This is a genomic window from Rhodocyclus tenuis, from assembly GCF_014197755.1.
Classification (GTDB): Bacteria; Pseudomonadota; Gammaproteobacteria; order Burkholderiales; family Rhodocyclaceae; genus Rhodocyclus; species Rhodocyclus tenuis.
Genome location: NZ_JACIGE010000012.1, coordinates 57,672 through 113,268 on the forward strand (window position 1 = coordinate 57,672; position 55,597 = coordinate 113,268).

Sequence of the window (55,597 nt, forward strand, 5' to 3'; positions counted from 1 at the left end):
CGTGGTCGGCCTCGAGACGCTGTCGCTGCGCGCGCAGCGCCACGCCGACAACGCGCTGGCGCTGGCGCATTGGCTGCGCGCGCGTCCCGAGGTGTCCGCGGTGATCTACCCCGGCCTGCCGGAACATCCGCAGCATGCGCTGGCACGGCGTTATCTGCCGAACGGCTTCGGCTCCGAACTGCGCTTCGTGCTGCGCGGCGGCGGCGACGCGGCGGCCCGGCTGCTGGCCGGGCTCGAACTGGTCGGCAGTGTCGTCAATCCCGACGATGGCAGGACGCAGATCGAAGCGGCCGAAGCGGCTGAAACGGCCTGCGGGCGGGCGGATGGCGGCACGCTGCGCCTGTTTGCCGGCCTTGAACATTTCGACGATCTGGTCGCCGACATCGACCGGGCACTGACCCGTTAACAGAAGGATTACCGCCATGCATGCGCTCAGCGAGAGCAGTCTGCGCCCGCTTTCCTACCGGGAAGTGGTCGCCAAGTATCCCGAGGTTCCGCACTTCATCATCCTCAAGATCGACGTCCAGCGGCGTGGCGTCACCTACACCGAGGCCGCGCTGACGCAGGCCGACCCGGCCCGTCACATGCTGCAGGCGCGCAGCATCTTCCACTCGATCGGCGAAAAGGAGTCGCTCGTCCCGGTGTCGCTGCTGCTGCGTGACGGCACCTCGATCCTGTCGGGGCCGCGTCCGAACGCGACCGACCCCTACGTCGTCGACTTCATCGACGGCCGGCTGGTGCTGACCGACCATGGCGAGGTTCTCGAGGAAGTCGAATACTGGCTGAAGCCGGATTTCTATGATCGGCTCACATCGTCGGGCAAGCCGATGTGGCAGGTGGCAACGCCGCGGCCGCAGCGCCTCGACATCAACCCCTACGCCTACTGCCACTACTGGGACGATGGCAAGGGCTGCAAGTACTGCAACATCGCCGCGCACTACAACAAGGAACGCCGGCTGAACAACAAGCCGCTGCGTCTCGATCCGCGCGACGCTTACGAGAGCGTGCGCGAGGCGATCCGCCAGCCCGGCCGCTTCCTGACCGTCGGCATGACCTGTGGCTCGATCCTGGGCGACGGCGAATTGTTTGCCGAAGAAGTCGACATCTACATCGAAACCCTGCAGGCAATCGGCGAGAACTTCACGACGCGGCGCTTCCCGAGCCAGCTGGTCGCCTCGGCGTTCAGTCTCGAGCAGTTGCAGCGCATCCACGAGCAGACCGGTCTGTTGACCTACACCTCCGACATCGAAGTGCTCGATGAGGAGAAGTTCAACTGGATCTGCCCGGGCAAGGCAGTCCGCCCCGGCTATCGCGAGTGGAAACGGCGCCTGGTCGACGCCGTCGGCATCTTTGGCCGCGGCTACGTGAACACCGGCATTGTCGGTGGCGTCGAAACGGCAAAGCCGCATGGCTTTGCCACTGAAGAAGACGGCTTGCGCGCCACGCTCGAAGAGGCCGAGGACCTCGCCAGCAAGGGGGTGAGCACCGTCTATTGCGTCTGGGTGCCGATCACCGGCTCCGTTTTCCACAAGCAGCAGGCGCCTTCGCTCGAGTACTTCGTCCGCCTGGCGCAGGGACTCGACAGCATCCGTCGCTACTACGGCCTGCTTGTCGACATGGACAACTACCGCATCTGCGGCAACCACCCCGATACCGACCTGTCGAGAATCTAGGAAACGAACATGGCCAAGTACACGCTCGCCGCGGAAATCCGCGAACTCCTGAACCGCGCCGACAGCGTCAAGACGCTGGCACTGCTCGCCGAGGACGGATCACCCTACGTGATCTTCGCTCCCGGCCTTCATGTCGACGACGATGGCCGCCTTGTCTATCCCGAGGCTTTCGAACACTCGCAGCTCAATGCGCTGCTGGTGCGGGCGGTCTGGTTCAAGCGGCCGCTGACGGTCGCCTTGCTCGCCGCTGACGGACGTTCTTTCCAGATCGCCGCCACGCCCTACAAGGCCGTGATTTCGGGGCCGCTGTTCGAACACTACTATCGCCAGAAGCAGCAGGCCGACGCCGCGTTTTCGTTATCGACGGTCTGGCTGATCGATGCGCTGTCGGTCAGCGAAACCAGCGATCCGGTCCGCGGCCCCGCCTCGGAAACAGGAAGAATGCCACTGCTTCACCTGGACCGTATCGCCCGCCCGGCATCGAACTGAAAGCTTCGACGATCCGCTACAGTGGGACACGCCGTTCCTTCTTATAAGCAATTCGCAAATCCGTCTTTGGTGGTGTCCGTGGCTTTCGTAGCATCGGAGCCAGCTTAGCGTCACGTGAATTTCCACCATATTCGAGGCCGGTATGTCTTCCCCCCGCAACGATCGCCTGATCCACTGGCTGCTCGGCAGCCTGGAACTCGAGAGCACGCTTTTCCATCTGGGCCAGTATTGCGGCTCGTGGAAAACCTCGACCAGTGGTCTGGCGCGCGCCGGTTTTCATGTGGTGTTGCATGGCGAATGCTGGCTGCACCTGCCGCAGGAAGGGGTTTCCCATCCACTGCAATCCGGCGACGCGGTGATTTTTCTGCGCGACGTCGTCCATTACCTGAGTCCGCTGGCCGACCCGCTTGCAGCCGCGCAGGCACCACGACGCAGCATGGCGCCGGTCGATACGTCCTTGCCCGGCAGCGTCGCGCTCGCCTGCGGCTTCTTCTCTTTCCGCTCGCAACTGAACCGCGTATTTCTCGGCTCATTTCCCGACTACGTGGTGATTTCGCGCAGCGGTGAAAAGCTGTCCGAAACGCGGCCGCTGTTCGATCTGATCCTGACCGAAGCGCAGGCGGGCGGTGAAGAGCCTTCGCCGCTGATCAGCCGTCTCGTCGATCTGCTCTTTTTCTACGCCATCCGTCACCTCTGCCAGCGGCGTGAAGTGAGCGATGGTCTGTGGGCCTTGCTCGCCAGACCGGAATTCGCTCCCCTGCTGGAAGCGATCATTGCCGATCCCGGGCGTGACTGGACGGTGCAGACGATGGCCGAACTCGCGCACATGTCGCGCGCGACCTTTTTCAAACGCTTCGCGCAGGCCTGTGGCGCCTCGCCGAGCCATCTGCTCTTGCAGATCCGCATGCGTGTGGCGAGTCAGCTGATCGAGGAAGGCTTGAGCCTGTCGCGTACCGCCGAGAAGGTCGGCTATCAGTCCGACGCCGCCTTTTCGCGCGCTTTCAAGAAATCCACCGGTGTCCTGCCCGGCGCTTACCGGCGCGCGCAGCAGCAGCGCCAGTTGCAGGCTGCCTGAGCGGGGGCGCCGGCGTAGCGCAGCCATTTCCCTGCGCCGCGTTGCAGGCTGTGCAGCCGAGATGAACGAACAAAAGAACGCGACGTTTGCAGATTGAGACGGGTTGGGCAGCCCGGGAAAATCGCAGCAGCCTGTCACACAAGGAGTCCTCATGTCCCGTATCACCGTACAAACGCCCGAATCCGCTGCGGCAGCCAGCCTGCCTTATCTCGCCCAGGCCAGGGCGAAGAACGGCTTCATTCCCAATCTTCTCGGCGTTCTCGCCAATGCGCCGGCCGCTCTGGAAACCTATCTGACGGTCAGCGAAATCAACAGCCGCAGCAGCTTCACGCTGGCCGAGCGCGAAGTTGTTCAGCTCACTGCGGCAACCACCCATGGCTGCACCTTCTGCGTGGCCGGGCACACCGCGATTGCCTACAAGCAGGGCAAGCTCCCCGAGACGCTGGTCGAGGGGTTGCGGCAGCAAAGCACTCTGCCGGACGTTAAGCTCGAAGCGCTGGCGGCGTTTACCCGCGCCGTCATTCGCCAGCGGGGTGCCGTGACCGACGCCGAGTTGCAGGACTTCAAGGCGGCCGGTTATGGCGAGCAGCAGGCGATCGAAGTGGTCCTCGGCGTTGCGCTGGCGACCTTGTGCAACTTCAGCAATTCGCTGGCGGCTACCGAGTTGAATCCGGAGCTGGCGGCTTACCGCTGGCAGCTGAAGGCGTGAGACGGCGATGAGTTCTACCGGGCCTCTGCTCGCTGCGCGCGGACTGGCCTTCGCCTACGGACGGCAGCCGGTTTTCGCGACGGTCGATCTGACGATCGCGCGGCGCGAAATCGTCTGCCTGATCGGCGCATCTGGTTGCGGCAAGTCGACGCTGTTACGCGTTCTCGCCGGTCTGGCTGAGCCGAGCGCCGGCGATGTCGTGGTCGACGGTGCCGACGATCCGGGCGGGCAGAGGATGCCAAGCGGACAAAGCCGTGCCGCCAAGGCGAGCGTGGTCTTCCAGTCGCCAGCGCTATTGCCCTGGCTGACGGTCGCCGAAAACGCCGGTTTCGGACTCGATTTCGCCTGCCGTCCGCCGGCGGCGAAAGCCTTGCGCGCCGAGCGTGTGGCGCGTTCGCTGGCACAGGTCGGCCTTGCCGAGCACGCCGACAAGAAGCCGCTGGCCCTGTCGGGCGGCATGGCGCAGCGCGTGGCGCTGGCCCGCGCGCTGGCGCGTGCCCCGGAAATCATCTACCTCGACGAGCCTTTTTCCGCGCTCGACGCGATCACGCGCGAGTCGATGCAGGATCTGCTGCTCGAACTGGCGCAGCACCATCAAAGCGCCGCGCTGCTGGTGACGCACGACATCGACGAGGCCCTGCGCATCGGCGACCGCGTGCTGCTGCTGGCGCGTCCGCAGGCCGAGCAGCCGGCGCGGATCGTCGGCGAATGGCGCCCCGGGGGGGCCGCGCCGCGCAAACACCGTTCGAGCGCGCTGAACGCGATGCGCGAAGAAATCCTCAACACCCTCTCCGACCCTTCCGCCACCTGGTATCCCGCCCTTTAAGGAGCCTGCCATGAACGATCTCGATCATCTTGCCCACGACCTGCCCGTTTCCCGTCGTGACTTTCTCCGTCTGTCGGCGCTGCTCACCGGCGCCATCGCGCTGCCCGGACTTGCCCGCGCCGCCAATCCCGACGATCCGGTGCGCATCGGCTACCTGCCGATCACCGACGCTTCGCCGCTGCTCGTCGCGCACGCGCGGCAGCTGTTCGAGCAGCAGGGGCTGAACGTCGAGGCGCCGCGCCTGTTCCGCTCCTGGGCGCAGATCGTCGAGGCGTTCATGGCCGGTCAGGTGAACGTCGTGCACCTGCTTTCGCCGATGACGATCTGGGCGCGCTACGGCAGCCAGTTCCCCGCCAAGGTCGTCGCCTGGAACCACATGTCGGGGTCGGCACTGACCGTCGCGCCGACCATCCAGAGCGTCAAGGACCTCGGCGGCAAGAAAGTCGCCGTGCCGTTCTGGTACTCGATTCACAACGTCGTACTGCAGCACCTCTTGCGCGAAAACGGGCTGACCGTCGTCACCAAGCCCGCCGACAGCCTGAAAGCGAACGAAGTGGCGCTGTCGATCATGGCGCCGGCCGACATGGGGCCGGCGCTGGCCAACGGTGCCATCGCCGGCTTCATCGTCGCCGAACCCTTCAACGCCGCCGCCGAAACCAACGGCATCGGCCGCGTGCTGCGCTTTACCGGCGACGTCTGGCGTGAGCACGCCTGCTGCGTCGTCACCATGCACGAGCGCGACCTCAAGGACCGTCCGGAATGGTCGCAGAAGGTCGTCAATGCCGTCGTCAATGCGCAGCACTGGCTGCGCGACAACCGCAAGGAGGGCGCGCAGCTGCTGTCGAAGGACGCGCCGGGCAAATACACGCCGTTCCCGCCGGCCGTGCTCGAACGCGTGCTGGTGCCCAACGCCGAGCGTAGCCAGCAGTACGTCAGGGAGGGGGCGATCCGCCATCCTGAGTGGAAGGACGAGCGCATCGAATACCAGCCCTATCCGTTCCCGTCTTACACCGAGCAGCTGGTCAAGCTCTTGAAGAACACGCAGGTCGAAGGCAACAACCAGTTCCTGTCGGCGCTCGATCCGGCCTTCGTCGCACGCGATCTGGTCGACGACCGCTTCGTCAGGAAGTCGATCGCCACTCTGGGCGGGCTGAAGGCTTTCGGTCTGCCCGAGAAGTTCACGCGCAGTGAAACGATCGTTGCCTGAGCCTGCGCCGATGTCGTCACTGGCTTCTGTCCACGCCCGCTCGCTCGCCTATCCGTTCATCGGGCTTGGCCTCGGCCTCCTGCTCTGGTGGCTGCTGGTGCACGGCGTCGGCGGGCAATCGCTGATGGCGGCGCGGTTTTCACCGGAAAACACGTGGAGCGCCGCCGTTCAGCTCTGGCAGGGGGGCGAAGTCTGGGACCACGCCTGGGCCAGTTTGCGCCGTGTCGCGCTAGGCCTCGCCTGCGCATTGTTGTTCGGTGTGCCACTCGGCCTGCTGGTCGGCAGCTGGCGGGATTTCAACCAGTCGACATCGACGCTGTTCCAGTTCCTGCGCATGATTTCGCCGCTATCGTGGATGCCGGTGGCGGTGATGGCGCTCGGCGTCGGCGAAGCGCCGGTTGTCTTCCTGCTCGCTTTTGCGGCGGTGTGGCCGATCGTGCTCAACGTCTCGGCCGGCATTGCGGCGATCGATCCGCAATGGCTGACGCTGGCCGACAGCCTCGGCGCCAATCGCCGTGAAAAGCTGTGGCGGGTCACCGTACCGGCGATCGCCGCGCACCTGCTCACCGGCATCCGTCTGGCGATCGGCCTGATCTGGGTCGTGCTGGTGCCGGCCGAGATGCTCGGCGTCAACGCCGGGCTCGGCTATTTCATCCTCGATACGCGCGATCGCATGGCTTACGGCGAGTTGATGGCGACCATCCTGTTCATCGGACTGCTCGGTTTCGTCCTCGACTGGCTGGCGCGCGAGGCCCACCGGCGCTGGGCCGGGCAGTAATTCAAGGCCGTCGGGAAAAACCATGTCCGAGTACACAGACCCCAATTCTTCCAGCCTTAGCGATGCTTCCGCGGACATCGCCAGACTGATCGCCAGCGAGCTGGCGCCGCGCGTCTGCGCCATCGATCTCGAAGGCGAGTATCCGGAAGGTTTTCTGCGTCAGCTCGGCCAGCTCGGTGGTTTCGCCGGCGTCGTTGCGCCCGCGTTCGGCGGCAATGGCAAGGGCATTGTCGACACCATCGGCGTCATCGCGCAGGTCGGCGAAAGCTGCCTGTCGACCGCGTTCGCCGTGTGGTGCCAGACTGCGTGTGCCCGCTATCTGCAGCTTTCCGACAACACGGCGCTCAAGGCCGAGCTGCTGCCGGCGCTGGTCAGCGGCAGGCAGCTCGGCGGCACCGGGCTGTCCAACACCTTGAAGTCGTGTTGCGAGATCGAGCGTCCGCTGCTCGTCGCCACTCGGGTCGACGGCGGCTATGAAATCAGCGGCACCCTGCCGTGGGTTTCCAATCTCGGCAACGACCATGTTTTCGTGAGCGCCTGCCCGGTCGACGGCGACGGACGCCTCGTCTTCTTTGTGGTGCGCTGCGATCAAGCGGGCTTCCGGCTGCTCGATGGCGCGCATTTCGCGGCGCTTGAAGGGACGCGCACGCTGGCCTGCCAGTTCCGCCGCGTGTTCATCGCCGACGGCAGCGTGCTCGCTCATCCCGAGCAGTCCGCCGAATATCTGGCGCGCATCCAGCCGGGGATGATCCTCGCGCAGCTTGGCATGGGTATCGGCCTCGTCCGCGACTGCATCCGGTTGATCGACAGTGCCGGGCGGACGCACGCGCACATCAACTGCTTCGAAGAGGATCAGGTGGACAGCTTGCATGCCGCGCTCGCTGCCGCCGCCGCCGAAGTCGACCGGCTGGCACGACGGCTCGATGCCGGTTATGCGGTCGATGAGCGGGCGCCGACGCTGCTCGACATACTGCGCGTCCGGCTGGCCGGCGGCGAGCTGTCCTTGCGCGCCGCGCAGGCGGCCTTGCTGCATCAGGGCGCGCGCGGTTACCTGCGCACCGCGGGGGCCCAGCGCCGGCTGCGCGAGGCCTGCTTCATCGCCATCGTCACCCCGTCGCTGAAGCACCTACGCCGCGAGATCGCGCGCCGCGAAGCGGCCGCGGAGCGCCTCGCGGCGTAGGTAACGGACGAACCGCGTCGCGTGCTCGACGCGACCGTTGCTGCCGTCGGCAATAGTCGCGGGGCAGCGTTTTCAAGGAGTGGAATATGTGTACGCAGCATCCGGATGGACACACGCACAGCCATAACCACGGCCAAACGCATGCCCATGGCGATGCGCAGCCGCATGACGCAAGCGGCACGCGGGCGCCGCTGCGCATAGCCGTGGTCGGCAAGGGCGGAGCCGGCAAGACGACGATCGCCGGCGCGCTGGCGCGCGTGCTGGCGACGCGTGGGCTGCGCGTGCTGGCGATCGACGCCGACCCGGACGCCAATCTTGCCTCTGCCCTGCCGCTCGACCACGGCGAATTGCCGCTGCCGCTGGCGCAGCAGCCCGAACTGCTGCACCAGACGAACGAAGCGGCCGCAATTCCCGACGGGCTCTTCCTGCTCAATCCCGATACCGGCTCGTTGCTGCCGCAGAGCACGGTCGCCTGGGGTGGCGGCCAGTCGCTGGTGGCGCTCGGCTGGGGTAAGGGTGGCGGCGAGGGCTGCTATTGCGCCGAGCATGCGCTGCTGCGTCGCGTTCTCTTCAAGGCCAGCGCGGCGACGGCCGACGTCACGCTGATCGACAGCGAAGCCGGCCTCGAACACCTGAGTCGCGGCACGATCGCCGGCGTCGACCTGCTGCTTGTCGTCGTCGAACCCGGTCGGCGCAGCGTCGAGACCGCGGCGTCAGTCCGCCAACTGTCGGCGGCGCTGGGCATCGCGCACGTCCATTGCGTCGTCAGCAACTACCGCAGTCCGGCGGAACTCGCGACCATTCGCGGCTGGCTGGGCGACTGGCCGCCGGTGGCGGCTTTCCCCTTCGACGACGCGGTGCGGCTGGCCGACCTCGCCGGCGTGCCGCCGCAGCTCGCCGGCGAATTCCTGCACGCGGCCGAACATCTGGCCGACTTTGCCCTCGCGCTGGAGCGTGCCGCATGAGCCCGGAAGAACTCAAGGCCTACCGCAAATCCTTTCCGTCGAAGGCCGACGTCCTCGCCAAAACGCCCGATCCGGCCGTACGCCAGATGCTAAAGCGCCTCGACGAGATCGGCGTCGAGACGGTTTTCGACCGCTTTGACGCACAGAAAGCACATTGCGGCTACGGACTTGAAGGTACCTGCTGCCGTATCTGCAACATGGGTCCGTGCTCGGTGACGACGAAAAGTCCGCGCGGCGTCTGCGGCGCCGACGCCGATGTGATCGTCGCGCGCAACATCCTGCGCTGGGTTGCCGCTGGTGTCGCCTCGCACGGCGCGCGCGGACGCGAGGTGCTGCTGGCGCTGAAAGCGGCGGCTGAGGGACGCCTCGATCGCCCGATCCGGGGCGTCGACAAGACACGTGCGGTGGCGAAGTCCTTCGGTCTCGATGTGGACAACAAGAGTATCGAGCAGCTGGCTGGAGAAATTGCCGACATCCTGCTCGAGGATTTTTCACGCGCGGTGCCCGGCATCCATCGCACGCTGCAGGCGCTGGCGCCGCCCGAACGCATCGCCCTGTGGCAGAAACTCGACATCCTGCCGATCGGCGCCTACCACGAGGTGTTCGAGGCGCTGCATCGCACCGGTACCGGCACCGACGGCGACTGGGAAAATCTGATGAAGCAGCTGCTGCGCTGCGGACTCGCTTTCGCCTGGACCAGCGTGCTCGGCTCGTCGATCGGCATGGACATCCTGTTCGGCCCGCCGAAGCGCGACACGATCTCGGCCAACCTCGGCGCTCTCGACCCCGACTACGTCAACATCGCCATCCACGGCCATTCGCCGGTACTGCCGATGACGATCGTCGAAGCCGGCGACGATCCCGAATTCCAGCAGCTGGCCCGCGACGCTGGCGCCAAAGGAATCCGTTTCTTCGGCATCTGCTGCTCGGGCTTGTCGTCGCTTTACCGCCACGGCGGCATCAGTCCGCTGGCCAACGCGGTCGGCGCCGAACTGGTGCTCGGTACCGGCGCCATCGACCTGTGGGTCGCCGATGTGCAGGACGTCTACCCGGGGATCATGGAGGTGGCGAAGTGCTTCCACACGCGCGTGGTGACGACCAGCGATTCGTGCCGTCTGCCGGGTGCCGAGCACATCGCCTTTGACCACCAGCACAGCAATCTCGCCGAGGCGCGCGAACTCGCACGAACCATCGTCACTCTCGGCATCCGCCAGTATCCGTTACGCCACGCGGCGAACGTTTTCGTGCCGCGTCAGCAGATGGCTGCCGAGATCGGCTTCTCGGTGGAGAACATCGCCTCCGCATTCGGCGGGCTTGGCAAGCTGCTCGAAAAGCTGAGAAGCGGGCAGATTCGCGGAGTCATCAATCTGGTCGGCTGCAACAATCCGAAGGTGCTTTACGAAAAGACGGTCAGCGACATCGCTGACGGGCTGCTTGCCGCCGACATCCTGATCCTGACCAATGGCTGCGCCTCATTCCCGCTGCTCAAGCTGGGTTTCTGCAACGCCGAGGCCAGGGTCAAGGCCGGTGCCGGACTCCGCTCGGTGCTCGACGAGTTCGCTTTGCCGCCGGCACTGCACATGGGCGAATGCCTCGACAACGCGCGCGCCTCGGGGCTGTTCCGCGCGCTTGCCGATCTCGCCGGACAGCCGATCAAGGCGATGCCTTTCGCCTTCGCCAGTCCCGAGTGGAGCAACGAAAAAGGTGTCGGCGCCGCCCTTGGTTTTCGTCTGATGGGAATCTCGTCCTTCCACTGTGTACCGGCACCCATCGGCGGCTCGGCCGCCGTCTCGCGCTTTTTCTACGAGGACAGCGAGGCACTGCTCGGCGGCAAGATGGTGGTCGAGCTCAATCCGCAAAGGCTCGTGCAACGCATCGTCGAGGATCTGGATCGGCGCCGGCAGAATCTGGCGGGTGTTGCATAAGCCAGCGGTATGGACGAAGCCCTTGACGCGCAGCCGCGCCGAAACGCTGCCTACAAGCCGCGCGCCCACGCCGGCCGCAGTTGCGCCGCTTGCGGCTCGGCGATGGCCTGGCGCACCTGGGTGAGCAGTCGCTCCTTGTCGGCGCCGAGCGTGCCTTTGAGCACCAGCCAGTTGCTGGCGTGGTCGGAGCGGAAGACCGTGCGCCGCAGTTCCAGTGCGGCCAGCAGCTGCTCCATTTCGCGGAACAGCCCGGCCTGATCGAGCGGCTGCCACTCGGGAAAAGCGGTGCGCAAGCGCGCTTCGCCGAGCGGAAAGCTGACCACCAGCGTCGACAGAAACTCGGGCTGCGTGGCGTTGGCCAGACGCGCCGAGTTCTGCGCATGCTGGGCGCTGAGGGTCGTGCCGCCGAGGCCGTTGAGGATCATCACCGAACGCGTGATGCCGGCTTCGCCGAGCTTGTCGAGCGCCGCGCGCGCGCTGGCGAAGTCCTCACCCTTGTTCACTCTGGCGAGCACGCTGTCGTCGCCCGATTCGGCGCCGACGTAGGCGAGCGCGAGCCCGGCTTCGCGCAGGGCGACGAGTTCGGCGACGCTTTTCTTCTTCAGGTTGCGCGGCAGGCAGTAGCTGGCGACGCGATGCACCGCCGGCAGGTGGTGGCGGATGGCTTGCAGATAGACGAGCAGGCGCCGCGTCGGCAGTACCAGCGCGTCGCCGTCGGCGAGAAAGACGCGGCGCACTTCATTGCCGTAAAGCTCGCCGCAGCGGCGGATGCTGTCGAGTACCTCGTCCTCGCTGCGCGCACGGAATGCCTTCTGTGGCGCCGTGTACATCTCGCAGAAACTGCAGCGGTTCCACGAGCAGCCGTCGGTGAGCGGCAGGATCAGCGATTGCGCCTCGCTCGGCGGGCGAAAGACGGGTTCGACGTAGCGGATCGGCGGCATGCGGGTGGTGGAGGGGACGGATGCTCAAGGGTACGGAGGCTCAGGCGGTGTTCGATCATACGGCAGCCGCGCGTTCCGGCGCGATCGTTCGCGGCAGCGGCCCAGGCTGTGAGCCGGTGCGAATCAGGCGTGCGCTGGCGTCAGAGATTGATCGCCCACACGATGAACAGCGCAAAGCCGGCTAGGCCGACGCCAGCGTGCAGCACCTGCGCGACAGGGCCACCACGCGCGGCTGGTTGCGGTCCCGCCAGCACTGGTGCCAGCAGCCCGGAGAGCAAGGCTGCGGCGAGCAGCAGCGCGGCCGCGTAGCCGACGCTGTGCAGCGCCGTGCCTTCCGGCGTTCGCCATAGCAGATCGATCACCATCCATTTGAGCCCGGCCAGACCGAGCAGGATGTGCACGCCAATGAGCACAGGTTTGGCGGGCAGATGGCGCAGATAGCGCCAGCCGAGAAACATGCCCAGCGCTACCGATGAGGCGAGCAGTGCGATGACGATCAGCAGAACTGTTGGCATGATTCACTCCCTGGCAGCGATGTTCGACTTGGCGGCTCAGTCTCGGCGCGGAGGCAAATGCTGAGGTCAGCGCTGACGCAAGGGCAAACTCCAGCGCCGGCCGCAGGGCGCCGCCGCCGGCCCGCGCACGGGCGCCAGCGTGGCGGCGGGGTGCGCTCAGCCCGCCTTGCCGGAGAGTAGTTGTAGGCTCTCGACCAGCGCGCGCAGTTCCCTGACTTCGCTTTCCAGTACCGCCACCCGTGCTGCCAGATCGTCGTTCGCGCCCGTAGTGGCGTCGCTGCGCGTCGGTGTCGCCGCGCCCGCGTTGTCGGCCGCATTGCCAGCCATATTCGCCGCAGCATCGCCACCGAGCAGCTGACACCAGCGCGTTTCGCGCGTTCCCGGTGCGCGCGGCAGTTCGCGTACCAGCGCTGCCGGCTGCTTTGCCGCCATTTCCTCCAAATAGGCCTCGACCGAGGATATGTCGGCGAAGCCATGCAGACGTTCGGCGTTGAGGCGCAGTTCGCCGGCCGTCTGCGCGCCGCGCAGCAGCAGCACGGTGAGCAGGGCCGACGCCGGCCGCGACAGGCCGAGCGCCTTTTCCATGTGCTGCGCAAAGCGCAGCACGCGGCCGCCGCTGACTTCGCTGACCAGCCCGCGCTCCTTCAGCGATTCGAGTGCGCGCAGCGCGCCGGCCTCGCTGATTTCCAGCACCGGATTGCGGCTGGTTTTCTGGTTGCAGCCGGCGATCAGCGCATTGAGCGAAAGCGGGTAGGTGTCGGGAACCGTGCGCTCCTTTTCACAGAGCGTGCCGAGGATCCGCGTCTCGATTGCCGAGAGTTGTTCACTGCTGTCGTTCATTGTTGCCTCGTTGATGATGGGTGACATCAGTATTGCGTGCCGAGTTGCCGGGTGAGCCAGCCGCCGATGTCGGAGATTTCGTCGTCGCACACGCTATGCGCCATCGGGTAAGTGTGCCACTCGGGCTGGTAGCCTTGCTGGCGCAGGAAATCGCGGGCGCGCAGGCCGAGTGCGGGCGCCACCACGTCGTCCTCGTCGCCGTGCGCGGCGAAGATCGGCAGCTGCGCGTTGGCGGCGCGCGTTTCTCCGCTGATGAGTTCGGATGCCGGCAGGTAGGTCGACAGCGCGATCACGCCGGCAAGCGCGTCGGGGCAGGTCAGCGCCGCCGTGTAGGCGACCGCGCCTCCCTGCGAGAAGCCGGCAAGGACGATCCGCCGGGCCGGAATGCCGCGTTCGACTTCGCGCGCGATCAGCCGGTGGATGCTGGCGACCGAGTCCTGCAGGCCGGCGACGTCGACGCGGCGCTCGTCCGGCGCCAGCGACAGGATGTCGTACCAGGCGCGCATCTCGTAGCCACCGTTGCAGGTGACCGGCTGGTAGGGCGCGTGCGGGAAGATGAAGCGCCCGGACAGCGTTACCGGAAGGCGCAGCTCGGCGACGATCGGCACGAAGTCGCTGCCGTCGGCGCCGAGGCCGTGCAACCAGATCAGCGCAAAGTCGGGCTTGTCGCCGCTCGTCAGTTCAATCGGATGTGCGGACACAGGGTTCTCCGTCGTTGCCGTGGAACGCCGCGCGTGTGCTTCGGCGTCGTTGTCGCGCATGATAGCTGCGCCACGCAGAGCATTGCCGGTCTGGCGCAAAAGGGCGAATTAGCCCGGTCGCCACCCTTGCCTGCGCAAAGTGTCCTGCCCAAAAAATGGGCAGCGCGAAAAAACTCAATGCCGGCAGCGGGATGCGCAACTTGTTCAGGGCTTATCCACAGACTTGTTACGGATTTCTGTGGAGACAACCAGTGTGTGCCTTCAATCGGCCGCTGTGCGGAGTCAGCCGGCCTCGCTGCGCATCGGCGCAGGCTTTGCGCGCGGTGCTGGCGAGATCGGGCAGGGCATGATTTCATAGCGCCTTTCGCCAAGGGAAGCCCGTCATGCAGTGGAGCTGGAAGCCGTTCGTTCTGTTCGTTTTGTTGCCCGTGCTGGGAATCATCGGCTGGGCCACGGCCGCCGGCGTTTTCTGGACGGGGGTCTTTTTCGCCGTGGTCTACCTGATCTTCATCGGCATGGCCAAGTACGTGCTGTTCGACGACTAGCCGGCTCTACCCAGTCTTGCCAGCAGGATGGGCGGGCGCCGTCAGGCCTTGTTTTCTGGACGGGTATCCCAGTCGGTCGCCTGTACCAGTAGCGCCAGCGCAGCGCTCAGTCCTTGCGCATCATCGCCATCGAACCGGGCCGGCAAGGGGCTGTCGAGGTCGAAGACCGCGCGCAATTGCCCATCCACCAGCACCGGCAAGACCAGTTCCGAGCGCGACGCTGCATCGCAGGCGATATGCCCGGCAAAGGCATGCACGTCGGGAACGAGCTGGATTTCAAGCGTTCGTGCACAGGCGCCGCAAACGCCGCGGCTGAAGGGAATGCGCACGCAGGCCACCTTACCCTGAAAGGGGCCGAGTATCAGTTCCTCGTTTCTTGCCAGATAGAAGCCGGCCCAGTTCAGGCCGGGTAGCGCGTTGTAGATCAGCGCAGCGAACTGTGCGAGGTTCGCCAGCCAGTCGCGTTCGCCAGCGAACAGAGACGCCGCCTGCGCCTGCAGCAGGGCGTACGCCGCGCGCTTGGCCGGCGCACTGGACATGTCGAGGGAGGTGCCTGTTTCCGGGTGCGTCATTGTTCGTTCCGTCGCAAGAGGGTTCCCGTTCGCCGTGCTGATTCCGTGTCAGAAGCGCTGCCGGGCGCCAGCGTCATCGACGACCCGCCGGTGTGTAGCGGCAGCGGCCGTGAGCAGGGAATGTATCCCGTATCGGCGTGCCTTGTGGCAGATTAGCCGTCCGCCCTCTCCCGGGCATGCCGGTCAAGAGAGAAAAGGAAGTCATGAGCGACATCAACACCCTGCGTCGCGTCCTGCGCGACTGCCGCACGATTGCTGTGGTGGGTCTTTCCGCCGATGCACACCGGCCGAGTCACGAGGTCGCCAAGTACATGCAGCAACGCGGCTACCGGATCGTCCCGGTCAATCCGAAATACAGCGAGATTCTCGGCGAGACCTGCTATCCGGACCTGCAGTCGATCCCCTTTCCGGTGGACCTCGTCGATGTTTTCCGCAAGCCGCAGGACTGTGTGCCGATCGCCCGGGATGCCGCGGCGATCGGCGCCAGGGCGCTGTGGTTGCAGCTTGGCGTGATCAACGAAGAAGCGCAGCGCATCGCCGAGGCGGCCGGCCTGACGGTGGTGGCTGACCGTTGCGTCAAGATCGAGCATGCGCGCCTGCTTGGCCATTCCGGCTAGAGGTTGGCGAAGCAGGCCACCATTTCCGTTTGCCGCACTCAGGCTCCTGGGCGATCCTGGGTAGCGTCGAAACCGGCTAATGCCGACGCAGCCCGCATGCCTGCTGGCTTATACGATCGAGCGGATAAAATTATCGCAAATCATTCCTTACGCCCGGCCGAGCCTCACCCTTAGAGTTTTCCCTCATTGGCGCATCAGTCGCCCGTTGATCGAGAGGGAAAACCATGCAGACGCAATCGCAGCTTCGCCACCCGTTCCGCAGGCTGGCCGTAGCGCTCGGGCTGGCCGCGACGCTCGCTGGCGGCCCGGTGCTGGCCGCCGAGAAGGCCCAGTTCACCGACTGGGGCTGGCCGCAGCCTTACGAGAAAGTGTCGGAGAAATCGATCAACTGGCTGAAGGACAAAGGCTGGTGGCCGCTGACGGTGGCCTGGCAGCCGCCGTTCTCCGGCCAGAACGCCAGCCTGGTGACGATCAACCGCCTCGACTTCCTTGCCAAGCGTGGCCTCGAAGCGAAGTTCCAGGCGTTCAATTCCGGCCCCGACATCAATGAAGCGATTACCTCGGGCAAGGCGCAGGTTGGCAACGGCGGCAACTTCCCGCTGACGACGCTGATCGACAAGAACGTGCCGATCAAGGTGGTCGGCATCACCGCGCCGAACCTCAAGCACCAGACGATCGTGCCGAACGATTCGCCGGTGAAGAGCCTGAAGGACTTCAAGGGCAGCAATCCGCCGGCGGTGATCGGCATCGTTACCGGCTCGTCGGCCGAGTTCTACTTCCAGATCGCCGCTGCCGAGAACGGTCTCGCCGTCGGCCGCGACGTGGTGCTGAAGAATCTGCCGCTGTCCGAGCAGATCCAGTTGCCCAAGGGCATCGCCGCTGTCGTGCCCTGGGATCTGACGGCCAGCCTGATCACGCAGGAAAAGAAGACCGGTCGTTCGATCGACGTCAGCTATCCGTACAACATCTATCAGGGCAGCTACTACCTGCGTCAGGAACTGGTCGACAACGTTCCCGACGTGGCGCAGGCACTGACCGACGCGCTGATCGAAGCGAACCTGTGGATCCGCCTCAACCCCGAGAAGACCGCCGACCTGCTCGGCGAAGAGCCAAACCTGAAGAACGTGCCGAAGACGCTGCTGCTGCAACAGGTGCAGGAGTACAACAACCTGTACAAGCCGACCTATGTGCATCCGACGCCGGCTTTCTGGGGCCAGGAGAACGCGCGCATCGCGCAATGGCTGAAGCAGGGCAACCGCCTGCAGCGTACGCTGACGGCGAAGGACTACGAAAACGCCTTCGCGCCGCAGTTCGCCGACAAGGCCTTCGCCAAGCTGGGCTGGAAGATACCGACCCAGCCCGCCGCGATTCCGAAGAACTGGAGCGGCAAGGTCGGTCAGCACCCCTATCCCGAGTACGACACCTACCTGACCCTGAAGGCGCCGCAAGCCTTCCCGGAAAAAGGTGACCTGACCAAAGCATGGCAATTCAACGGCAAGAGCTTCAAGCCTTGAGTTCGTCCGAATTGACTGCCGGCCGGCATTCCCGCAGCCCGGGGGATGCCGGTTTCAACATCCAGACGCCGCGCGTGCCCACTTTCCTCAGCCTTTCCCTGCGCAAGCTGCGGCAGTTCGGTTTCGTCTCGCTGCTCATCCTCGCCTGGCAGTACATCAGTGGTGTCTGGTTGCCGGCGGTCGACGCCACTCTGGTAACCCTGCTGCCGCCGCCATCGGCGGTAGCACTGGCCGCTCGCGACCTGATCGTCTCCGGCGAGCTGCCGGCGCACCTGTGGGCCAGCCTGCAACGCGAACTGATCGCCTTCGCTTTCGCGCTGGCGGCGATCCCGCTCGGTATCGCCATGGGCTGGTGGAAATGGGTCAACGAGCAGATCGATCCGCTGATCGAGACGCTCCGGCCGATTCCGCCGATCGCCTGGATTCCGCTGTCGATCCTGTGGTTCGGCATCGGCGACGCACAGAACCAGTTCATCATCTTCCTCGGCATCTTCTTTCCGATCCTGATCAACACCGTCACCGGTGTGAAGGGCATCGAAACCAACCTGATCCGCGCCGCGCAGTCGCTCGGTGCTTCGCAATGGCACATCCTCACGCGCGTCGTGCTGCGCGCGGCGCTGCCGCAGATCCTCACCGGCATCCGCGTCGGCTTCGGTTTCGGCTGGATGGCGCTGGTCGCTGCCGAACTGGTCGGTGCCAGCAGCGGGCTGGGTTTCCTGATCAACGACGCACGCTCGGTGCTGCGTACCGACATCATTCTCGTCGGCATGCTCACCATCGGCTTTACCGGTTTCCTCATCGACACGCTGGTGCGCAAGCTGGCGCGCCGGCTGTTGCCGTGGTCGCTGGCCGCCACCCGCTAAGGATCCACGCATGGGTACCCTGATCGTCGACCGCGTCGGCAAGACCTATCCCGGCAACAAGACCGGGGAGCAGACCGTGGCTCTCGACGGCGTCAGCTTTACCGTCGCCGACAACGAATTCTGCGCACTGCTCGGGCACAGCGGCTGTGGCAAGACGACGCTGCTCAACCTGATCGCCGGCTTTGAGCAACCCGGTAGCGGATCGATCACGCTCGATGGCGTGCCGGTGCGCAGGCCGGGACGTGAACGGGCCGTCGTCTTTCAGGATTACGCGCTCTTTCCCTGGCTGACGGTCGAGGGAAACATCCGCTTCGGTCTGGAAACGCAGGGCAGGATCGCGGCGGGCGAGCGCCAGCGCATCGTCGACGAGCACATCCGCCTGGTCGGGCTCGCCGGTTTCGAGCGGCATCTGCCGCACCAGCTTTCCGGTGGCATGCGCCAGCGCGTCGCCATCGCCCGCGCGCTGGCCACCGACCCGCAGGTGCTGCTGCTCGACGAGCCTTTCGCCGCGCTCGACGCGCAGAACCGCTTGCTGATGCAGGACGAGCTGGCACGCATCTGGGCTTCGGAAACGAAGACGATGTTGCTGGTTACGCACAGCATCGAGGAAGCGATCAGGCTCGCCGATCGCATCGTCGTCCTCAGCCGGCGACCGGGCCGCGTCCGGGAAAACATCGTCGTCGATCTGCCGCGTCCACGGCACGAGGATTCCGCCGGTTTCATCGCGCTGCGCCGTCACATCCGGAATCTGCTCAACGACGAGCCGGCCGATCAACTTGCTGTCGAGGCCGCGAGCGTCTTTCCTCTCGCCTGATCCTGCGGATGCTTATGCGTCCGCAGGCGATATTCATATCGGCATTGCTTCGTTTGGCTGGCGCGGCGCGCGGGCTATCTTCCACTTCCCAACTTCTGGTCCGTTGCTTCCGGCAAGGTGCCGCGGCGGCGGCTCGTGGCCAGCACGCAGCAAGAACACAGGTCACACGTGATAGACATCGAGCACGTCTCCAAGCACTACGTCGTCGACGGCATCGCGGTTCCCGCGCTATCCGACGTCAGCTTGCGCGTCGAACAGGGTGAGGTGTTCGGCATCATCGGCGTGTCAGGCGCGGGCAAGAGCACCCTGGTGCGCACGCTGAACCTGCTCGAACGCCCGGACAGCGGGCGCGTGCTGGTCGATGGCAGCGACATCACGCTGTTCTCCAAAACGCAGCTGCGCAGTTACCGGCGCAAGACCGGGATGATTTTCCAGCATTTCAACCTGATCGGCGCCAAGACCGTTGCCGAGAACGTCCGCTTTCCGCTGAAGCTGACCGGCGAATACACCACGGCTGAAATCGAGCAGCGCGTCGACGAACTGCTTGAACTGGTCGAACTCTCCGGCCATCGCGACAAATATCCGGCGCAGCTTTCCGGTGGCCAGAAGCAGCGTGTCGGCATCGCCCGGGCGCTGGCCAACCGCCCGAAGCTGCTGCTCTGCGACGAAGCTACCTCGGCGCTGGACCCGCAGACGACGCAGTCGATCCTGCACCTGCTGCTCGACATCAACCGCCGTTTCGGGCTGACCATCGTCCTGATCACACACGAGATGGACGTCATTCGCGCCGTCTGCGATCGCGTTGCCGTCCTCGACCAGGGTGTTCTCGTCGAGCAGGGACGTGTCGCCGAAGTGCTGCTGCATCCGCAGCATGCGCTGACGCGCGCGCTGGTGCAGGAAAGTTGCCCGCAGGGCGAGAGTGCAAAGATCAGCGCGCGCCTCAATTTGCCGGGACCTTTGCTGCGCCTGACCTTCCTCGGTGCGATCACGCATCAGCCGGTCCTGCAGCGCATCGCCGCGGCCTTCGCGCTTGGTTTCAACATCATCGAAGGCGTCATCGGCCACATCAAGGAAACGCCCTATGGCCAGATCACCGTGCAGGTGATCGGCGCGGTTCCCGATCTGGCGCGTCTGGAAGCGGCCTTCGGCGAGCACTCGGTGCGTTGCGAGCTGGTCCAGCCATGAGCAGCGAAGTCTTTACCATCCTCGGCTCGCTCGACTGGTCCGACATCGGTCTGGCGACGCTGGAAACGCTGGCCATGGTCGGCGGCTCGCTGCTGTTCACCGTGATCCTCGGGCTGCCGCTCGGCGTCATCCTGTTCCTTACCGGCCCGCGTCAGCCGCTGGCGCACGCGCAGATCTACGCGGTGCTGTCGCTGCTGGTGAACCTGCTGCGTTCGACGCCCTTCGTCATCCTGCTGATCGTGCTGATTCCGTTTACGGTGGCGTTGATCGGCACCTCGATCGGTGTTCCCGGCGCCATTCCGCCACTGGTCATCGGCGCCACGCCGTTCTTCGCCCGCCTGGTCGAGAACGTCCTGCGCGAGGTCGACCGCGGCATCATCGAAGCGAGCCAAGCGATGGGCGCGACGCTGCCGCAGATCGTCTTTGGCGCGCTCCTGCCCGAGACCTTTCCCGGCCTGCTCGCGGCCGTCACCGTCACCGCCATCACGCTGGTTTCGTATGCGGCGATGTCCGGTGTCATCGGCGGTGGTGGCCTCGGCGATCTGGCGATCCGCTTCGGCTACCAGCGTTTCCAGACCGATGTGATGGTCATCACCGTTGCTGTCCTGCTCCTGCTCGTGCAGGTGCTGCAGGTGTTCGGCGACCGACTGGTGCTGCGCTTTTCCCACAAATGAGACGTTTTCCTGCCATGCCACAGAGCACACGCATGCCCCACCGGCACTGTTGATTGCGGCCCCGGAAAGGCCGCTCCCCGCGTTTGCCCTTAACCCGCATAAAGGAAAACTCATGAAAAGCAGGATCTCTCCGCTCTTCGCGGCGCTGTTCGCCTTTGCTGCCTTCTCCGCGCACGCCGAAAGCAAGCTCAGCGTCGCTGCCACCGCCGTACCGCATGCCGAAATCCTCGAGCACGTCAAACCGGCGCTGGCGAAGGACGGCCTGGTACTCGACATCAAGGTGTTCACCGACTACGTCCAGCCGAACGTGCAGGTGGCCGAGAAGAAGATCGACGTGAACTACTTCCAGCATCAGCCCTACCTCGACGAGTTCAACAAGGCCAAGGGCACGCATCTGGTGGCGGTCGCGCCGATCCACGTCGAGCCCTACGGCGCTTACTCGAAGAAGGTCAAGAAGGCGGCCGATCTGCCGAACGGCGCAACCATCGCCATTCCGAACGATCCGTCCAACGCCGGCCGCGCGCTGGTGCTGCTCGAACAGAACGGCCTGATCAAGCTGAAGGACGCGCACAACATCCTGTCGACGGTCAAGGACATCGCCGAGAACAAGAAGAGCTTCAAGTTCAAGGAACTCGAAGCGGCGACGCTGCCGCGCGTGCTCGACCAGGTCGATCTGGCGCTGATCAATACCAACTACGCGCTCGAAGCCAAGCTGGTGCCGACGCGCGACGCGCTGTTCATCGAAAACGCCAACTCGCCCTACGCCAACCTGATCGTCGCCCGTCCTGACAACAAGGACAGCGCCGACGTGAAGAAGCTGGTCAAGGCCCTGCAGAGCGCCGACGTCAAGCAGTTCATCGAGACGAAATACAAGGGCGCGGTCGTTCCCGCCTTCTGAACTACGACGTCAGGCAATCAATATTCAACAAGAGGGGAAAGCACATGACACGCATGAAAACCATCGCGCTGGCGATCTCGACCATCGGCCTGCTCGGCGCGACTGCGCCGGTCTTCGCCGGCGAAGTCGACGAGCTCAAGGCGGCGCTGAAGAAACTGACCGAGCGTCTGGAGCAACTCGAAACGCAACAGAAGGCGCAGGCCACCACCGTTGCGCAGGTCGCCGCCAAGGCGGCGGCGCCCGCGCCGGTGCCGGCCAACGTCGTCACCGCCGGCGACCTGCCGGGTTCGTTCAAGGTGCCGGGAACTGACACCTCGCTGAAGATCTACGGCTATGTGCAGGCCGATGCGACTTACGATCTGAAAGGCACCTTCTCCGATCGTGAAAGCAACGACTGGGCGTCCTTCATTTCCGCCCAACCGCTCGACAAGACGGCAGACGGCAAGCGCAAGAACCAGCTCTACGCGACGGCGCGTACCTCGCGCATCGGCCTCGAAACGAGCACGCCGACGGAGAGCGGTAAGCTGCACACTAAGATCGAGGCCGATTTCAACGCGCCCAACGATTACAGCGGCGAAACCCTTACCAACTCGCAGTTGTTCCGTCTGCGCCACGCTTATGGCGAGCTTGGCAACTTCCTCGTCGGCCAGACCTGGTCGAACTTCGCCGACCTTGGTTCCTACGTCGACTCGGTCGATTACAACGGCCCCGGCACGGTGCCGTTTGTCCGTCAGGCGCAGGTGCGTTACACCTTGCCGCTCAACGCCGGTACGAAGCTCGCATTGTCGGTCGAGAACCCGCAGGCAGTGGCCCAGAACAGCCCGGCGACAACCAGCTTCGACCGCACGCCCGACTTCGTCGCGAACCTGACGACCACCGGCAACTGGGGTCACTTCTCGGTGCGCGGTGTTGCCCAGCAGTATCGCAACGACGCCCATACCAAACAGGGATGGGGCCTCGGCGCGGGCGGCAGTCTCAAGTTCGGGCAGGATACGCTGGTTGCCCAGATCAACGGTGGCAACGGCATCGGTCGCTATACGCTGAATTCGGTCGGTCAGCGCGCCGTCGACGATGGCAATGAAATCCACTTGTGGAAAGCGGTTGGCGGTCACATCGGCTACACGCACGTGTGGAGCCCGACGGTCCGCTCCAACCTGATCGGTGCGTATACCAAGTTCAGCGGCGACAACTATCTCGAAGGCCTCACCGACGTGAACAAGAAGATCACCGAAGCCTTCGTCAATACCTTCTGGACCGTCGCCAAGAACACCGACGTCGGTCTCGAATACGCCTACGGCAAGCGCACCACCTTTGCCGGCGACGACGGCACGCAGAGCCGGATCAACGCCACGGTTCGCTACAACCTGTTCTAAGCCGGTCGGCAGCAACGGTGCCTGCGCCAGCAGCGGCAGGTACATCGATCCCCGCGGTGCGCAAACGCCGCGGGGATTTTTTATCGGCTTGCGAAGCGGCGCGAGACGACGCCGGCGAGCGCGTCGAGGCCCGAGCAGAGGATGAAGTAGATGGCGCCGACGAAGAGAAAGATTTCGGCCGGATAGACCATCAGGCGGCTGTTGACCTGCGCGGCGACGAAGGAAAGCTCGGGAACGCCGACGATGTAGGCGAGCGACGAGTCCTTGATCAGCGACACCCACTGGTTGATGAACGACGGCAGCATCATGCGCAGCGACTGCGGCAGGATGACGTGGCGCAGCACCTGCCAGCGGCTCAGACCAAGCGCCAGACCGGCCTGCCACTGCCCGTGCGGGATGCCGGCAATTCCCGCATGCACCGCGTGGGCGAGATAGGCGCCGCCGATCAACGACAGCGCACAGGCGACCGAAACGAGTCCCGGAACGTCGATGCCGAAGGCCACCGGCAGCAGGAAGTAGGTCCAGAAGATCAGCATCAGCACCGGGATGGCGCGAAAGAAACCGAGCACCAGCAACAGCGCCGAGTGGCCGACGCCGCCTGCCAGCGCCAGCGTGATGCCGAGCAGCAGCCCGAGCACGCCGGCGGCGATCGACGAGATGACGCTGAGCAGCAGCGTCAGCGCGGCGCCGCCGAGCGCGCCATCGGGAAAGGCGCCCCACAGCAGATAGGGCAGGTTGTCGATGAGGATCTGCAGGTTCATGCCGGCCGCGCACTCCGTCGCCGGCGCGAATCCTGGCGCCACTGCAGCCACTGGCCGATCGCCTCGATCGCGGCGATGACCAGGATGTAGAAAATGGTGGCGATGGCAAAGGCCTGGAAGGTCTTGAAGGTTTCGCTCTCGACCTGACGCGAGGCGTAGGAAAGCTCGACCAAGCCGATGGCCATCGTCAGCGACGAGTTCTTGACGATGTTCATGTACTGCCCGAACAGCGGTGACTGCGCGATGCGCAAGGCCTGCGGCAGGACGACGTAGCGGAACACCTGCCAGGGTGTCAGCCCCAGCGCTTCCGCCGAGCGTCGCTGGTGGTCGGGGACGCCGCGCAGGCCGGCGCGGATTTCCTCGGCAACGAAGGCCGTCGAATAGAAGCTGAGGCCGAGCGTCGCGATGAGGAACTCGAAGGACGGCCACGAGAGCCGCAGTTCGCCGTAGAGGCTGAGCGTGTGCACACTGTTCAGCCAGAGCATGCCGGCCTCGGGCAACAGTCCGGGCAGACCGAAATACCAGAAGAACAGCTGCACCAGCAGCGGCGTGTTGCGGAAGAAAGCGACGTAGCCGGTGGCGATACGCGGCAGCAAGGGCAGTGTCGTCGTACGTGCCAGTGCCACGGCGAAACCGAGCAGCGTCGACAGCAGCACGACGATGGCCGAGACGAGCAATGTCATGCCCAGTCCGTCGACCAGCCAGAGCACGTATTTCGCGGCGAGCGGCTCGCCGAAGAGGGAGGCAATGTTCATTGCGTCAACAGCCGCGGGCGCCGCTCGCGCAGTGGCGAGACGGCGCCCGCTGGGGTTGCGGAGCTGCCGTTGCGTCAGGTCCGGTCAAGGACCCGGCGCATGGGGCTGGGCGGAGAAGAGGTTTATTTGTCGCGGATGTGGGCGTCGCCGATCTTGAACAGACGCGGCAGCGGCGATTTGCTGTGCGGGCCGAACCACTTGTCGTAGATCTTCTGCGCGGTGCCGTTCTTTTCCAGTTCGTGCAGCCAGTCGTTGATGGTTGTGGTCAGGCGCGTTTCGCCCTTGGGAATGCCGACGCCTTCGAGCTCTTCGGAGATGGCGAAGGCCGGGATTTCGTACTTTTCCTTGTCCGGCAGCGCGGCGAGCAGCGGCACCAGCTTGGCACCGTCCTGCGTGATCGCCTGCACGTTGCCGTTGCGCAGCGCCGTCAGCGCGAAAGGCGTGTCGTCGTAGGAAATGACCTTGGCCGTCGGATACTTCTCGCGCAGCGTCGTTTCCATCGTCGTTCCCTTGTCGGCGCCGATCCGCCATTCCTTCAGCTGATCGGCGCTCTTCAGCGTGCCCTTCTTCGCCAGGAACTGCTGGCCCGACGCAAAATACGGGATGCTGAAGTCGATGACCTTGGCGCGTTCCTCGGTGATGGTGAAGTTGGCGAAAACCAGATCGACCTTGCCCGAGGTCAGCAGCGGAATGCGGTTGGCCGGGTTGGTCGGTACCAGTTCGACCTTGACGCCGAGCTTCTTGCCCAGTTCGAACGCGTAGTCGACGTCAAGGCCGACGATCTTCTTGCTCTGTTCGTCGACAAAGCCGAACGGCGGGTTGGCGTCGAAAGCGGCGACGCGCAGCACGCCCGCCTTGCGGATGTCGTCGAGTTTGTCGGCTTGGGCGATGCCGGAGGCCAGCGCCAAGCCAAGTCCCAAGCCGAGGAAGATTGCAGCCCGTCGTTTCATGTCCGTCCTTCGCAAAAAGAGTGGCAACGGGGCGAACCTTAACGCGCCGCCATTTCGCGACGAACGAAGAAGAACTGATTTCCTTATGCCGCGCGGTCCGTGCGCCTTGCGCGCGTGCCGATCAGGCGCAAGCCCGCGCCTTATGTCAGAAGTGGATAAGAAAAGACGAATTACTTGCTTCGATCCGCGAGGGCGCTTGCCTAGGATAGGCACTCCGTTTCACCGGACTCGACCATGCCTGCTGCATCCGCAAGCTTGCCTGGGCGTGATCCGGGAGGCCCCGGCGCAAACCCACTCGCCGAATACTGGCTTCCGTTCACGCCCAACCGTGACTTCAAGAAATCCCCCAAGCTGGTGGCTCGCGCAGAGGGGATGTACTACTACGACCCGCAGGGGCGGCCGATCATCGACGGCGCTTCCGGGCTGTTCGCCAGCGCCGCTGGCCACGGCCGGCCCGAGATCGCCGATGCGGTTGGCCGGCAGCTGCGCGAACTCGATTTCACGTCAAGCTTCTATCGCAGCCATCCGCTGGCCTTCGCGGCCGCGCACGCGATTGCGCAGCTGACGCCGGAGCGGCTCGATCGCATCTTCTTCGTCAATTCGGGTTCCGAAGCCGTCGATACGGCGATGAAGATCATCCTCGCCTATCACCGCGCGCGCGGCGAAGGGCAGCGCACGGTGTTCATCAGCCGCGAACGCGCTTACCACGGCGTCAATTTCGGCGGCGTTTCGCTGTCCGGGCTGGTCAACAACCGCCGTGCCTTCGCCGGCGTCGCCACGCCGGCACCGCTGCTGCGCCACACCTGGCGAGCGCAGAGTGCGTTCAGCCACGGTCAGCCGGATACCGGCGCTAACCTCGCCGACGATCTGCAACGCCTGATCGACGTGCATGGCGCCGAGAACATCGCCGCTGTTTTCGTCGAGCCGATTGCCGGTTCGACCGGCGTGCTGGTGCCGCCGCGCGGCTATCTCGAACGTCTGCGTGCGATCTGCGATGCGCATGGACTGTTGCTCGTCTTCGACGAAGTGATCACCGGTTTCGGTCGTACCGGCAGCGCCTTTGCCGCGCAGAGTTTCAAGGTGCGGCCTGACCTGATCACCATGGCCAAGGCGATCACCAACGGTGCGCAGCCGATGGGCGCCGTCGCCGTCGACCGCAGGATTCACGATCAGGTCGTCCATTCGGCAGCCGAAGACAGCATCGAGCTGTTCCACGGTTACACCTGGAGCGCGCATCCGGCGGCCTGCGCGGCCTGCGTCGCGGCGCTCGACATCTACGCACGCGAACAGCTGTTCGCGCGCGGCGCCGAACTGAGCGCGTATTTCCAGAAGCGCCTGTTCAGCCTCGCCGATCTGCCGGTGGTCACCGATATCCGCGCTTACGGCCTGCTCGCCGGCGTCGAACTGGCGCCGGACGGCAAACCCGGCCAGCGCGGCTACCGCCTGCAGAAAGAGCTGTTCGACGCCGGCCTGCACCTGAAAACCACCGGCGATGTCGCCATCCTGGCGCCGGCACTGGTTGCCGAGCCCGCGCACATCGACGAGATCGTCGACGTGCTGCGCCGCGTCCTCGAATGTCATTCGGCCTGAGTCGGCGGCGACCCGGGCCTGCGCAAACTCCCTACTCCCGATACTCCCGAATCCAACAGCAGGAATCATCATGACCAGCAAACGGCATTTCATCCTCGGCTCGCTCACCTTGATCGCCGGCCTGCTCTCCGTTCCGGCCCTGGCCGAGCAGAAGGAAGTCACCATCGCCTACCAGGACATGGTGGTGCCCTGGCGCGTTGCCCACGAAGCCGGCGAACTGGAAAAGGCCACCGGCTACAAGATCAACTTCCGGCAGTTCGCCGGCGGTGGCGACGTCATCCGCGCGCTCGCCTCCGGCCAGGTGAGCATCGGCGAAGCCGGCTCGGCGCCGATCGCTGCGGCCGTCTCACAAGGCCTGCCGATCGAACTGTTCTGGATTCTCGACGACATCAACGAAGCCGAAGCGCTGGTCGCGCGCGACGGCAGCAACGTGAACTCGATCGCCGACCTCAAGGGCAAGAAGATCGGCGTTCCCTTCACCTCGACGACGCACTTCCACACACTGGTCGCGCTGCAGCACGCCAGGGTCAATCCCAACGACGTGCAGATCGTGAACCTGCGTCCGCCGGAAATCGCTGCCGCCTGGGAGCGTGGCAACCTTGACGCGACCTTCATCTGGGACCCGGTCCTGTCGAAGGTGAAGAAGAGCGGCAAGCTGCTGACCACTTCCGGCGAAATCTCGAAACAGACCGGCAAGACGACCTTTGACGGCATCGTCGTCAATCAGGCGTGGGCGAAAGACAACGCCGATTTCCTCGTAAAGTTCGTCAAGGTGTTGGCCAAGGCCGACGAGAACTACCGCAAGAACAAGGCGAAGTGGACCGCCGACTCGGCCGAAGCCAGGGCCGTCGCCAAGGTTTCCGGCGCCAGGGTCGAAGACGTGCCGACGACGATCGCGCTCTATCGCTTCCCGACGCTCGAAGAGCAGGCATCGTCGCGCTGGCTTGGCGGCGGCCGCGACGGCGGTGCCGCGCAGTCGCTGCTGGCAACGGCCAACTTCCTGAAATCGCAGGGAACGATCGCCAACGTGCTCAGCGACTACTCGGCGAACATCAATCCGGCCTACGTGCAAAAAGCGGCGAAATGAGTCTTGCCGCGACGCTCGCACTGGACACCGTTGCGACTGACGGTGTTCAGCGTAGCGCGATCGACCGCGCCGAGTCCCTGAGCGCGTCGGCTGCAGGTGCCGCGAGCGCGTCTGCGGCCGGGCCACGTCCGGCGCTGTCGATCCGCAACCTGTCGGTGCGTTTCGCCGGCAAGGGGCACGACACGCTGGCGCTGGCCAATGTCGACCTCGACATCGCTGCCGGCGATTTCGTCGTCGCGCTCGGCGCTTCGGGCTGCGGCAAGACGACGCTGCTGTCGTGCATCGCCGGCTTCATCGAGCCTTCGGCCGGCGAGATCCTGCTCGGCGACCAGCCGGTACGCGGTCCCGGCGCGGAGCGCGGCGTCGTCTTTCAGAAACACGCGCTGATGCCCTGGCTCGACGTGCTCGGCAACGTCGAGTTCGGCCTGCGCATGCGCGGCATCGACGCGGCGACACGACGCGCCATCGCGCTCGAGAAGATCCGCGCCGTCGGCCTCGAGGGCTGTGCCGGGCAGCCCACCTACAAGCTCTCCGGCGGCATGCAGCAGCGCGTCGGCATCGCGCGTGCGCTGGCGGCGAACCCAGAGGTGCTGCTCATGGACGAGCCGCTCGGTGCGCTCGACGCGCTGACGCGCGAACAGATACAGGAGCTGATCCTCAAGCTCTGGCATGCCGAAGGCAAGATGATCTTCTTCATCACGCACAGCGTCGAAGAAGCGCTGTTTCTGGCGACGCGGCTGATCGTCATGACGCCGTCGCCGGGACGCATCCTGCACCGCTTCGAGCTGCCTTTCTCGCGCCGCTACATCGAGTGCGGCAACGCGCGGCAGGTCAAATCCGACCCCGACTTCATCCGCGTGCGCGAAGAAGTCCTGACGCTGATCCACAGCAGCCATCATTGAAAAAGCCTCCCGTGTCGCCGCCCGATAGCGCCAGCGCGCTGGCTGGATTGCCGCCGCAGGCGGACATCAGGTCCGCTTCACCGCCGCAGCCAGACGCAGCGGGAGCCGCGAACACGTCAGTCGCGTCCAGCGCGGCAGAGCTGCCGCTGGCCCGCAGCCACGACTTCCCGGCGACGGGCAACTGGCCGCTGCTGTCGCTGGCGACGGCATTGCTGATGCTGTTCCTGTGGTGGGTCAGCACCGTCACCGGCTGGCTGCCGCCGCTGGTGCTGCCGTCGCCGGCTGCCGTCGGCGACGCCTTTCTCGCCGCGCAGCGCGGCGAGCTGCAGGGCGGGCACAGCCTGTTCGAGCACTTCGCCTGGAGCACCGGCCGTGTTCTCGCCGGTCTTCTGCTCGCCTGTGTGACGGCGATTCCGCTCGGCCTGCTGATGGGCGTCTCGCGGCTGGCGCGCAGCGTCTTCGACCCGCCGATCGAGTTTTACCGGCCGCTGCCGCCGCTCGCCTACCTGCCGCTGATCGTCATCTGGTTCGGCATCGACGAGACAGCGAAAGTGCTGCTGATTTACCTCGCCTGCTTCGCGCCGCTGGTTGTCTCGGCGCGTGCTGGCGTGCGTTCGGCGTCCGCCGAGCAGATCAACGCCGCGCAATCGCTCGGCGCGACGCGCTGGCAGGTGCTGCGGCACGTGATCCTGCCGGCGGCGCTGCCGGAAATCCTCACCGGACTACGCATCGCCGTCGGTTTCGGGTGGACGACGCTGGTCGCCGCCGAACTTGTCGCCGCCACCGTCGGCCTCGGCCAGCTGGTGATGAACGCGTCGAACTTCCTGCGCACCGACATCGTGCTCATGGGCATCCTCGTCATCGGCACGGTTGCCGGCGTGTTCGACCTGATCATGCGCCAGGTCGAACGCAGGCTGGTTCCCTGGAAAGGGCACAGTTGAGATCATCCGCAGCCGGTGCGCGTGCCTTGGACGCGAAGCGCGAGCGTGGCCCTGCCGCGCCTCATTCGATCGCGCCGCTTCGCGCAGTCTCGTGCCGCGCCTGTGGGCGCCGCTCGTGGACAATGGCCGGCGCAGACTGCGCGCGCCCGGAACTAGTCCTCTTGCAGACGCAGCCGCTGCACCTTGCCCGACGGCCCTTTCGGCAGCTCGCTGAGAATGCGGATGGCGCGCGGGGTCTTGAAGCGCCCCAGCTCGCGCTGGCAGAAGGCGCGCAACTCGGCTTCGTCGCTGGCCAGGCCGGGCTTGAGCACGACGCCGGCTTCGATCTCCTGCCCGTAAGCCGCGTCGGCGACGCCGAAGGCCGCCGCTTCGAGAACCGCCGGGTGCTTGAGCAGCGCCTCGTCGATCTCGCGCGGCGCGATGTTCTCGCCGCCTTTGATGATCAGTTCCTTGAGCCGCCCGGTGATGAAATAGAAACCGTCGCCATCGCGATAGCCGAGATCGCCGGTGCGCAGCCAGCCGTCGCTGCTGATGGCACGCGCCGTTTCCTCGGGCGCGCGAAAGTAGCCGCGCATCACGTTGGCGCCGCGGATCTGGATCTCGCCGGCGGCGCCGTCGGGCAGTACCGTGCCGCTGGCCAGGTCGACGATCCGCGCCTCGTTGCCGAACGCTTGCCCGGGGCTGCCGATCTTCCGCCGTTCGGCAGCGAGCGGATTGCTGAATACCGGCGCCGCCGTCTCGGTGAGGCCCATCGTTTCGATGATGCCGATGCCGAAACGCGCTTCGAACGCGCGGTGATGCTCGGGCGACAGCGGCGCCGACGCCGAACGGCAGAAGCGCAGGCGCGTGAGGCCGAGTCCGCCGGCACTCGGGTCGGTACCGTCGAGCAGATAGGCGATCATCGTCGGCACCACGTTCAGCCAGGTGCAGCGGTAGTCGGCGGCCAGCGACCAGAAGGCGCTGGCGCTGAAACGCCGCGGCATGAGCAGGCTGCCGCCGTGCTGCAGCGTCGCCAGCACGGTGACGATCTGCGCGTTGATGTGATAGAGCGGCAGCACTGCCAGCACGCGGTCGCTGACGCCGAGCGCGTGCGCCGCGCTGACGAAGCGCGCGCCGGCACAGACGTTGGCGTGCGTCAGCACGACGCCTTTCGGGCGGCCGGTGGTGCCCGAGGTGTACATCAGCAGCGCAGCGTCGCCGGCTGCGGGTGCCGCGCTTTGCCGGTACGGCGCCTCCGCCGCCGAGTCGGGCATCGCGACTTCGCCGTCGGCGTCGACGACGACGAGTTCGGCGGCACTGCCGGAAAGCGCGAGTGCTGCCCGCGCCGTCGCCGCCTGCTCGCTGCCGGCAAAGATCAGGCGGCAGCCGGAATGTTCGATCACCCAGGCGAGCTGTGCCGGCTGCGCAAGCAGGCTCAGCGGCGTGACGACACGCCCGGCGGCCATCACGCCGACGAACAGCGACACCGCCTGCAGGCCGTTCGGCAACAGCAGCGCCACGCGCTCGCCGCTGGCGACGCCATGCGCCTGCAGCAGCGCGTCGACCGTCGCGGCGGCTTGCGCTAGCCCGGAAAAACTCAGCTGCCGGCCTGTTTCCGGCGCGATCAGGTAAACGGCGTCGGGCGACTCCACCGCGCGCCGTTCGAGTAGCGCGCGTACCGTCTGCTGGCCGGCTTTTATGCCGACTTCGCTGTCGGCCTCAACGTCCATAGCGCTGCCAGTAGTCGGCGAAGAGCGCGTCCTCGCTTGCCTCGCGCGGCGCGATCGGGCGCACGATGCGCGTGATGTTGAGGAAGTGGCGGTAGTTGAGGTTGTCGGAAAAGCTGTTGCCGCCCCAGCTGCCGCAGCCCATCGACAGCGAGAACGGCAGCCCGTTGTCGAAGGCGCCGCCGACGGCGACACAGTGCGTCTGCTCGACGATGACACGGCATACCGGCAGTTCGAACCCGAGGCGCAGGATTTCAGCGTCGCTGGCGCCATGCACGCCGACCGAATGGCCCTTGCCCTGGTAGTCGTAAATGGCGCGCACTTGTGCGATGGCCGCGTCGAAATCGGCGACGCGATAAAGCGTCAGTACCGGCGACAGCTTTTCGCCGGAGAAGGGGTGCTGTGGCCCGATCGCCGTTGCATCCTCTTCAACCATGATGAAGCGCGCGCTCGCGTAATCGGGCGCGGTCAGCCTGGCGAGCGTCGCCAGCCGTGCCGCCGCCTGCGCGACGAAGGCCGGCGCCAGCTTGCCGTCGGGGAACATCGCCCGCTGCAACTGCGTCTGTTCGGCCACGCTGGCGAGCACGCCGCCCTGTCTACGCAAGGCATCGAGCAGTGGGTGCCAGGCCTCGTCGACGATGACCAGACTGTTTTCGGACGAACAGCTGGTGGCGTGGTCGAAGGTTTTCGACTCGGCGATGCGTGCCGCAGTCGCGGCGAAGTCGGCGGCGGGCGTGACGATCGCCGCCACGTTGCCGGCGCCGACGCCCAGTGCCGGCGTACCGCTGGCGTAAGCGGCGCGAACATTGGCCGGCGAGCCGGTGGCGACGACCAGATCGGCCTGACGCATCAGCTCGGCGGCGACGGCCTTTGACGCCGGTGGCGGCAGCATCTGCACCAGATCGCGCGGTGCGCCGACCTTGTCGAGTTCGTGCCAGACGTAGCCGAGCAGGCTGGCACAGGTGCCGGCGCCTTTCGGCGAGGGCGCGAGAATGATCGCGTTGCGCCCCTTCAAGGCGTTGATCAGATTGTTCGCCGGTGTCGCCGCCGGGTTGGTCGAGGGCGTGATCGCCGCGACAACGCCGACCGGGCGTGCGATTTCGCAGATGCCGGTGCGCGGGTCGTCGCTGAGCACGCCGACCGAACGCGCACCGTGCAGGTCGCGCAGGAGGCCGAGCGTCTTGCGCCGGTTCTTGCGCAGCTTGTCGGCGACATTGCCGAGCCCGGTTTCGCGCACCGCCTGTTCGGCAAGCTGCCGGTTGCGTCCGGGTTCGACGATCGCCCAGCCAGCCGCCGTCACCACGCGATCGACGGTTTCCTGATCGGCGTCGGCAAAAGATTCCTGTGCGGCGCGCGCACGTGCGATCAGCGGACTAACGATCGCCGCGACGTCGCGGTCTGCCGCTGCGGGCAGCGCGCCTGCTGCCGGATCGCTCACGCGCTCGCCTCGCCGTCGCGCGCCAGTACGCGCTGCAATACCTGTCCCTCGAAGGCCGCGAGCGCGGCGCGGTCGCCCTCGCCACGCGCACGCGGTCGCGGCAGCGGGATCCGCAGGTCGAGCGTGATCGCACCGTTTTCGATCAGCACCACGCGGTCGGCCAGCGCCACCGCTTCGGCGACGTCGTGCGTCACCAGCAGCGCGGTAAAGCCCTGCTCGCGCCACAGACCTTCGATCAGTCCCTGCATCTCGATTCGCGTCAGCGCGTCGAGCGCGCCGAGCGGTTCGTCGAGCAGCAACAGCCGCGGCGAATGCACCAGCGCGCGCGCCAGCGCCACGCGCTGCCGCTGGCCGCCGGAGAGGATCGCCGGCCAGTCGCTGGCGCGCTCGGCCAGCCCGACCTGCGCCAGTGCTGCCTGCGCCACCGGTCGCCAGTCGCCGGGCAGGCCGAGACCGACGTTGTCGAGCACGCTTTTCCACGGCAGCAGGCGCGCTTCCTGGAACATGACGCGGGTGTTGGCGTGCAGCTGCCGCCGCGCCTCGCCGCCGACCTGCAGCGTGCCGCTGTCCGCCTGCTCCAGCCCGGCGACATGGCGCAGCAGGGTACTCTTGCCACAGCCGCTGCGGCCGACGATGGCGACGAATTCGCCGGCGGCGATGTCGAGGTCGAGCCCGCGCAGCACCGCCTGCGGGCCGTAGGATTTGCGCAGTCCACGGGCGGCGATGGCGACGCCGTGCGTGTCGCGGTCGACACGGCTCACGATGCCGTACTCGGTTTCGTTGCTCTGCATCTCATGCCCCCGCGCGCTGGAAGTTCGGGTTCCAGCGCAGCCAGCGCCGCTCGAGTCCCTTGGCGGCGACGTCGGCGAGTTTGCCGAGAATGGCGTAGAGCAGGATCGCCAGCACCACCACGTCGGTCTGGAAGAACTCGCGCGCGTTCATCGCCATGTAGCCGATGCCGCTGCTGGCGGCGATGGTTTCGGCGACGATCAGCGTCAGCCACATCACGCCGAGCGCGAAACGCACGCCGACGAGGATCGACGGCAGCGCGCCGGGCAGGATCACTTCGCGGAACAGCTGCCAGCGCGACAACCCGTAGGCGCGTCCCATCTCGATCAGCTGCCGGTCGACCGAGCGGATGCCGTGGAAGGTGTTGAGGTAGACCGGAAACATCACGCCGAGGGCAATGAGGAAGAGCTTGGCTTCCTCGCCGATGCCGAACCACAGGATGACCAGTGGCGTCAGCGCCAGATGCGGGACGTTGCGCACCATCTGCACCGAGGTGTCGAGCAGCTGCTCCATCAGGCGCGAAGTTCCCGTCCAGAAGCCGAGCAGCAGGCCGACCAGCGCGCCGACGGCGAAGCCGGCAAAGGCACGGCCGCAGCTGATCTTCAGGTGGTCGAGCAGCTCGCCCGAGGCGGAAAGGCGAACGAACGCACTACCGACGTCGAGCGGCGCGGGCAACACGCGCGAGGAAATCCAGCCAAGCGAGGCTCCCGCCTGCCAGCCGAGGATGAGCACGACGGGCAGGCACCAGGGCACGAGCTTCTCAAGCAGGATCGAGGACGTTTTTTTCATATTCCGGGGGCTCTCGCCACTGAGGTCAGCCTGGGCAGCGACACCGAACGGCGCCTGCGCCCTGGCTGAGCACTAAGTCCTGGCGGCCTATTTGCGGCCCTTCCAGATGTCGTTTTCGCGGACATCGATTTTCTTCGGAAGCAGCTTTTCCTCAGTAAAGGCGTCGGCGATCTTCTGCTGTTCGGCGATGGCTTTTTCGTCCACCAGCGCCACGCCGTAGCTGCGCCGGCTGTTGGCCAGTTCGACGGTGGCAGCATCAAGTCCGATCAGCGGCGCATGGAATTCGGCAGCTTCCTTCGGGTTCTTCTTGATCCACTCGCCGGTCTTGCGCAGTTCATCGACCACTTTCTGCAGTACGTCGGGGCGGTTCCGGGCATAAGGCGTCGATGCCAGGTAGAAGCGGCGATAGCTGACGTCGACCTTGCTGCCGTCGGTCAGCACGCGGGCGTTGCTCTTGTTCTGCACGGTGGCGAGGAAGGGATCCCAGATCGCCCAGGCGTCGATGGCACCCTTCTCGAAAGCGGCACGGCCGTCGGCCGGTTGCAGGTAAGCGACATCGACATCCTTGAACTGCAGGCCTGCCTTGTCGAGCGCCTGCAGGGTCAGGTAATGCACGCCCGCCGCTTTGGCCAGACCGATCTTCTTGCCCTTCAGGTCGCCGACGTTCCTGATCGGCGAATCCTTGGCGACGACGATTGCCTGCGCCGTTGGCGACGGAAGTTCCTGCGCCAGATAGGTCAGCCGCGCGCCGGCCGCCTGGGCAAACAGCGGCACGGGTTCGGCGACGTCAGCCGAAAGATCAATGCTACCGACGTTGACGCCTTCGAGGAGCGGCAGGCCCGAGGAAAACTCGTGCCACTGCACCTTGACGCCGAGCGGTGCCAGCACCTTTTCGAGGGTGCCCTGACCCTTGAGGATGATCAGCAGCGACGAGGATTTCTGGTAGCCGATGCGTAGCAGGTCGTCGGCGGCAAAGACCGGCAGCGAAGTGAGGCCGAGGCCGAGGCTCAGGCTGGCGGCGGCGAGGAAGCGGCGGCGCAGCAGGCTGGGGGTGGCGGTTTCCTTGTTCGATTTCATCAGTCTTCTCCAGACGGGGTGTGCGAAGCGGCGGTGGAATTTCAGATGGCGGCGCTGTACGCCGCGTACTTGTCGAGCAGCCGGCGCGGCGGCTTGAAGGCATCGCGGCGGAACGGGTCGCCGAGCGCCTGCGTCAGGCGCAGGTTGATCACCGTCGGCCGGTTGCTGGCGATCGCTTCCTGCAGCGCGCTGCCGACCTGATCCTCGTGCTCGACGGTGATGCCGTGGCCGCCCATCGCTTTCGCCACCTCGGCGAAGTTCGGGTTGGCGAGATCGGTGCCGAGGAAACGGCTGTTGAAGTAATCGATCTGGTTGCGCTTCTCGGCGCCCCACTGGCCGTTGTCGAAGACGACGGCGATTGCCGGGATGTTCTCGCGCACGCAGGTGAGCACCTCGGCCAGACTCATCCCCCAGGCACCGTCGCCGACGTAAGCGATCGACGGCCGCTCGGGACGGCCGACCTTGGCGCCGATGGCGGTCGGGTAGGCGTAGCCGCAGTTGCCGAAGGCCATCGCCGCGAAGAACGAGTTGGGTTCCTCGAACTGCAGGTAGCTGTTGGAGACCGAGCAGACGTTGCCGATGTCGGTGGCGACCATCGCGTTCTTCGGTCGTGCCTTGGCCAGTTCGGCGAGCGCACGGCGCGGGTCGACGCGGCCCGCCTCGTTGGCGCCGCGCAGGCTGTCGAGTTCCTGCTGCCACGCGGCGCGCGCGGCGCGGATGGCGGCAATGCGCGCTTCATTGCGCGGCCGTTCGCCGTGCAGGCTGCGCAATTCGCCGTAGATCGCCGCCGCGGCAGCCTTGGCGTCGCCGTGGATGCCGACCTCGACCGGCTTGACCAGCCCGATGACGCGGAAGTCGGCGTCAATCTGGATGATGCGCGCGTTCTTCGGCCAGTAGTCGAGCCCGTATTGCGGCAGCGTGCCGAAGGGGCCGAGCCGGCTGCCGAGCGCGAGAACGACATCGGCCTGTGCGATCAGCTTCATCGCTGCCTGCGAACCCTGGTAGCCAAGCGGGCCGGCGGCGAGTTCGTGGCTGGCGGGGAAGGTGTCGTTGTGCAGGTAGGAATTCACCACCGGCGCCGAAAGGTGCTCGGCGAGCGCAGTGAGTTCGGCGAGTGCGCCGGCGCTGCCGACGCCGCCGCCGGCAACGATCACCGGGAACTTCGCCGACGCCAGCAGTTCTGCCGCACGTTTGATCGCCGCGCTGTCGCCAGCGCCGCGCTGCACCGGGAAGGGCCGCGGAATCTCGGTTTCGATCTCGCCGTAGAAGTAGTCGCGCGGGATGTTCACCTGCGTCGGCCCGCGCTCGTGCAGCGCGTAGTGGAAGGCGCGCCCGGTCAGTTCGGCGATGCGCGACGGGCTGTTCACGTGCGTCTGCCACTTGGTGATCTTGGAGAAGATCGGCAGCTGTTCGGTTTCCTGGAAACCGCCGAGGCCGGCGGTAAGGCTGCCCGATTCGGGCGTGATCGCGACCACTGGCGAGTGCGCCCAGTAAGCGGCGGCGATGGCAGTGACGAAATTGGTGACGCCGGGTCCGTTCTGCGCGATGCAGACGCCGTGCCGGCCGGTGGCGCGGGCGTAGCCATCGGCCATGTGCGCGGCGTTCTGCTCGTGCGCGGTCGAGATGAAGCGGATGCCGGCGAGCGGGAAGAGGTCGTGCGCGTCCATGTAGGCCGAGCCGACGATGCCGAAGACGTCGGTGACGCCCTGCGCCACCAGCGTCTCAACAAAAGCTTCGGACGGTGTGACGCGCTGCTTGCCGGTATAAACGCGACGTGCGTCAGTCATGGTGATGCGCTCCGGCGGCGTGGCAGGGGGCGGACGGATAAGGGCTCGCCGCTTTCTTCGTAAGGTGCATGCAGGACTCCTCGCAGATCGAGCGATGGATTCTAGGAGTCGGCCCGCAGGCCCAATACGAAGTTATTTGCATACGCTCATACGCGAATCGACAGGATTGCCGATGTCATTCGCTTCGTTGGTGCATGAATTCATAAGAAATTGATCTTTCGTGCGGCCTCCTCGCCCGCGCTAGATTGCGGCCTCGCCACCGATTAACGGTTAACGATTCCGGCTCCGTTCCGGCCGCCATATGAGCACTCAGGCAGAGAGCACGCACGACTACATCATCATCGGCGCCGGATCGGCGGGTGCCACACTGGGTGCACGTCTGAGCGAGAACGGGCGCTATTCCGTATTGCTGCTCGAAGCCGGGCCCGCGGATCGTTCGCCATGGATCCATCTGCCGATCGGTTACGGCAAGACGATGTTTCACCCGGTGCTCAACTGGCGGCTCTACAGCGAGCCGGAAGTGGAAATGGCAGGTCGGCGCATCTACTGGCCGCGCGGGCGCTGTCTCGGCGGTTCAAGTTCGATCAACGGCCTGATCTACATCCGCGGTCAGGCCGAGGATTACGAGCGCTGGGCTGCGCTTGGCAACGCCGGCTGGGGCTGGCGGGATGTACTGCCTTATTTCATGCGCAGCGAGGATAACGCGCGTGGTTCCAGCGACTATCACGGTGCCGGCGGCCCGCTCGCGGTATCGGATATCGGCGCGTCGCACGAGCTGATGGAGGCGATCATCGCCGGCGCGCAATCGCTCGGTGTCGCGCGCAACGACGATTTCAACGGCGCGCAGCAGGAAGGCGTCGGCTATTTTCAGCTGACCACGCGCCGGGGAATTCGCTGTTCATCTGCCACCGCCTATCTGCGCCCGGCGCGCGCGCGGCACAATCTGCGCATCGAGACCGACGCGCAGGCGACGCGCCTGCTCTTTTCCGGATCACGCGCCAGTGGCGTCGAGTACCGGCAGCACGGCAAGCTGCGCGGTGCGACGGCAGCGCGCGAGGTAATTCTTGCCGCCGGTGCCGTGCACAGTCCGCAGCTGCTCGAACTGTCGGGCATCGGTGATGCGTCGCGTCTGGCGGCGCTCGGCATTCCGTTGCTGCGGCATCTTCCCGGCGTCGGCGAGAATCTGCAGGATCACCTGCAACTGCGCCTGATCTACAAGGTGGCCAAGCCGATCACCACCAACGACGATCTGCGCAATCTGGTCGGCAAGGCACGCATCGGCCTGCAATGGCTGTTCAAGCGCAGTGGGCCGCTGGCCATCGGCATCAACCAGGGTGGGCTGTTCACCCGTGTCCTGGCGGAATCGGCAACGCCGGACATCCAGTTCCATTTCGGTACGATCTCGGCGGAAATGGCCGGCGCCGACCCGCATCCCTGGTCCGGCTGCACCTTCTCGGTCTGCCAGCTGCGTCCCGAGTCGCGTGGCTCGATCCATGTGCACAGCCGCGACCCCGCGCTCGCGCCGCAGATCCGCCCGAACTACCTCGCGGCGGAAACCGACCGGCGCATTGCCGTGGCCGCTCTGCGCTACGCGCGCCGGCTGGCGGCCACCGTTGCACTGGCACCTTATCTGTCGGCGGAGTATCGGCCCGGACCTGAGGTCGCCAGCGACGAGCAATTGCTGCAGTTTGCCCGCGACTACGGCGCGACGATCTTCCACCCGGTGGGTACCTGCGCCATGGGCAATGGCGAACAGGCCGTCGTCGATCAGCGCCTGCGCGTCAGGGGCGTCTCCGGGCTGCGCGTCGCCGACGCCTCGATCATGCCGACGCTGGTGTCGGGGAACACCAATGCGCCGGCGATCATGATCGCCGAGAAAGCGGCGGCGATGATTCTTGAGGATGCCGCTGGCGCCTAGGCTGTAATTCGGTGGACATTTCTCGGCGGGCTTTTCGCTATCGGCCGGGCAAACGGTGGAGAATCGCGAAATCTTGTGTCCGCGGCGATGGCTCCCTTGCGCTTCCTGCTTGCCCTGTTTGCCCTTGCGTTCGTTGCTCCGGCTCGCGCCGACGAGTGCGACCGCCTGCCGCCGCCGTCGGTGACGCTGAAGCGCTTTGTCGAGCCGGTCACGGTCAATACGCAGTTCGGCTACCGCGAACTGACCCACCTCGGCGCGGCGATCGCCCGCCCCGGCGATCAGGTGCTCGGACTGACGCGCGGCACCGCCGTCGTCCGCGTGTCGACGCGCACGCCTTCGTATACCGATGCGACGCGGCGTTGGGAATGCGCCAGTCCGCAGCTGACGCTCTCCTACGGCTTCAGCCCGATGCTCGTCTACGTCGCGAAGGAGTTTCCCGCCGGCAGTTGTGCCTACGACGAAATCTACCGGCACGAACAGCGCCATGTGAGCACCTACCAGAAGCACCTGGAGGGCATCGAAAAGGAGCTGTCAGAAACGCTGAACCGCCGCTTCGCGACGAACCGGCCATGGCGCGGTCCGGCCGGGCAGACGGCGGTACAGCTGCAACAGGAACTGAACGAACGCTGGTTGCCCTACCTCAAGCGGCAGATCGAGCGTGTCGATGCGGCGCAGGCGCTGATCGACACGCCGGCGGAATACGCGCGCGTGATGAACAGCTGTCAGGGCGAAGTCAAACGCGGTTTGCGCTGAACGGCAGAATTTCCGGCCGTCGAGGGACGCACGTCACGCTTGCCGCCGCGCTGCCTTGCCCGCCGATCTACGCCGCCAGTCCGCGCGAGCGCCGCTCGCCACGTCGATCGTTCCAGTACGCTGCGTCCTCGGCCGTTTGCGCCGACGCCGGCTGCTCGGGCAGTCCCAACTTGTTTTCCAGCCAGCCGAGCATGTGCCGGGCGGCTGCTTCCCACTGCGGGTCGAGCATCAGCATGTGGCCGGCACCTTCGGCGCGGTACACCTCGGCGTTCCAGGTCGAACCCATGAAATGCAGCATCGACGCCGGGAAAACCTCGTCCTTGTCACCGCCGATGACCAGCGCCGGCAGCCGGCGCCGCTGATACGAGAGCCGGAATTCGGGCATCGCCATTTCCGAAACCGCGCGTTGCGATTCACGGCCGATCATCGGGATGAGTTTCGCGGCTTCCTGCGGCGAGACTTCGGGCGAGAAGTAGATCCGCGTCAGCAGTTCGATCACTTCCGGCGAAAACTTGCCGCTGGAGACCGCGTCGAGCGCCTGGAAGAACATCGGGTAGCGCAGCGCCAGCCGGCAGGCGCTGGCGGCCGTGCCCATGGTCGGGATCGGCGACAGGAAGATCGCCGCGCTGGCGTCCCCCGTTTCGAGGAAGCGCTCGACCACGCGCGATCCCATCGAATGGCCGATCAGCACCAGCGGCTGACCGATCTGGTCTACGGCGTAACGCAGGTCGGCGACATAGTCGTCGAGGCCGAAGTCGTCGATGCGTTCGTGGCCGGGGCTGCGCCCATGTCCCGACAGGTCAACGCTGAAACAGTCATGGCCGTGACGCTGGAAAAACGGGATGAAATTGAACTCCCAGCAGGTGGAATCGACATAGCCGCCGTGAACGAACAGCAGCGGGGTCCGGCGCGTGCCCGCGGTTGCCGGGTAGTTGTGAAGGCGCGGTGTTGCAGTTTTCATCGTGTGTATTTCCTCTCGTGCGCGCATTATCCTCCACGCTTCATTGCGCACGCCGGCTGATCTGCCTGCTGGCGCTCAACATGGCCGCTACCGGCGCCAGATTACGCTCTCATTGTGCATCTCTTCGTCGACATCTCCGCCCATGGACTCGGCCACCTCGCGATCAGCGCGCCGGTAATCGCCGCGCTCGCCGCGCTGCAGCCGCAGCTGCGCCTCAGTATCCGCAGCGGGCTGCCGAAGGTCGCACTGCAAAAGAGGATTCCGCTTCCCTTCACGCACATCGCGGCGGCCAGCGACTTCGGCTTCGTGATGCGCGACGCGACGCGCATCGACCTCGCCGCCAGCGCCGTCGCCTATCGCGCCGCGCATGCCGACTGGCCGGCACGCGTCGCCGCTGAGTCGGCCATGCTCGCCGAACTGGCACCCGATCTCGTTTTCAGCAACGTCAGCTATCTGCCGCTGGCCGGCGCGGCGGTGGCCGGGATTCCCGCGGCGGCGCTGTGCTCGCTCAACTGGGCCGGGCTGTTCGCGCATTTCTTCGCCGGTGAGCCCTGGGCACCCGCAATCCATCGCGAAATGCTCGCCGCCTATCGTTCGGCGCCGTTCCTGCGCACCTCGCCGGCGATGCCGATGAACGATCTCGGCCAGTGCGAGGATGTCGGCCTGATCGCACGGCTGGGCAGTCGCCAGAACCTGGGTCTGCCGCCGGGACTGCGCACAGTGCTGGTAGCCATGGGCGGCATCCGCCATCGCCTGCCGCTGGAAAACTGGCCGCGTCAGCCCGGCCTGCGCTGGCTGGTTCCCGGCGAGTGGCAGTGCACGCATCCCGACGCCATCGCTCAGGATTGCTTTGCGCTCGCCTTCACCGATCTGCTCGCTTCGGCCGACGCGGTGATCACCAAGCCCGGCTACGGCACCTTCACCGAGGCGGCGTGCAATGCCGTGCCGGTGCTCTATCAGCGTCGCGAAGACTGGCCCGAGCAGGACTGCCTGATCGACTGGCTGCAAGGGAATGCGCGTTGTCTGGAAGTATCGGCAGATCGGCTGCAGAGCGGTGATATCGCCGGCCAGCTCGATGCACTGTGGGCGATGCCGCAGGTCAAGGCGCCGCAAGCGAGTGGTGCCGAAGTCGCGGCGCGCCGTCTGCTGGCGCAGCTGCACGCGCCGGCTGGGCGTTAGGGTCAGTGCCGGCAAACGTCGGGAGAGGGGCGTAATGCGAACGCGACGAGGGGCGAGGATCAAAAGCTGGCTGCGGCGGCTGCTGCCGCTCCGTCGGCCGGAATCGCCTGAACTGGCGGCTGCCGCGGCCTTGCTCAGGGCGATCGACCGCGGTGGCATCCCGCTCAACCCGGCGAAAGTGAATGCCATCGCCCGTGACTTCGGCCTGGAAGTGTCGCCGAAGGCGCCGCTGGACGAGACGATCGGCCGCATCCGCGCGGCCGTCAGCCGCGCGCGGCGATGATTCTACGACCGGACTCCGCGCCCGGATTCCGGCCGGCGTCGCGCCGCTGCGCTCAGCCGCCGTTGCCGTGCCCGGCGAAACTGCGCGCCAGTACGCTCTGCACTTCGGCCGGTGCTGCCTCGTAGCCACCGGCTTCGAGGACGAACTCGCTCTCGCCGGCGCAGATCGCCTTCAGGCGCGTTTCGAAGCCGCTCATTTCGGCCATCGGCACGCGCGCGGCAATGAGCATCCAGCCGGCAGCCGGACTGTCGGTGCTGGTCAGCTTGCCGCGGCGCACGGAAAGCTCGCCGCTGACTTCGCCGAACAGCGCGTCGGCAACCTTGATGCGCACCTCGAGGATCGGCTCGAGCACCTGCGGCTGCGCGGCGATCACCGCCTCGATCAGCGCATGCCGGGCGGCGGTGGCAAACGACACCTCGTTCGAATCGACGGCGTGGTGCTTGCCGTCGGTGACGACGACGCGCAGGTCCTCGATCGGGAAGCCGGCGTAAGCGCCTTCGGCGAGCGCGTGGCGAACGCCTTTCTCGACCGCCGGCATGAAGTTGGTCGGGATCGCGCCGCCCTTGACCTCGTTGCCGAGCTGCAGGCCGGCGCCGCGCGGCAGCGGCTCGACGCGCAGCGCGACTTCGCCGAACTGACCGGAACCGCCGCTCTGCTTCTTGTGCCGGTAACGCGCTTCGGCGACGACCGAGATCGTCTCGCGGTAGGGGATCGCCGGCGGAGCGGTATCGAGCTGCAGGTTCCAGCGCGTCGCCAGTTCGTCGAGGACGATCTTAAGGTGCTGTTCGCCGAGGCCGCGCACGACGGTGTGCCGTCCGCGCGTGTCGTAGCTGACCTGCAGGCAGGGGTCTTCGTCGGTCAGCCGGGTCAGCGCTTCTGAGAGCTTCTGCTCGTCGGCAGGTTTCCTGGTCATCAGCGACAGCCCGAATACCGGCTGCGGGTAGGCCTGCGGCGCGAGGTGGAAATAGTCCTCGTCGTGCGAGTCGTGCACCACGGCGTTGCGGTGGATTTCGTCGACACGCGAGACGGCGCAAAGGTCGCCCGGTACGCCGACGGCAGTTTCCACCGAGTTGCGGCCCTGCAGGCGAAGCAGGTGCGCCACCTTGAACGGCTTGCGGCCGTCGCCGATGTAGAGCTGCGAGCCGTTGGTCACCTGCCCCTGATGCACGCGGAAGATGCCGAGTTTGCCGCGGTAGGGGTCGTTGGTGACCTGGAAGACATGGCCGACGAAGTGACGATCACGCTCCGGAACAAGCGCCACCGGCTGCGCCGTGGCGCCTTCGCCCTTGAAAAACTGCGGCGGATTGCCCTCGGTGGGATCGGGCGCGAGCTTGCAGAAAATGTCGAGCAGCTCGCGCACGCCGGCGCCGCTGCGCGCCGAAACAAAGCACACCGGCAGCAGATGCCCTTCGCGCAGCGCCTGCTCGAAGGGCGCGTGCAACTGCTCGGGGTCGAGCGACTCGCCCTGCTCGAGGTATTGCGCCATGAGGTCTTCGTCGAGTTCGACGATCTGGTCGACGATCGCGTCATGCGCCGCAGCGACGCTGGAAAAGACGGTCTTCGCCGCCGGGTCGGGTGCGAAGAAACAGTCGACGACACGGCTGCCGTCTGCGCTCGGCAGGTTGATCGGCAGACATTCGCGGCCGAATTCGCTGACGATGGCTTGCATCAGCGCAACATAATCGACGCCGGGGATGTCGATCTTGTTGACCACGATCATCCGGCACTTGCCTTGCGCCGCGGTCAGCATGCGCCGCGTGCCGCTTTCCACGCCGGCGCCGGCATTGATCACCACCACCGCCGTCTCGACCGCCGGCAGCGTCGCCAGCGCCCGCCCGGCGAGATCGGGCAGTCCCGGCGTGTCGAGCAGATTGGCCCAGTGCCCGGCCCACTCCAGATGCACCAGCGCGGCGTGCAGCGAATGCCCCATCGCCTTTTCCTGCGGCTCGAAATCGGAGACGGTGTCGCCGCGTTCGACGCTGCCGGCGGCGCCGATGGCGCCGGAGGCGGCAAGCAGGGCCTCGACCAGCGTGGTTTTGCCGCTGCCCGTCTGGCCGAGCAGGCTGAGATTGCGGATGTCGTGAACCGTGCTGGGGGTCATTGCCGTTCTCCCTGAGTTTGTCTTTTTGTGCTCGGCTCAAGTTTCCGCCTGTGCTGCGGCGAAGGCAATGCATCCTTGCCGGCGGCACCGGTGCGGCGGCAGAGTTCCCGCCGGATCGGGACGGAATGCGCTGCTGCGCCCTTCGCCCGGCAAGGAAGCGGCGCCTCCCCGGCATGGTGCTGATCCGTGAACTGCGCGAAAACGCCGGCTATTTGCAGAATCAATGCAGGCTGACGCTGTCTGCTTGAGACGCAGGGCTTACACTCGCTCCCTCGCCAGCCCGAGCGTCATGGCTTGCCAGGTTTTCTGCCGGTGGTCACGGGTTTTTCGCGGACCTGACCGGTGGCTTTCTGTTCATCAAGTATTCAAGGCTTATTCCATGCACCCGATTCACGATGTTGATGTCCTCCTCTTATTGGCGACCGCTCTGGCTTCGAAAAGGCGTCCGGCCGAACTTGTCGAAATCATCGCCGCAGCCGATTTTCTGCAGGGCAGCATTCCTGCCGAAGCCAAATTCAGCGATTCGCTTTCCCGGCTTTCGGCGCACGGATTGATTGCCCAGGCGGACGAGGGTTTATCGCTGACGCCGGAGGCGCAGAAACTGATCGAGGCGCGGCCGAAAAAACTCGAACCGGCCGAACGCCTGCTGGCGGTCAGGGAGAAACTCGCGCTCTGGAAAGTGGCTGCTGAATTCGCTGTCGTGGAGATTTCCGCGCCACTCTGGCAGGCGGCGATTATTGCCCACCGCGCTGCCGCCGAAGGCGCCGGCAAGAACCTGCTGGTGGCGAAACCCAAACCGGCGGATTCCGATCAGCGGCGTCCCGGACAGCGCCAGCGGAAGCCTTTTCCGGGCCATCGACGCCGCGATTGAATAGTCGGCATTGCGGCTGGAAATTATTCCGACACCTTATGCCGTTTTGATTTTTCGGCAGCGCTTCCCGGCTAATTTTCGGCAAGGCTGCGCGAATATGCGCAGCGGCCCGGTTGAATAAGCGGGCCGATAGCGCTTCCAAAAATACTGGCGCCGGGATATTATTTTCGCGGGACAATTTCTCCCTTAACAATTAAAAAGGAAAATTCCATGTCGACTTATGCAGCCTTGCAGCAGCAAATCGCCGAACTCCAGAAACAGGCCGAAGAAGTTCGTCGTCAGGAAACCGCTCAGGTCATCGCCGACATCAAGGCCACCATGGCGCAATACGGCATTACCGTCGCCGATCTTTCCTCTCCCGCCAAGCGCACCGGTGCGGTCGTCAAGGCCAAGTATCGCGACCCGGTTTCCGGCAAGGAATGGTCCGGTCGCGGTATTCAACCGAAGTGGCTGCGTGAAGCCGTTGCTGCCGGTCGTACCCGCGAAGAGTTTGCCGTCGGCTGATTGTCCGGCTACCCGCGAGTTCGCCCGGAATCTCCGGGAGTCCCGATGACGATGCCAGGGCCCGGACAGCGCTTCGGGCCGGCAGGGAGGTTTGTAATCGGTTCGCCCGTCGCAGCAATACTCGTGGCAATGCCCGCTGCACTGCTCACGGCGGCTTTCCGACCGGCTGAGCGAGTTCCTTCGCGCTCGCTTTCCCGGTCGCTTCATTCCTTTCCGCCACGTGTCGGCGCATCGCGCCAGCGTGGTGTGCCAGCTGCGCTGACGGTGCTGCTGACGCTGGGCCTCGCCGCCTGCGCGCCGCTCGCGCCGCAGCAGGGGGCTGGTACATGGGTGCCGTCGCCGAATTTCGATCAGCGGCGACCCAATTACGTCATCCTGCACCAGACCAGCAACGACAACACGCAACGCGCGCTGGCGACGCTCACCGATCCTCGGCGCAAGGTCAGCGCGCATTACCTGATCGGTCGCGACGGAACCGTGCTGCAGCTGGTCGATGAAAATGCGCGCGCCTGGCACGCCGGCGCCTCGTGGTGGGGCGGTAGTACCGACCTCAACTCGGCGTCGCTCGGCATCGAACTCGACAATACCGGCGACGAAGCCTTCGCCGAAGCGCAGCTCGTCGCGCTGCTGGCGCTGCTCGACGAGCTGCGCAGCCGCCACCGCATTCCGGCGGCAAACTTCCTCGCGCACGGCGACGTTGCGCCGGGGCGCAAGGTCGATCCGAGCGCTTTCTTCCCCTGGCAGCGACTCGCCCGCCACGGATTCGGTCTGTGGTGCGACGCGCCGCCGCCGGCAGCACCGCCGGGTTTTGACCCTGCGCTCGGCCTGCGTGCGCTCGGCTACGATCCGCTGAAGCCCGTCGCCGCGCGGCAGGCCTTCCGCCGCCATTTTGTTGCCGGCAGCAGCGCTGTTCCGGGTGAAACCGGTAGCGACACGAACGGCGCTGGCGGCGAAGAGCGGAGCGGTGAGGCGGCGCCAGTCCGCGAACCTGAGCGTGCCGTCGACAGCGCCGGCGAACTGTCGCCTGGCGAGCAGGGGCTGCTCTATTGCCTGCTGCAGCAACAGGCGTCGCCCGCGCTGCGCAGCGCGCCGCCGCCATCGGCCAGCAAGGGCGGCTGAGAGCGGAAAGCGAGGCTTGCCATGAGCACCCCCGACGCCAATTCCCGCGACGCTCCCGAAGCCCGCGACGCTGACTCGACCGCGCCTGCTGCCGTGCAGGGAAATCTCTTCGCCGCACTGCCGACGGCGGCGGAAATACCGGCAGCGCTTGCTGCCGGCGAGCGCTTCGACCGCCTGCTGCAGCGGCCCGGCCTGCGCCTTGAGCGCATCGTGTCCACCGGTCAGGCGAGCCCGCCCGGCTTCTGGTACGAGCAGGCCGACGCCGAGTGGGTCGTACTGCTCACCGGGGCCGCGACACTGCGCTTTGCTGACGAGGCCGCGGCGCGCAGTTTGCAGGCGGGCGACTGGCTGTACATCGCGCCCGGCCGCCGTCATCGCGTCGAGTCGACCGATGCGGCAAGGCCGAGCGTCTGGCTGGCGCTGCATTTCGCTGAAAGCGGGAGCGAAGGCGTCGCGACAGCCGCCGACTGAGCCGCGGAACGCAGCTACGGCCGACGGACGATTTTCAGCCAGCGCGGCGGTTATCCTGCCTGCGCCGGTATAAGGCTGAAAATCACAATATAAACAAATAGTTAGTGATTTTCCGGGCGGCCGCAGCCGCGCTCAGGAATCCGCCGGCTTGTTGCCCTTGAGCAGACCCTGCAGTGCGGCAAACGGCGAGTGCGTCGCGCCGCCGCCGCTGCGGCCACTGCCGCCACCGCCTGCGCCGCCCACTCCGCGCTGCGCCAGTTCGAGTTGCTTCTGGTGCTCGTTGTCGTGGCAATAGAGGCACAACAGTTCCCAGTTGCTGCCGTCGGGCGGGTTGTTGTCGTGGTTGTGGTCGCGGTGGTGCACGGTCAGTTCGCGCAGGTTGCTGTGCGTGAATTCGCGCGCGCAGCGGCCGCAGATCCACGGATAGATCTTCAGCGCCCGCTCGCGATAGCCCTTGTCGCGTTCGTCGCGCGCCTTGCGCGCTTCGAGAACGACGCGGTCGAGGCGGCTGTGGTCGATGGCCATGGCGCTTCTCCCTTGCAGCTCAGCGTAGTGCGGCGTCGAGGATCAGCTTCGCCTCGCGCACGATTTCCTGCAGGTGTTCGGCGCTGCGGAAGCTCTCGGCGTAGAGCTTGTAGATGTCCTCGGTGCCGGACGGACGCGCGGCGAACCAGCCGTAGTCGCTGCTCACCTTGAGTCCGCCGATCGGCGCGTCGTTGCCGGCAGCGCGCGTCTGCCGGGCGACGATCGGGTCGCCGGCCAGCATCGGCGCACTGATGCGCTCGCCGGTGAGTTGCTTGAACGCGGCTTTCTGCGCGGCGGAGGCTGGTGCATCGATACGCAGGTAGTAGGGCGTGCCGAAGCGCGCGGCCAGATCGAGGTAATGCTGGCCGGGGTCGCGGCCGGTGACGGCGGTGATTTCGGCGGCGAGCAGGCCGAGGATGATGCCGTCCTTGTCGGTGGTCCACACCGAACCGTCGCGGCGCAGGAAGCTGGCGCCGGCGCTTTCCTCGCCACCGAAGCACAGGCTGCCGTCGAGCAGTCCGGCCGAGAACCACTTGAAGCCGACCGGCACTTCGAGCACGCGCCGGCCGAGCGCGCCGACGACGCGGTCGATCAGCCCGCTCGACACCAGCGTCTTGCCGACCGCCGCCTGCGCCGGCCACTGCGGCCGGTGCGTCAGCAGGTAGTTGATGGCGACGGCGAGGTAGTGGTTCGGATTGAGCAGGCCGAGCGAGGGCGTGACGATGCCGTGGCGGTCGACGTCGGCGTCGTTGCCCCAGGCGATGGCGAAGCGGTCTTTCAGGCCGACCAGCCCGGCCATGGCGAAGGGGCTCGAGCAATCCATGCGGATCTTGCCGTCGTGGTCGAGCGGCATGAAGGCAAAGGCCGGATCGACGCCGGGATTGACGATCTCGATGTCGAGTCCGTAGCGCTCGGCGATCGGCTGCCAGTAGGCGACGGCGGCACCGCCGAGCGGATCGACGCCGATTTTCAGCCCGGCACTGCGGATCGCCGCCATGTCGATCACCTGCTCGAGGTCGGCGACGTAGGGCGCGACAAAGTCCTCGGCGACCAGATGCGGCGCCGCCAGCGCGGCCGCGTAGTCCAGCCGCTTCACCTCACGGTTGCCGTCGGCCATCAGCGCGTTGGCGCGCTTCTCGATCCAGCCGGTGACGTCGGTGTCGGCCGGGCCGCCGTTGGGCGGGTTGTACTTGATGCCGCCATCGCGCGGCGGATTGTGCGAGGGCGTGATGACGATGCCGTCGGCGGCGTCGCCGGGGTGCTGGCGGTTGTGTTCGAGGATGGCGCGCGAGATCACCGGCGTCGGCGTGTAGCCGTCGTCGGCCTGATAGCGCGTCAGCACGCCGTTGGCGGCGAGTACCGACAGCGCCGTGCGCTGCGCCGGCGCCGACAGCGCGTGCGTGTCCTTGCCGAGAAAGAGCGGTCCGGCAATGCCTTGCGACGCGCGGTATTCGCAGATCGCCTGCGTGATGGCGAGGATGTGCGCCTCGTTGAAACTGCCGGCCAGCGCGCTGCCGCGGTGGCCGCTGGTGCCGAAGGCGACGCGCTGCGCCGGGTCATTGCTATCCGGCGTGTTGGCGTAGGCCGCGAGCAGCGCGGGAATGTCGGTGAGATAGTCGGCGGGAGCCGGCTGTCCGGCGAGCGGGTGGGTCATCTGGGTCGTCCTGAACGGGGAGAAATTCGCTGCTGCAATGTTACCCGCATCGTGCTTTGCGGATGCGGGCTGGCGTCACCGACAGCCGGCGACGCGGGCTTTCGTGGCGCAGGCGGCACGCGGCGGTTCCCGGCGCACGCCGATGGCTCAGGCGGTGACGGCTGCCGGCAGCGCGCGCAGCCGCGCGGCGTGCTTGACGAGGATGCGGTAGGTGTCGCGGTCGAAGGCCGGCGTGCCATGGTCGAGCAGTTCGGCGAGTTCGGCCTCGTCGCGTGCGCTGCCGAGATGGCACCAGTGATCGACGACATGCTGCAGATCGCCCTCGGCGAGCAGCGCCGGGCTGGCGAAGGGCCAGCTTTGCAGGCGCCAGCCGGCGAGCGCCTGCTGCAGGCGCAGGCTGTGCTGGACCGGCGATTCAGCGCCGATGCAAGCGCCGCGGCAACGGCCGAGCTGTTGCGCAAAGCAGGCTTTGCCGGGCGAGCCTTCGAGCCCGAGCATGCTCAGGCAGAGCGCGTGCTCGCCGGCGAGCTTGGTCAGTGCCGTGCGTGCCTGCCGCGCGCTGGTGTACAGCCCGTAAAGCGCCTGCTGGCCGCCGCGTTCGAGGTCGCGCGCCTGCACCAGCTCGGGCTGCCAGTGGCCGGGGCTGCGTTCGATCAGGCGCCAGCTGCAGCAGTCGCGGTTGCGGCGCAGCTGGCGGTTGTGCAGCGGCTGCAGTTCCTTGACCAGCCGCGCTTCACAGAGCAGCGCGTCCACCTCGCCGGCGCAGGCGATCGTCTCGATGCGGCGCACCTGCTGCGCCAGCGCCATTTCCCGGGCGGCACGGTGGTCGGCGGCGAAGTGCGCGAGCACACGCCGGCGCAGGTGCAGGCTCTTGCCGACGTAGAGCGGCAGCCCGTTCTCGCCGAAAAAGAGGTAGACGCCGCAGCCTTCGGGCAGCGCGTCGACGTCGGTGGCATCGAGCCAGGCCGGCAGGCTCGGCTTCTCCGCCGCTTCCTGCAACGCCGCGGCGAGGGCTGCCGGCGGCTGGCTGGCGGCGACGATGCGCCAGAAATCGTGGATCGCCAGCGCGTCGCCGAGCGCGCGGTGCCGCTCGCGGCGAACGATGCCGTGGCGTTCGATGACGCTGTCGAGGTTATGCCGCGCCGACTGCGGATAGAGTCGGCGCGACAGCTTGACCGTGCACAGCACGGCGGCGCGGAAGTCGATGCCGACGCGGCGCAGCTCGCTCTTGAGAAAGCCGTAGTCGAAGCGCGCGTTGTGCGCGACGAAGACGCAGCCGTCGAGCCGCTGGCAGACCTCGGCGGCGATCTCGGCGAAGCTCGGCGCGGCGGCGACCATGGCGTCGCTGATGCCGGTCAGGCGGGTGATGAATTCGGGAATGTGCCGCTGCGGATTGACCAGCTGGCTCCACGACTGGCTGACACCGTCGACCAGCGTGACGATGGCGATTTCGGTGATACGGTCGACGCTCGCCGTGCTGCCGGTCGTTTCCAGGTCGACGAAAGCGAGCGGGCGGTCGGACAGGGCGGGCATGAGTCGGGTCTGAGAGAGGTGACGGAGAGAGCGGACGGAGAAGGTGGGCAGCGAAAGCGGGCAGAAAACAAGGCGCGGACACGAAACAGCGGTGGGCAGGAAACGTTTCTAACCCGCCGGCCACCTCGCTGGCAAGCGGTGTGAGCGCCTGCTCAGCGCGGACGTGCGGCGCGCACGCCGAGCAGCACGCCGGCGACGAGCAGCGCGATGCCGGCAAGGCTCGCCGGCGTCGGCGTTTCGCCGCGCCAGACGTAGGCGTAGGCGAAGGCGGCGAGCGTCTCGAAAACGATCAGCTGGCCCGATAGCGCGGTCGGCAGCAGCTGGCTGGCGCGGTTCCACAGGCGCGTGCCGAGCCACGAGGCGAGCAGGCCGATGAGCAGCATCAGGCCGACGAACTTTTCCGGCGTCGGCCCGAGCGGCCAGGCGAAAGCGGCGTCGGCCGGCGTCGTTGCCGAGACCACGGCAAAAACGAGCAGCGCCAGCGGCAGCGTCGCCAGCCCCTGCGCCGTCGCCCACACGCCGGAATCAAGCTGCGGCCGCGCCTGCAGCCAGCGCGCATTGCGGATCGGATACCAGGTCCAGCAGGCGAGCGCGCCGATGGCGAGCAGCGCGCCAGCCAGTGTGTCGCCGGCGCTGAAGTTGAAACCATGCCCATCGGCGAGCGTCGCCAGACGCGCCGCTTCCTCGCGGTGCACCAGCACGATGCCGGCGGCGATCACCATGAGCGGTGGCAGCAGCCGGCGCCAAGCGATGCCACGGTCGCCGAGATTGGCACAGACGGCGATGACGATCGGCAGCGTGCCGATGATCATCGTCGGCAAGGGCGCGTCGGCGCGCTGGATCGCCGAGGCGAGCAGCGCGTAGTAGAGCAGGTTGCCGATCGCCGCCAGTTCGAAGGCGCGCCGCCAGTCGGCAGCGCTGAGCTGGCTCAGCGCGCGCCGGCTGCGCAGCGCCAGCGGCAGCGCAACGAGGCCGAAAGCGAGGTAACGCCCGACCGCCAGCAACAGCGGCGGGTAGTCGATCAGCATCAGCGGCGCGACGAAGACCAGCCCCCAGGCGAGTCCGGCGCCGAGGGCGCAGGCGATTCCGGTGAGCGTGGCGGACTGTGACATCGGGCGGGTCGTGGGCGGCAGAGCGGTGAAGGGAACGGCAGCGCAGTAAAGCGGGGAGAGGAGGCCGAACAGGCGGCTGCCGCTGCCTGCGGCGAGCGCGCATGATCGGTGCGCGCGGCGACAAAGGCAAGGCGTCGCGCCCGTTGCACGCAGTAGCGTCCGGCGCAGGCGTGGCCGCAGTGAATTGCACGTTGCCGGCGAGCCTACCGCGAAGCCGCTCAGGGCGGCCGGCGGCGGCTTGCTAGAATCATCGTCTCAGTCACCGTCGAAACGCCCACATGAAAATCCTGCACACCGCCGACTGGCATCTCGGCCGCTACCTGCACGGCGTGTCGCTGCTTGCCGATCAGGCGCATGTGCTGGCGCAGCTGGTGGCGCTGGCGCGCGCCGAGGCGGTCGATGTCGTTGTCGTCGCCGGCGATGTCTATGACCGCGCGCAGCCGGCGGCTGACGCGGTGGCCCTGCTCGACGAGGTGCTGGCGCAGCTGGTCGTCGACGCCGGCATCCCGGTGGTGCTCGTCGCCGGCAACCACGACAGCGCCGAACGCATCGCCTTCGCCGGCCGCATCTGCCGCGAACGCGGGCTGATCCTGCGCGGCACGCTCGACGACCTGTCGCCCTTCGTCCTCGCCGACGCGCACGGCGAGGTGGCGATCTGGCCACTACCCTACGTCGAGCCGGTGTTCGCCCGCGCGCTGCCCGGCGGCGAGGCGGTCGACGACCACGCCTCGGCCCTGGTGCATGTGCTCGCACGCCTGCGCAGCCAGCCGTGTGGTGCCCGGCGTTCGCTGCTTGTCGGCCACGCTTTCGTCGCTGGCGGCAGCGAGAGCGAATCGGAGCGGCCGCTGTCGGTAGGCGGTTCCGGTGCCGTCGGCGCCGATCTGTTCGCCGGTTTCGACTACGTCGCGCTCGGCCACCTGCACCGGCCGCAGCAGGTCGGCGCGCCCAACATCCGCTATGCCGGCTCGCTGCTCAAGTACTCGTTCGCCGAGGCCGGCCACAGCAAGAGCGTGTCGCTGGTTGAGTTCGATGCCACCGGCCTCGCCAGCGTGCGCGAGCTGTCGCTGACGCCGCGCCACGACCTGCGCATCATCCGCGGCCGCTTTGCCGATCTGCTCAATCATCCCGATCCGCAGGCGCCTCGCGACGATTACCTGTGCGCCGAACTGAGCGACCGCGAACCGGTGCTGGAAGCGATGGCGCGCCTGCGTGCCGTCTATCCGAACCTGCTCGAACTGCGCTTCAGCGCGCTCGATAGCACCGGCAGTGGCGCCGCGGCAAGCGGCGATCATCGCCGGCAGCGGCCGGAAGACCTTTTCGCCGCGTTTTACCGCGAGGTGCGCGGCGAGGAGATCGGCGACGCGCAGCGCCGGGTTTTCGCCGACGCGCTGGCGACGGTGCAGGCCGGCGACGGCGCCGATTCCGGGAGGGTTGCGTCGTGAAGCCGCTGGTCCTCGAACTCCAGGCCTTCGGCCCCTTCGCCGGCTGTCAGCGCATCGATTTCGGCGAACTTGGCGAGAAGAGCTTCTTCCTCATCCACGGCCCGACCGGATCGGGCAAGACCAGCATCCTCGACGGCATCGCCTTCGCGCTGTACGGCGACAGCTCGGGCGGCGAACGCGACAGCCGGCAGATGCGCAGCCACCACGCCGACGCGACGACGCTGACCGAAGTCAGCCTCGACTTCGCGCTCGGCGACGCGCGCTACCGCGTGCGCCGCGTTCCCGAACAGATGCGCCCGGCACGGCGCGGCGGCGGCGAAACGAAGCAGAACCCGCTGGCCGAGCTGTGGCGGCTGGATTCGCCGGCGCACTCGGGGCCGCAGTCGCCGCGCGAATCGGCCGCAGCGGACGGCGCGTCAGCCACGCCAACGGAGGCGGCAACGAGTCTGGGCGCAGTGACGCCGCTCGCCGCCGGCTGGAGCGACGTCACGCGGCAGATCGTCGCGCTGCTCGGTTTCGAGAGCCGCCAGTTCCGGCAGGTGATCATGCTGCCGCAGGGGCGCTTCCGCGAATTCCTCACCGTCGGTACGCCGGAGCGCGAAAAGATCCTGCAGACGCTGTTCGGCACCGAGATCTACCGCCGCGCCGAAGACGCGCTGAAGGACGCCGCGCGCGCGCTCGAACGCGAGGCCGAAGCGGTGCGTACTCGCCGACAGGCGCTGCTCGATCAGGCCGAAGTGGCCGACGAAGCGGCGCTGACGGCACGCGTCGACGCGCAGCAAGCCGCGTCTGCCGCGGCGCAGTCGGCCGAGCAGACCGCCACGCAGGCGGCGCAGGCGGCGGAAAAGGCGCTCGCCGACGCCCGCCTCGTCGCCGAACGCTTCGCCGAAGCCGACGCCGCGCGCGTCGGGCAGGCCGAACTGCTCGCCGCGCAGCCGGCGTGGGCGCTGCGGCGCACAGAACTGGCGGCGGCGCAGACGGCAGCGACGCTGCAGCCGCTGGCTGACGCCGCGGCCGAAGCACGCCGCCAACACGCCGCCGAGGCGCAGCGTCAGCAAGCGCTCACCGCCGCGCTGAACGACGCAGTTCGCCAGCAGGCCACTGCCGCCGCGGCGCTGGCCGGCGAGGAAGCGAAAGCACCGCAGCGTGCACAGGTGAGCGCGCGCTGCGGCGAACTTGACGCGCTGGCCGAACGCGTCGGCGCCCTGGCGACGCTGCGCGGCGAACTCGCCGCGGCGTCCGCCGCCAGCGAGCAGGCGCAGACGACGCTCGCCGCCCGCCGGCTGGCCGTGCGCCAGGCTGTCGAGACGCAGGCGGCGGCGCAGACTGCGCTGCAGCAGGCGCAGCTTGCCGCCGCCACGCTCGCCGGCGTGCAGGCCGAAGACGTTCGCCTGCAGGCACAGCTCGCGCAGCGCGAGGACTACGGCAAACTCGGCGAAGCGCTTGCCCGCGCACAACACGAACTGGCGCAGAAGACGCAGGCGCTGGCGCAGGCCGAAGCGGCGCGCGATGCCGCCCGTTCGCAGCGCGCAGCGGTTGCCAGCGCGTGGCTCGCCGGGCAGGCGGCACGGCTGGCGCAGTCGCTGCATGCCGGCGAACCCTGCCCGGTGTGCGGTGCGCGCGAACACCCGGCGCCGGCCGGGTCCGCCGGGCACGCGTTTACCGGCGACCTGTTTGCCGAGCCGGCCGCGCCGGCCGCACTCGTCGGCGACAGCGAACT

At 66.6% G+C, this 55,597-nt stretch carries 54 protein-coding genes (2 of these 54 only partly in view); 34 read left to right on the top strand and 20 right to left on the bottom strand.

The window, feature by feature from the left end; all coding sequences use genetic code 11:
• The 11 genes from GGD90_RS14805 to cooS form a co-directional block, all read left to right on the top strand.
• A protein-coding gene (locus GGD90_RS14805; protein WP_153114782.1) for an O-acetylhomoserine aminocarboxypropyltransferase/cysteine synthase family protein crosses the window boundary here: on the top strand, nt 1–406 show its 3' portion. It extends 887 nt beyond the left edge of the window; 406 of the gene's 1,293 nt are visible here — the last part of the coding sequence; the start codon falls outside the window, past its left edge; it ends in the stop codon at nt 404–406.
• A 16-nt stretch (nt 407–422) separates the two neighbouring features.
• Nucleotides 423–1,673, top strand: a complete 1,251-nt coding sequence (locus GGD90_RS14810; protein WP_153114781.1) for a radical SAM protein — start codon at nt 423–425, stop codon at nt 1,671–1,673.
• Between the two features lie 9 nt (nt 1,674–1,682).
• Complete coding sequence (locus GGD90_RS14815; RefSeq protein WP_153114780.1) at nt 1,683–2,162, top strand: hypothetical protein; 480 nt, start codon at nt 1,683–1,685, stop codon at nt 2,160–2,162.
• A gap of 142 nt (nt 2,163–2,304) precedes the next feature.
• Complete coding sequence (locus tag GGD90_RS14820; protein WP_153114779.1) at nt 2,305–3,237, top strand: AraC family transcriptional regulator; 933 nt, start codon at nt 2,305–2,307, stop codon at nt 3,235–3,237.
• 151 nt (nt 3,238–3,388) lie between these two features.
• The gene (locus GGD90_RS14825) at nt 3,389–3,946 is read left to right on the top strand and encodes a carboxymuconolactone decarboxylase family protein (protein WP_153114778.1); all 558 of its coding nucleotides are present in this window, start codon (nt 3,389–3,391) and stop codon (nt 3,944–3,946) included.
• 7 nt (nt 3,947–3,953) lie between these two features.
• Entirely contained in the window at nt 3,954–4,772 is an 819-nt protein-coding gene (locus tag GGD90_RS14830) for an ABC transporter ATP-binding protein (protein WP_153114777.1), read from the top strand.
• 10 nt (nt 4,773–4,782) lie between these two features.
• Complete coding sequence (locus tag GGD90_RS14835; RefSeq protein WP_153114776.1) at nt 4,783–5,979, top strand: ABC transporter substrate-binding protein; 1,197 nt, start codon at nt 4,783–4,785, stop codon at nt 5,977–5,979.
• Nucleotides 5,980–5,989: 10 nt separating this feature from the next.
• Nucleotides 5,990–6,757, top strand: a complete 768-nt coding sequence (locus tag GGD90_RS14840; RefSeq protein ID WP_153114775.1) for an ABC transporter permease — start codon at nt 5,990–5,992, stop codon at nt 6,755–6,757.
• 22 nt (nt 6,758–6,779) lie between these two features.
• A complete protein-coding gene (locus tag GGD90_RS14845) occupies nt 6,780–7,937 on the top strand; it encodes an acyl-CoA dehydrogenase family protein (RefSeq protein WP_153114774.1) in 1,158 nt (385 codons plus the stop codon).
• A gap of 86 nt (nt 7,938–8,023) precedes the next feature.
• Nucleotides 8,024–8,902 (top strand): ATP-binding protein, encoded by an 879-nt coding sequence (locus GGD90_RS14850; RefSeq protein WP_153114773.1) that lies wholly within the window; start codon nt 8,024–8,026, stop codon nt 8,900–8,902.
• Nucleotides 8,899–10,827, top strand: a complete 1,929-nt coding sequence (gene cooS, locus GGD90_RS14855; protein ID WP_153114772.1) for an anaerobic carbon-monoxide dehydrogenase catalytic subunit — start codon at nt 8,899–8,901, stop codon at nt 10,825–10,827. The genes GGD90_RS14850 and cooS overlap by 4 nt, the downstream gene beginning before the upstream one ends.
• A gap of 50 nt (nt 10,828–10,877) precedes the next feature.
• Here the strand turns inward: cooS and GGD90_RS14860 are convergent, their stop codons facing one another.
• From GGD90_RS14860 to GGD90_RS14875, 4 genes are all read right to left on the bottom strand, one after another.
• Nucleotides 10,878–11,768: a radical SAM protein gene (locus GGD90_RS14860; protein ID WP_153114771.1), complete on the bottom strand. Its 891-nt coding sequence runs from the start codon at nt 11,766–11,768 to the stop codon at nt 10,878–10,880.
• A gap of 140 nt (nt 11,769–11,908) precedes the next feature.
• Nucleotides 11,909–12,283: a hypothetical protein gene (locus tag GGD90_RS14865; RefSeq protein WP_153114770.1), complete on the bottom strand. Its 375-nt coding sequence runs from the start codon at nt 12,281–12,283 to the stop codon at nt 11,909–11,911.
• A gap of 156 nt (nt 12,284–12,439) precedes the next feature.
• Complete coding sequence (locus tag GGD90_RS14870) at nt 12,440–13,150, bottom strand: YceH family protein (protein WP_228273593.1); 711 nt, start codon at nt 13,148–13,150, stop codon at nt 12,440–12,442.
• On the bottom strand, nt 13,150–13,884 hold the full coding sequence (locus GGD90_RS14875; protein WP_153114769.1) for an alpha/beta hydrolase: 735 nt from the start codon (nt 13,882–13,884) through the stop codon (nt 13,150–13,152). Before GGD90_RS14875 ends, GGD90_RS14870 begins: the two co-directional genes overlap by 1 nt.
• A 323-nt stretch (nt 13,885–14,207) precedes the next feature.
• On the opposite strand from GGD90_RS14875, the gene GGD90_RS14880 reads away from it, so the two are divergent.
• Nucleotides 14,208–14,369: a hypothetical protein gene (locus tag GGD90_RS14880; RefSeq protein WP_153114768.1), complete on the top strand. Its 162-nt coding sequence runs from the start codon at nt 14,208–14,210 to the stop codon at nt 14,367–14,369.
• 41 nt (nt 14,370–14,410) lie between these two features.
• Here the strand turns inward: GGD90_RS14880 and GGD90_RS14885 are convergent, their stop codons facing one another.
• Entirely contained in the window at nt 14,411–14,941 is a 531-nt protein-coding gene (locus GGD90_RS14885; protein WP_153114767.1) for a GAF domain-containing protein, read from the bottom strand.
• Nucleotides 14,942–15,144: 203 nt separating this feature from the next.
• On the opposite strand from GGD90_RS14885, the gene GGD90_RS14890 reads away from it, so the two are divergent.
• From GGD90_RS14890 to GGD90_RS14925, 8 genes are all read left to right on the top strand, one after another.
• Entirely contained in the window at nt 15,145–15,558 is a 414-nt protein-coding gene (locus tag GGD90_RS14890; RefSeq protein WP_153114766.1) for a CoA-binding protein, read from the top strand.
• 224 nt (nt 15,559–15,782) lie between these two features.
• Complete coding sequence (locus GGD90_RS14895) at nt 15,783–17,072, top strand: ABC transporter substrate-binding protein (protein WP_153114765.1); 1,290 nt, start codon at nt 15,783–15,785, stop codon at nt 17,070–17,072.
• Nucleotides 17,069–17,935 carry an ABC transporter permease gene (locus tag GGD90_RS14900; RefSeq protein WP_184415221.1) on the top strand — a complete coding sequence of 289 codons (867 nt, stop codon included), beginning with the start codon at nt 17,069–17,071 and terminating at the stop codon, nt 17,933–17,935. Before GGD90_RS14895 ends, GGD90_RS14900 begins: the two co-directional genes overlap by 4 nt.
• A 10-nt stretch (nt 17,936–17,945) precedes the next feature.
• Complete coding sequence (locus tag GGD90_RS14905) at nt 17,946–18,749, top strand: ABC transporter ATP-binding protein (RefSeq protein ID WP_153114763.1); 804 nt, start codon at nt 17,946–17,948, stop codon at nt 18,747–18,749.
• A gap of 168 nt (nt 18,750–18,917) precedes the next feature.
• Nucleotides 18,918–19,934 carry a methionine ABC transporter ATP-binding protein gene (locus GGD90_RS14910; RefSeq protein WP_153114762.1) on the top strand — a complete coding sequence of 339 codons (1,017 nt, stop codon included), beginning with the start codon at nt 18,918–18,920 and terminating at the stop codon, nt 19,932–19,934.
• Entirely contained in the window at nt 19,931–20,608 is a 678-nt protein-coding gene (locus GGD90_RS14915) for a methionine ABC transporter permease (RefSeq protein WP_153114761.1), read from the top strand. The genes GGD90_RS14910 and GGD90_RS14915 overlap by 4 nt, the downstream gene beginning before the upstream one ends.
• 112 nt (nt 20,609–20,720) lie before the next feature.
• Nucleotides 20,721–21,506 carry a MetQ/NlpA family ABC transporter substrate-binding protein gene (locus tag GGD90_RS14920; protein WP_153114760.1) on the top strand — a complete coding sequence of 262 codons (786 nt, stop codon included), beginning with the start codon at nt 20,721–20,723 and terminating at the stop codon, nt 21,504–21,506.
• 44 nt (nt 21,507–21,550) lie between these two features.
• Nucleotides 21,551–22,879, top strand: a complete 1,329-nt coding sequence (locus tag GGD90_RS14925) for a DcaP family trimeric outer membrane transporter (RefSeq protein ID WP_153114759.1) — start codon at nt 21,551–21,553, stop codon at nt 22,877–22,879.
• 80 nt (nt 22,880–22,959) lie between these two features.
• Here the strand turns inward: GGD90_RS14925 and GGD90_RS14930 are convergent, their stop codons facing one another.
• The 3 genes from GGD90_RS14930 to GGD90_RS14940 all read right to left on the bottom strand — a co-directional run bounded on the left by GGD90_RS14930 (nt 22,960) and on the right by GGD90_RS14940 (nt 25,345).
• Nucleotides 22,960–23,640, bottom strand: a complete 681-nt coding sequence (locus tag GGD90_RS14930; protein ID WP_153114758.1) for an amino acid ABC transporter permease — start codon at nt 23,638–23,640, stop codon at nt 22,960–22,962.
• Nucleotides 23,637–24,395, bottom strand: a complete 759-nt coding sequence (locus GGD90_RS14935) for an amino acid ABC transporter permease (RefSeq protein WP_153114757.1) — start codon at nt 24,393–24,395, stop codon at nt 23,637–23,639. Before GGD90_RS14935 ends, GGD90_RS14930 begins: the two co-directional genes overlap by 4 nt.
• Nucleotides 24,396–24,517: 122 nt before the next feature.
• Nucleotides 24,518–25,345: an ABC transporter substrate-binding protein gene (locus GGD90_RS14940; protein WP_153114756.1), complete on the bottom strand. Its 828-nt coding sequence runs from the start codon at nt 25,343–25,345 to the stop codon at nt 24,518–24,520.
• 255 nt (nt 25,346–25,600) lie between these two features.
• Here GGD90_RS14940 and aptA point away from each other — a divergent pair, with 255 nt between their 5' ends.
• The 4 genes from aptA to GGD90_RS14960 all read left to right on the top strand — a co-directional run bounded on the left by aptA (nt 25,601) and on the right by GGD90_RS14960 (nt 29,865).
• Nucleotides 25,601–26,935, top strand: coding sequence for an omega-aminotransferase AptA (gene aptA / locus GGD90_RS14945; protein WP_411841043.1), 1,335 nt, complete (start codon nt 25,601–25,603; stop codon nt 26,933–26,935).
• Nucleotides 26,936–27,005: 70 nt separating this feature from the next.
• Nucleotides 27,006–28,022: a taurine ABC transporter substrate-binding protein gene (gene tauA, locus GGD90_RS14950; RefSeq protein ID WP_153114754.1), complete on the top strand. Its 1,017-nt coding sequence runs from the start codon at nt 27,006–27,008 to the stop codon at nt 28,020–28,022.
• Complete coding sequence (locus GGD90_RS14955) at nt 28,019–28,924, top strand: taurine ABC transporter ATP-binding protein (RefSeq protein ID WP_153114753.1); 906 nt, start codon at nt 28,019–28,021, stop codon at nt 28,922–28,924. Before tauA ends, GGD90_RS14955 begins: the two co-directional genes overlap by 4 nt.
• Nucleotides 28,921–29,865: an ABC transporter permease gene (locus GGD90_RS14960; protein WP_228273592.1), complete on the top strand. Its 945-nt coding sequence runs from the start codon at nt 28,921–28,923 to the stop codon at nt 29,863–29,865. Before GGD90_RS14955 ends, GGD90_RS14960 begins: the two co-directional genes overlap by 4 nt.
• Before the next feature lie 152 nt (nt 29,866–30,017).
• Here GGD90_RS14960 and GGD90_RS14965 read toward each other — a convergent pair whose 3' ends face one another.
• The 6 genes from GGD90_RS14965 to xsc all read right to left on the bottom strand — a co-directional run bounded on the left by GGD90_RS14965 (nt 30,018) and on the right by xsc (nt 37,457).
• Nucleotides 30,018–31,574, bottom strand: coding sequence for an AMP-binding protein (locus tag GGD90_RS14965; RefSeq protein ID WP_153114752.1), 1,557 nt, complete (start codon nt 31,572–31,574; stop codon nt 30,018–30,020).
• Nucleotides 31,564–33,009, bottom strand: coding sequence for an acylating sulfoacetaldehyde dehydrogenase (sauS, locus tag GGD90_RS14970; RefSeq protein WP_228273591.1), 1,446 nt, complete (start codon nt 33,007–33,009; stop codon nt 31,564–31,566). The genes GGD90_RS14965 and sauS overlap by 11 nt, the downstream gene beginning before the upstream one ends.
• The gene (locus GGD90_RS14975) at nt 33,006–33,800 is read right to left on the bottom strand and encodes an ATP-binding cassette domain-containing protein (RefSeq protein WP_153114751.1); all 795 of its coding nucleotides are present in this window, start codon (nt 33,798–33,800) and stop codon (nt 33,006–33,008) included. Before GGD90_RS14975 ends, sauS begins: the two co-directional genes overlap by 4 nt.
• 1 nt (nt 33,801) lies before the next feature.
• The gene (gene ssuC / locus GGD90_RS14980; protein WP_153114750.1) at nt 33,802–34,587 is read right to left on the bottom strand and encodes an aliphatic sulfonate ABC transporter permease SsuC; all 786 of its coding nucleotides are present in this window, start codon (nt 34,585–34,587) and stop codon (nt 33,802–33,804) included.
• 87 nt (nt 34,588–34,674) lie between these two features.
• Nucleotides 34,675–35,664 carry an aliphatic sulfonate ABC transporter substrate-binding protein gene (locus tag GGD90_RS14985; RefSeq protein ID WP_153114749.1) on the bottom strand — a complete coding sequence of 330 codons (990 nt, stop codon included), beginning with the start codon at nt 35,662–35,664 and terminating at the stop codon, nt 34,675–34,677.
• Nucleotides 35,665–35,705: 41 nt separating this feature from the next.
• Nucleotides 35,706–37,457, bottom strand: a complete 1,752-nt coding sequence (gene xsc, locus GGD90_RS14990; RefSeq protein ID WP_407690622.1) for a sulfoacetaldehyde acetyltransferase — start codon at nt 37,455–37,457, stop codon at nt 35,706–35,708.
• 295 nt (nt 37,458–37,752) lie between these two features.
• On the opposite strand from xsc, the gene GGD90_RS14995 reads away from it, so the two are divergent.
• On the top strand, nt 37,753–39,369 hold the full coding sequence (locus GGD90_RS14995; RefSeq protein ID WP_153114747.1) for a GMC family oxidoreductase: 1,617 nt from the start codon (nt 37,753–37,755) through the stop codon (nt 39,367–39,369).
• A gap of 87 nt (nt 39,370–39,456) precedes the next feature.
• Nucleotides 39,457–40,122 (top strand): hypothetical protein, encoded by a 666-nt coding sequence (locus GGD90_RS15000; protein ID WP_153114746.1) that lies wholly within the window; start codon nt 39,457–39,459, stop codon nt 40,120–40,122.
• Nucleotides 40,123–40,189: 67 nt separating this feature from the next.
• Here GGD90_RS15000 and GGD90_RS15005 read toward each other — a convergent pair whose 3' ends face one another.
• On the bottom strand, nt 40,190–41,083 hold the full coding sequence (locus GGD90_RS15005; RefSeq protein ID WP_184415223.1) for an alpha/beta hydrolase: 894 nt from the start codon (nt 41,081–41,083) through the stop codon (nt 40,190–40,192).
• A gap of 114 nt (nt 41,084–41,197) precedes the next feature.
• Here GGD90_RS15005 and GGD90_RS15010 point away from each other — a divergent pair, with 114 nt between their 5' ends.
• Both GGD90_RS15010 and GGD90_RS15015 read left to right on the top strand, forming a co-directional pair.
• Entirely contained in the window at nt 41,198–42,262 is a 1,065-nt protein-coding gene (locus GGD90_RS15010; RefSeq protein WP_221227794.1) for a hypothetical protein, read from the top strand.
• A gap of 34 nt (nt 42,263–42,296) precedes the next feature.
• The gene (locus GGD90_RS15015; protein ID WP_221227795.1) at nt 42,297–42,545 is read left to right on the top strand and encodes a hypothetical protein; all 249 of its coding nucleotides are present in this window, start codon (nt 42,297–42,299) and stop codon (nt 42,543–42,545) included.
• A gap of 52 nt (nt 42,546–42,597) precedes the next feature.
• Here the strand turns inward: GGD90_RS15015 and fusA are convergent, their stop codons facing one another.
• Nucleotides 42,598–44,646: an elongation factor G gene (fusA, locus tag GGD90_RS15020; protein ID WP_153114743.1), complete on the bottom strand. Its 2,049-nt coding sequence runs from the start codon at nt 44,644–44,646 to the stop codon at nt 42,598–42,600.
• A 379-nt stretch (nt 44,647–45,025) separates the two neighbouring features.
• On the opposite strand from fusA, the gene GGD90_RS15025 reads away from it, so the two are divergent.
• The 4 genes from GGD90_RS15025 to GGD90_RS15040 all read left to right on the top strand — a co-directional run bounded on the left by GGD90_RS15025 (nt 45,026) and on the right by GGD90_RS15040 (nt 47,611).
• Nucleotides 45,026–45,517 carry a hypothetical protein gene (locus GGD90_RS15025; RefSeq protein WP_153114742.1) on the top strand — a complete coding sequence of 164 codons (492 nt, stop codon included), beginning with the start codon at nt 45,026–45,028 and terminating at the stop codon, nt 45,515–45,517.
• Nucleotides 45,518–45,727: 210 nt separating this feature from the next.
• Entirely contained in the window at nt 45,728–46,021 is a 294-nt protein-coding gene (locus tag GGD90_RS15030; protein WP_153114741.1) for an H-NS histone family protein, read from the top strand.
• A 246-nt stretch (nt 46,022–46,267) separates the two neighbouring features.
• Nucleotides 46,268–47,140: an N-acetylmuramoyl-L-alanine amidase gene (locus GGD90_RS15035; RefSeq protein ID WP_184415225.1), complete on the top strand. Its 873-nt coding sequence runs from the start codon at nt 46,268–46,270 to the stop codon at nt 47,138–47,140.
• A 21-nt stretch (nt 47,141–47,161) separates the two neighbouring features.
• Nucleotides 47,162–47,611 (top strand): cupin domain-containing protein, encoded by a 450-nt coding sequence (locus GGD90_RS15040; protein WP_228273590.1) that lies wholly within the window; start codon nt 47,162–47,164, stop codon nt 47,609–47,611.
• Nucleotides 47,612–47,743: 132 nt separating this feature from the next.
• Here the strand turns inward: GGD90_RS15040 and GGD90_RS15045 are convergent, their stop codons facing one another.
• From GGD90_RS15045 to GGD90_RS15060, 4 genes are all read right to left on the bottom strand, one after another.
• Nucleotides 47,744–48,136 carry a YajD family HNH nuclease gene (locus GGD90_RS15045; protein WP_153114739.1) on the bottom strand — a complete coding sequence of 131 codons (393 nt, stop codon included), beginning with the start codon at nt 48,134–48,136 and terminating at the stop codon, nt 47,744–47,746.
• Between the two features lie 19 nt (nt 48,137–48,155).
• Nucleotides 48,156–49,790, bottom strand: a complete 1,635-nt coding sequence (pgm, locus tag GGD90_RS15050) for a phosphoglucomutase (alpha-D-glucose-1,6-bisphosphate-dependent) (protein ID WP_153114738.1) — start codon at nt 49,788–49,790, stop codon at nt 48,156–48,158.
• Nucleotides 49,791–49,937: 147 nt separating this feature from the next.
• Complete coding sequence (locus tag GGD90_RS15055; protein WP_153114737.1) at nt 49,938–51,323, bottom strand: 3'-5' exonuclease family protein; 1,386 nt, start codon at nt 51,321–51,323, stop codon at nt 49,938–49,940.
• A 152-nt stretch (nt 51,324–51,475) separates the two neighbouring features.
• Nucleotides 51,476–52,435, bottom strand: a complete 960-nt coding sequence (locus tag GGD90_RS15060) for a DMT family transporter (RefSeq protein ID WP_153114736.1) — start codon at nt 52,433–52,435, stop codon at nt 51,476–51,478.
• A 278-nt stretch (nt 52,436–52,713) separates the two neighbouring features.
• Here GGD90_RS15060 and GGD90_RS15065 point away from each other — a divergent pair, with 278 nt between their 5' ends.
• Complete coding sequence (locus GGD90_RS15065; RefSeq protein ID WP_153114735.1) at nt 52,714–53,877, top strand: exonuclease SbcCD subunit D; 1,164 nt, start codon at nt 52,714–52,716, stop codon at nt 53,875–53,877.
• A protein-coding gene (locus tag GGD90_RS15070; RefSeq protein ID WP_153114734.1) for an AAA family ATPase crosses the window boundary here: on the top strand, nt 53,874–55,597 show its 5' portion. The gene runs 1,456 nt beyond the window's last position; the window shows 1,724 of its 3,180 coding nt (coding positions 1–1,724); its start codon is at nt 53,874–53,876; the stop codon falls past the right edge of the window. Before GGD90_RS15065 ends, GGD90_RS15070 begins: the two co-directional genes overlap by 4 nt.

Bases quoted from the DNA above. Each gene is read 5' to 3' on its own strand.
- GGD90_RS14825 (WP_153114778.1), top strand. From the start codon at position 3,389: ATGTCCCGTATCACCGTACAAACGCCCGAATCCGCTGCGGCAGCCAGC.
- GGD90_RS14840 (WP_153114775.1), top strand. From the start codon at position 5,990: ATGTCGTCACTGGCTTCTGTCCACGCCCGCTCGCTCGCCTATCCGTTC.
- GGD90_RS14875 (WP_153114769.1), bottom strand. From the start codon at position 13,884: ATGCGCGACAACGACGCCGAAGCACACGCGCGGCGTTCCACGGCAACG.
- GGD90_RS14965 (WP_153114752.1), bottom strand. From the start codon at position 31,574: ATGGACGTTGAGGCCGACAGCGAAGTCGGCATAAAAGCCGGCCAGCAG.
- GGD90_RS15030 (WP_153114741.1), top strand. From the start codon at position 45,728: ATGTCGACTTATGCAGCCTTGCAGCAGCAAATCGCCGAACTCCAGAAA.
- GGD90_RS14860 (WP_153114771.1), bottom strand. From the start codon at position 11,768: ATGCCGCCGATCCGCTACGTCGAACCCGTCTTTCGCCCGCCGAGCGAG.
- GGD90_RS14890 (WP_153114766.1), top strand. From the start codon at position 15,145: ATGAGCGACATCAACACCCTGCGTCGCGTCCTGCGCGACTGCCGCACG.
- GGD90_RS14935 (WP_153114757.1), bottom strand. From the start codon at position 24,395: ATGAACATTGCCTCCCTCTTCGGCGAGCCGCTCGCCGCGAAATACGTG.
- GGD90_RS14810 (WP_153114781.1), top strand. From the start codon at position 423: ATGCATGCGCTCAGCGAGAGCAGTCTGCGCCCGCTTTCCTACCGGGAA.
- GGD90_RS14830 (WP_153114777.1), top strand. From the start codon at position 3,954: ATGAGTTCTACCGGGCCTCTGCTCGCTGCGCGCGGACTGGCCTTCGCC.
- GGD90_RS14930 (WP_153114758.1), bottom strand. From the start codon at position 23,640: ATGAACCTGCAGATCCTCATCGACAACCTGCCCTATCTGCTGTGGGGC.
- GGD90_RS14820 (WP_153114779.1), top strand. From the start codon at position 2,305: ATGTCTTCCCCCCGCAACGATCGCCTGATCCACTGGCTGCTCGGCAGC.
- cooS (WP_153114772.1), top strand. From the start codon at position 8,899: ATGAGCCCGGAAGAACTCAAGGCCTACCGCAAATCCTTTCCGTCGAAG.
- GGD90_RS15005 (WP_184415223.1), bottom strand. From the start codon at position 41,083: ATGAAAACTGCAACACCGCGCCTTCACAACTACCCGGCAACCGCGGGC.
- GGD90_RS15060 (WP_153114736.1), bottom strand. From the start codon at position 52,435: ATGTCACAGTCCGCCACGCTCACCGGAATCGCCTGCGCCCTCGGCGCC.
- GGD90_RS15015 (WP_221227795.1), top strand. From the start codon at position 42,297: ATGCGAACGCGACGAGGGGCGAGGATCAAAAGCTGGCTGCGGCGGCTG.
- GGD90_RS15040 (WP_228273590.1), top strand. From the start codon at position 47,162: ATGAGCACCCCCGACGCCAATTCCCGCGACGCTCCCGAAGCCCGCGAC.
- GGD90_RS14845 (WP_153114774.1), top strand. From the start codon at position 6,780: ATGTCCGAGTACACAGACCCCAATTCTTCCAGCCTTAGCGATGCTTCC.
- GGD90_RS14995 (WP_153114747.1), top strand. From the start codon at position 37,753: ATGAGCACTCAGGCAGAGAGCACGCACGACTACATCATCATCGGCGCC.
- GGD90_RS14870 (WP_228273593.1), bottom strand. From the start codon at position 13,150: ATGTCACCCATCATCAACGAGGCAACAATGAACGACAGCAGTGAACAA.
- GGD90_RS14955 (WP_153114753.1), top strand. From the start codon at position 28,019: ATGAGTCTTGCCGCGACGCTCGCACTGGACACCGTTGCGACTGACGGT.
- GGD90_RS15055 (WP_153114737.1), bottom strand. From the start codon at position 51,323: ATGCCCGCCCTGTCCGACCGCCCGCTCGCTTTCGTCGACCTGGAAACG.
- ssuC (WP_153114750.1), bottom strand. From the start codon at position 34,587: ATGAAAAAAACGTCCTCGATCCTGCTTGAGAAGCTCGTGCCCTGGTGC.
- GGD90_RS14905 (WP_153114763.1), top strand. From the start codon at position 17,946: ATGGGTACCCTGATCGTCGACCGCGTCGGCAAGACCTATCCCGGCAAC.
- GGD90_RS14885 (WP_153114767.1), bottom strand. From the start codon at position 14,941: ATGACGCACCCGGAAACAGGCACCTCCCTCGACATGTCCAGTGCGCCG.
- GGD90_RS15065 (WP_153114735.1), top strand. From the start codon at position 52,714: ATGAAAATCCTGCACACCGCCGACTGGCATCTCGGCCGCTACCTGCAC.
- pgm (WP_153114738.1), bottom strand. From the start codon at position 49,790: ATGACCCACCCGCTCGCCGGACAGCCGGCTCCCGCCGACTATCTCACC.
- GGD90_RS14895 (WP_153114765.1), top strand. From the start codon at position 15,783: ATGCAGACGCAATCGCAGCTTCGCCACCCGTTCCGCAGGCTGGCCGTA.
- GGD90_RS14835 (WP_153114776.1), top strand. From the start codon at position 4,783: ATGAACGATCTCGATCATCTTGCCCACGACCTGCCCGTTTCCCGTCGT.
- GGD90_RS14915 (WP_153114761.1), top strand. From the start codon at position 19,931: ATGAGCAGCGAAGTCTTTACCATCCTCGGCTCGCTCGACTGGTCCGAC.
- GGD90_RS14925 (WP_153114759.1), top strand. From the start codon at position 21,551: ATGACACGCATGAAAACCATCGCGCTGGCGATCTCGACCATCGGCCTG.
- fusA (WP_153114743.1), bottom strand. From the start codon at position 44,646: ATGACCCCCAGCACGGTTCACGACATCCGCAATCTCAGCCTGCTCGGC.
- GGD90_RS14940 (WP_153114756.1), bottom strand. From the start codon at position 25,345: ATGAAACGACGGGCTGCAATCTTCCTCGGCTTGGGACTTGGCTTGGCG.
- GGD90_RS15045 (WP_153114739.1), bottom strand. From the start codon at position 48,136: ATGGCCATCGACCACAGCCGCCTCGACCGCGTCGTTCTCGAAGCGCGC.
- GGD90_RS15025 (WP_153114742.1), top strand. From the start codon at position 45,026: ATGCACCCGATTCACGATGTTGATGTCCTCCTCTTATTGGCGACCGCT.
- GGD90_RS14815 (WP_153114780.1), top strand. From the start codon at position 1,683: ATGGCCAAGTACACGCTCGCCGCGGAAATCCGCGAACTCCTGAACCGC.
- GGD90_RS14975 (WP_153114751.1), bottom strand. From the start codon at position 33,800: ATGCAGAGCAACGAAACCGAGTACGGCATCGTGAGCCGTGTCGACCGC.
- tauA (WP_153114754.1), top strand. From the start codon at position 27,006: ATGACCAGCAAACGGCATTTCATCCTCGGCTCGCTCACCTTGATCGCC.
- GGD90_RS14920 (WP_153114760.1), top strand. From the start codon at position 20,721: ATGAAAAGCAGGATCTCTCCGCTCTTCGCGGCGCTGTTCGCCTTTGCT.
- GGD90_RS14985 (WP_153114749.1), bottom strand. From the start codon at position 35,664: ATGAAATCGAACAAGGAAACCGCCACCCCCAGCCTGCTGCGCCGCCGC.
- GGD90_RS15000 (WP_153114746.1), top strand. From the start codon at position 39,457: ATGGCTCCCTTGCGCTTCCTGCTTGCCCTGTTTGCCCTTGCGTTCGTT.
- GGD90_RS14850 (WP_153114773.1), top strand. From the start codon at position 8,024: ATGTGTACGCAGCATCCGGATGGACACACGCACAGCCATAACCACGGC.
- GGD90_RS14865 (WP_153114770.1), bottom strand. From the start codon at position 12,283: ATGCCAACAGTTCTGCTGATCGTCATCGCACTGCTCGCCTCATCGGTA.
- GGD90_RS14880 (WP_153114768.1), top strand. From the start codon at position 14,208: ATGCAGTGGAGCTGGAAGCCGTTCGTTCTGTTCGTTTTGTTGCCCGTG.